General features: G+C 60.7%; 53 protein-coding genes (2 of these 53 cut by a window edge). 40 read left to right on the top strand and 13 right to left on the bottom strand.

The genetic code is table 11. The features are described 5' to 3' along the window. Positions 1 to 674, bottom strand: partial view of a zinc/cadmium/mercury/lead-transporting ATPase gene (locus ACJ8KE_RS19135; RefSeq protein WP_305179574.1) — the 5' end (the start) only. The gene continues 1,645 nt to the left of window position 1, outside the view; the window shows 674 of its 2,319 coding nt (coding positions 1-674); its start codon is at positions 672 to 674; the stop codon falls past the left edge of the window. Positions 675 to 1,356: 682 nt separating this feature from the next. On the opposite strand from ACJ8KE_RS19135, the gene ACJ8KE_RS19140 reads away from it, so the two are divergent. Then, positions 1,357 to 2,820: a serralysin family metalloprotease gene (locus tag ACJ8KE_RS19140; protein ID WP_016929476.1), complete on the top strand. Its 1,464-nt coding sequence runs from the start codon at positions 1,357 to 1,359 to the stop codon at positions 2,818 to 2,820. A 55-nt stretch (positions 2,821 to 2,875) separates the two neighbouring features. Then, complete coding sequence (locus ACJ8KE_RS19145; RefSeq protein ID WP_016929475.1) at positions 2,876 to 3,253, top strand: AprI/Inh family metalloprotease inhibitor; 378 nt, start codon at positions 2,876 to 2,878, stop codon at positions 3,251 to 3,253. A 40-nt stretch (positions 3,254 to 3,293) separates the two neighbouring features. Here ACJ8KE_RS19145 and ACJ8KE_RS19150 read toward each other — a convergent pair whose 3' ends face one another. After that, positions 3,294 to 3,920: a lysoplasmalogenase gene (locus tag ACJ8KE_RS19150; RefSeq protein WP_016929474.1), complete on the bottom strand. Its 627-nt coding sequence runs from the start codon at positions 3,918 to 3,920 to the stop codon at positions 3,294 to 3,296. Between the two features lie 160 nt (positions 3,921 to 4,080). Between ACJ8KE_RS19150 and ACJ8KE_RS19155 the strand changes: the two genes are divergently transcribed. Next, positions 4,081 to 4,437 (top strand): DUF2500 domain-containing protein, encoded by a 357-nt coding sequence (locus tag ACJ8KE_RS19155; RefSeq protein WP_028127633.1) that lies wholly within the window; start codon positions 4,081 to 4,083, stop codon positions 4,435 to 4,437. A 3-nt stretch (positions 4,438 to 4,440) separates the two neighbouring features. Here ACJ8KE_RS19155 and ACJ8KE_RS19160 read toward each other — a convergent pair whose 3' ends face one another. Then, positions 4,441 to 4,713 carry a DUF1145 family protein gene (locus tag ACJ8KE_RS19160; RefSeq protein WP_004934327.1) on the bottom strand — a complete coding sequence of 91 codons (273 nt, stop codon included), beginning with the start codon at positions 4,711 to 4,713 and terminating at the stop codon, positions 4,441 to 4,443. Beyond that, the gene (rsmD, locus tag ACJ8KE_RS19165) at positions 4,703 to 5,323 is read right to left on the bottom strand and encodes a 16S rRNA (guanine(966)-N(2))-methyltransferase (RefSeq protein WP_016929471.1); all 621 of its coding nucleotides are present in this window, start codon (positions 5,321 to 5,323) and stop codon (positions 4,703 to 4,705) included. The genes ACJ8KE_RS19160 and rsmD overlap by 11 nt, the downstream gene beginning before the upstream one ends. A gap of 242 nt (positions 5,324 to 5,565) precedes the next feature. Between rsmD and ftsY the strand changes: the two genes are divergently transcribed. From ftsY to rpoH, 4 genes are all read left to right on the top strand, one after another. Continuing rightward, positions 5,566 to 7,230, top strand: coding sequence for a signal recognition particle-docking protein FtsY (ftsY, locus tag ACJ8KE_RS19170; RefSeq protein ID WP_442517345.1), 1,665 nt, complete (start codon positions 5,566 to 5,568; stop codon positions 7,228 to 7,230). Between the two features lie 5 nt (positions 7,231 to 7,235). Continuing rightward, a complete protein-coding gene (ftsE, locus tag ACJ8KE_RS19175; RefSeq protein ID WP_004934337.1) occupies positions 7,236 to 7,907 on the top strand; it encodes a cell division ATP-binding protein FtsE in 672 nt (223 codons plus the stop codon). Further along, positions 7,897 to 8,850, top strand: coding sequence for a permease-like cell division protein FtsX (gene ftsX, locus ACJ8KE_RS19180; RefSeq protein ID WP_004934340.1), 954 nt, complete (start codon positions 7,897 to 7,899; stop codon positions 8,848 to 8,850). The genes ftsE and ftsX overlap by 11 nt, the downstream gene beginning before the upstream one ends. 317 nt (positions 8,851 to 9,167) lie before the next feature. Then, the gene (gene rpoH / locus ACJ8KE_RS19185; RefSeq protein ID WP_004934345.1) at positions 9,168 to 10,025 is read left to right on the top strand and encodes an RNA polymerase sigma factor RpoH; all 858 of its coding nucleotides are present in this window, start codon (positions 9,168 to 9,170) and stop codon (positions 10,023 to 10,025) included. Between the two features lie 64 nt (positions 10,026 to 10,089). Here rpoH and ACJ8KE_RS19190 read toward each other — a convergent pair whose 3' ends face one another. From ACJ8KE_RS19190 to panM, 3 genes are read right to left on the bottom strand one after another with little or no spacing between them, the layout of a single operon-like run. After that, positions 10,090 to 12,108 (bottom strand): hypothetical protein, encoded by a 2,019-nt coding sequence (locus ACJ8KE_RS19190; protein WP_016929468.1) that lies wholly within the window; start codon positions 12,106 to 12,108, stop codon positions 10,090 to 10,092. 43 nt (positions 12,109 to 12,151) lie between these two features. After that, positions 12,152 to 13,369, bottom strand: coding sequence for a DUF3142 domain-containing protein (locus ACJ8KE_RS19195; protein WP_016929467.1), 1,218 nt, complete (start codon positions 13,367 to 13,369; stop codon positions 12,152 to 12,154). Beyond that, complete coding sequence (panM, locus tag ACJ8KE_RS19200) at positions 13,366 to 13,758, bottom strand: aspartate 1-decarboxylase autocleavage activator PanM (RefSeq protein WP_079450402.1); 393 nt, start codon at positions 13,756 to 13,758, stop codon at positions 13,366 to 13,368. The genes ACJ8KE_RS19195 and panM overlap by 4 nt, the downstream gene beginning before the upstream one ends. A gap of 405 nt (positions 13,759 to 14,163) precedes the next feature. On the opposite strand from panM, the gene ACJ8KE_RS19205 reads away from it, so the two are divergent. The 12 genes from ACJ8KE_RS19205 to ACJ8KE_RS19260 all read left to right on the top strand — a co-directional run bounded on the left by ACJ8KE_RS19205 (position 14,164) and on the right by ACJ8KE_RS19260 (position 26,839). Beyond that, a complete protein-coding gene (locus ACJ8KE_RS19205; RefSeq protein WP_015376289.1) occupies positions 14,164 to 15,279 on the top strand; it encodes a branched-chain amino acid ABC transporter substrate-binding protein in 1,116 nt (371 codons plus the stop codon). Between the two features lie 117 nt (positions 15,280 to 15,396). Further along, positions 15,397 to 16,323, top strand: coding sequence for a high-affinity branched-chain amino acid ABC transporter permease LivH (gene livH / locus ACJ8KE_RS19210; RefSeq protein ID WP_015376290.1), 927 nt, complete (start codon positions 15,397 to 15,399; stop codon positions 16,321 to 16,323). Beyond that, positions 16,320 to 17,603: a high-affinity branched-chain amino acid ABC transporter permease LivM gene (locus ACJ8KE_RS19215; protein WP_016929464.1), complete on the top strand. Its 1,284-nt coding sequence runs from the start codon at positions 16,320 to 16,322 to the stop codon at positions 17,601 to 17,603. Before livH ends, ACJ8KE_RS19215 begins: the two co-directional genes overlap by 4 nt. Continuing rightward, entirely contained in the window at positions 17,600 to 18,370 is a 771-nt protein-coding gene (gene livG, locus ACJ8KE_RS19220) for a high-affinity branched-chain amino acid ABC transporter ATP-binding protein LivG (protein ID WP_016929463.1), read from the top strand. The genes ACJ8KE_RS19215 and livG overlap by 4 nt, the downstream gene beginning before the upstream one ends. A 268-nt stretch (positions 18,371 to 18,638) precedes the next feature. Beyond that, entirely contained in the window at positions 18,639 to 19,340 is a 702-nt protein-coding gene (livF, locus tag ACJ8KE_RS19225; protein ID WP_072626519.1) for a high-affinity branched-chain amino acid ABC transporter ATP-binding protein LivF, read from the top strand. A 44-nt stretch (positions 19,341 to 19,384) separates the two neighbouring features. After that, entirely contained in the window at positions 19,385 to 20,572 is a 1,188-nt protein-coding gene (locus tag ACJ8KE_RS19230) for an aminotransferase-like domain-containing protein (protein ID WP_110146503.1), read from the top strand. A 309-nt stretch (positions 20,573 to 20,881) separates the two neighbouring features. Next, the gene (gene ugpB, locus ACJ8KE_RS19235; protein WP_004934396.1) at positions 20,882 to 22,201 is read left to right on the top strand and encodes a sn-glycerol-3-phosphate ABC transporter substrate-binding protein UgpB; all 1,320 of its coding nucleotides are present in this window, start codon (positions 20,882 to 20,884) and stop codon (positions 22,199 to 22,201) included. Between the two features lie 78 nt (positions 22,202 to 22,279). Beyond that, positions 22,280 to 23,167, top strand: coding sequence for a sn-glycerol-3-phosphate ABC transporter permease UgpA (gene ugpA / locus ACJ8KE_RS19240; RefSeq protein ID WP_015376293.1), 888 nt, complete (start codon positions 22,280 to 22,282; stop codon positions 23,165 to 23,167). Then, positions 23,164 to 24,009 (top strand): sn-glycerol-3-phosphate ABC transporter permease UgpE, encoded by an 846-nt coding sequence (gene ugpE, locus ACJ8KE_RS19245; RefSeq protein ID WP_004934403.1) that lies wholly within the window; start codon positions 23,164 to 23,166, stop codon positions 24,007 to 24,009. Before ugpA ends, ugpE begins: the two co-directional genes overlap by 4 nt. A 5-nt stretch (positions 24,010 to 24,014) precedes the next feature. Then, positions 24,015 to 25,085 (top strand): sn-glycerol-3-phosphate import ATP-binding protein UgpC, encoded by a 1,071-nt coding sequence (locus ACJ8KE_RS19250; RefSeq protein WP_079450405.1) that lies wholly within the window; start codon positions 24,015 to 24,017, stop codon positions 25,083 to 25,085. Then, positions 25,085 to 25,822, top strand: coding sequence for a glycerophosphodiester phosphodiesterase (gene ugpQ / locus ACJ8KE_RS19255; RefSeq protein WP_016929459.1), 738 nt, complete (start codon positions 25,085 to 25,087; stop codon positions 25,820 to 25,822). The genes ACJ8KE_RS19250 and ugpQ overlap by 1 nt, the downstream gene beginning before the upstream one ends. A 60-nt stretch (positions 25,823 to 25,882) precedes the next feature. After that, entirely contained in the window at positions 25,883 to 26,839 is a 957-nt protein-coding gene (locus tag ACJ8KE_RS19260) for an AEC family transporter (protein WP_016929458.1), read from the top strand. On the opposite strand, the gene ACJ8KE_RS19265 is transcribed toward ACJ8KE_RS19260, so the two are convergent. Continuing rightward, positions 26,820 to 27,149: a hypothetical protein gene (locus tag ACJ8KE_RS19265; RefSeq protein WP_016929457.1), complete on the bottom strand. Its 330-nt coding sequence runs from the start codon at positions 27,147 to 27,149 to the stop codon at positions 26,820 to 26,822. The two genes, ACJ8KE_RS19260 and ACJ8KE_RS19265, sit on opposite strands and share 20 nt — an antisense overlap. Positions 27,150 to 27,300: 151 nt before the next feature. On the opposite strand from ACJ8KE_RS19265, the gene ACJ8KE_RS19270 reads away from it, so the two are divergent. Next, positions 27,301 to 28,161 carry a carboxylate/amino acid/amine transporter gene (locus tag ACJ8KE_RS19270; protein ID WP_440804310.1) on the top strand — a complete coding sequence of 287 codons (861 nt, stop codon included), beginning with the start codon at positions 27,301 to 27,303 and terminating at the stop codon, positions 28,159 to 28,161. A 16-nt stretch (positions 28,162 to 28,177) separates the two neighbouring features. On the opposite strand, the gene metR is transcribed toward ACJ8KE_RS19270, so the two are convergent. Next, positions 28,178 to 29,122 (bottom strand): HTH-type transcriptional regulator MetR, encoded by a 945-nt coding sequence (gene metR, locus ACJ8KE_RS19275; protein ID WP_016929455.1) that lies wholly within the window; start codon positions 29,120 to 29,122, stop codon positions 28,178 to 28,180. Between the two features lie 90 nt (positions 29,123 to 29,212). Here metR and metE point away from each other — a divergent pair, with 90 nt between their 5' ends. Further along, positions 29,213 to 31,501, top strand: coding sequence for a 5-methyltetrahydropteroyltriglutamate--homocysteine S-methyltransferase (gene metE, locus ACJ8KE_RS19280; protein WP_079452306.1), 2,289 nt, complete (start codon positions 29,213 to 29,215; stop codon positions 31,499 to 31,501). Positions 31,502 to 31,585: 84 nt separating this feature from the next. Here the strand turns inward: metE and ACJ8KE_RS19285 are convergent, their stop codons facing one another. Further along, on the bottom strand, positions 31,586 to 32,413 hold the full coding sequence (locus tag ACJ8KE_RS19285; protein WP_033638980.1) for a dienelactone hydrolase family protein: 828 nt from the start codon (positions 32,411 to 32,413) through the stop codon (positions 31,586 to 31,588). 486 nt (positions 32,414 to 32,899) lie between these two features. Between ACJ8KE_RS19285 and udp the strand changes: the two genes are divergently transcribed. The 12 genes from udp (at position 32,900) to hemB (ending at position 43,501) form a co-directional block, all read left to right on the top strand. Then, positions 32,900 to 33,661: a uridine phosphorylase gene (gene udp, locus ACJ8KE_RS19290; protein WP_004934432.1), complete on the top strand. Its 762-nt coding sequence runs from the start codon at positions 32,900 to 32,902 to the stop codon at positions 33,659 to 33,661. Between the two features lie 129 nt (positions 33,662 to 33,790). Then, the gene (locus tag ACJ8KE_RS19295) at positions 33,791 to 34,573 is read left to right on the top strand and encodes a tyrosine-protein phosphatase (RefSeq protein WP_016929452.1); all 783 of its coding nucleotides are present in this window, start codon (positions 33,791 to 33,793) and stop codon (positions 34,571 to 34,573) included. Between the two features lie 79 nt (positions 34,574 to 34,652). Continuing rightward, entirely contained in the window at positions 34,653 to 35,183 is a 531-nt protein-coding gene (locus tag ACJ8KE_RS19300) for a DedA family protein (RefSeq protein ID WP_004934438.1), read from the top strand. Positions 35,184 to 35,323: 140 nt separating this feature from the next. Beyond that, the gene (gene rmuC / locus ACJ8KE_RS19305) at positions 35,324 to 36,871 is read left to right on the top strand and encodes a DNA recombination protein RmuC (protein ID WP_261460249.1); all 1,548 of its coding nucleotides are present in this window, start codon (positions 35,324 to 35,326) and stop codon (positions 36,869 to 36,871) included. Between the two features lie 78 nt (positions 36,872 to 36,949). Further along, on the top strand, positions 36,950 to 37,705 hold the full coding sequence (gene ubiE / locus ACJ8KE_RS19310) for a bifunctional demethylmenaquinone methyltransferase/2-methoxy-6-polyprenyl-1,4-benzoquinol methylase UbiE (protein ID WP_004934443.1): 756 nt from the start codon (positions 36,950 to 36,952) through the stop codon (positions 37,703 to 37,705). 13 nt (positions 37,706 to 37,718) lie between these two features. Further along, positions 37,719 to 38,327, top strand: coding sequence for a ubiquinone biosynthesis protein UbiJ (gene ubiJ / locus ACJ8KE_RS19315; protein ID WP_016929450.1), 609 nt, complete (start codon positions 37,719 to 37,721; stop codon positions 38,325 to 38,327). Continuing rightward, entirely contained in the window at positions 38,324 to 39,955 is a 1,632-nt protein-coding gene (gene ubiB, locus ACJ8KE_RS19320; protein ID WP_004934451.1) for a ubiquinone biosynthesis regulatory protein kinase UbiB, read from the top strand. Before ubiJ ends, ubiB begins: the two co-directional genes overlap by 4 nt. 80 nt (positions 39,956 to 40,035) lie before the next feature. Then, entirely contained in the window at positions 40,036 to 40,299 is a 264-nt protein-coding gene (gene tatA / locus ACJ8KE_RS19325; RefSeq protein WP_016929449.1) for a Sec-independent protein translocase subunit TatA, read from the top strand. Between the two features lie 3 nt (positions 40,300 to 40,302). Continuing rightward, positions 40,303 to 40,854 (top strand): Sec-independent protein translocase protein TatB, encoded by a 552-nt coding sequence (tatB, locus tag ACJ8KE_RS19330; RefSeq protein WP_442517346.1) that lies wholly within the window; start codon positions 40,303 to 40,305, stop codon positions 40,852 to 40,854. A 3-nt stretch (positions 40,855 to 40,857) separates the two neighbouring features. Then, a complete protein-coding gene (tatC, locus tag ACJ8KE_RS19335; protein WP_033649673.1) occupies positions 40,858 to 41,628 on the top strand; it encodes a Sec-independent protein translocase subunit TatC in 771 nt (256 codons plus the stop codon). Between the two features lie 53 nt (positions 41,629 to 41,681). Further along, a complete protein-coding gene (tatD, locus tag ACJ8KE_RS19340) occupies positions 41,682 to 42,464 on the top strand; it encodes a 3'-5' ssDNA/RNA exonuclease TatD (RefSeq protein ID WP_442517347.1) in 783 nt (260 codons plus the stop codon). A 14-nt stretch (positions 42,465 to 42,478) separates the two neighbouring features. Further along, complete coding sequence (hemB, locus tag ACJ8KE_RS19345; protein ID WP_004934463.1) at positions 42,479 to 43,501, top strand: porphobilinogen synthase; 1,023 nt, start codon at positions 42,479 to 42,481, stop codon at positions 43,499 to 43,501. A 45-nt stretch (positions 43,502 to 43,546) separates the two neighbouring features. Here hemB and rfaH read toward each other — a convergent pair whose 3' ends face one another. Beyond that, complete coding sequence (gene rfaH / locus ACJ8KE_RS19350; protein WP_016929445.1) at positions 43,547 to 44,035, bottom strand: transcription/translation regulatory transformer protein RfaH; 489 nt, start codon at positions 44,033 to 44,035, stop codon at positions 43,547 to 43,549. 245 nt (positions 44,036 to 44,280) lie between these two features. Between rfaH and pepE the strand changes: the two genes are divergently transcribed. The 3 genes from pepE (at position 44,281) to fre (ending at position 47,341) form a co-directional block, all read left to right on the top strand. Then, complete coding sequence (gene pepE / locus ACJ8KE_RS19355) at positions 44,281 to 45,006, top strand: dipeptidase PepE (protein WP_004934469.1); 726 nt, start codon at positions 44,281 to 44,283, stop codon at positions 45,004 to 45,006. A 62-nt stretch (positions 45,007 to 45,068) separates the two neighbouring features. Further along, entirely contained in the window at positions 45,069 to 46,589 is a 1,521-nt protein-coding gene (gene ubiD, locus ACJ8KE_RS19360) for a 4-hydroxy-3-polyprenylbenzoate decarboxylase (RefSeq protein WP_015376309.1), read from the top strand. Between the two features lie 50 nt (positions 46,590 to 46,639). Beyond that, complete coding sequence (gene fre, locus ACJ8KE_RS19365; protein WP_004934474.1) at positions 46,640 to 47,341, top strand: NAD(P)H-flavin reductase; 702 nt, start codon at positions 46,640 to 46,642, stop codon at positions 47,339 to 47,341. 172 nt (positions 47,342 to 47,513) lie between these two features. Here fre and fadA read toward each other — a convergent pair whose 3' ends face one another. Further along, a complete protein-coding gene (fadA, locus tag ACJ8KE_RS19370) occupies positions 47,514 to 48,677 on the bottom strand; it encodes an acetyl-CoA C-acyltransferase FadA (RefSeq protein ID WP_033638974.1) in 1,164 nt (387 codons plus the stop codon). A 10-nt stretch (positions 48,678 to 48,687) separates the two neighbouring features. After that, entirely contained in the window at positions 48,688 to 50,877 is a 2,190-nt protein-coding gene (gene fadB, locus ACJ8KE_RS19375; RefSeq protein WP_016929440.1) for a fatty acid oxidation complex subunit alpha FadB, read from the bottom strand. A gap of 233 nt (positions 50,878 to 51,110) precedes the next feature. Here fadB and ACJ8KE_RS19380 point away from each other — a divergent pair, with 233 nt between their 5' ends. The 4 genes from ACJ8KE_RS19380 to trkH all read left to right on the top strand — a co-directional run. Next, on the top strand, positions 51,111 to 52,307 hold the full coding sequence (locus tag ACJ8KE_RS19380; RefSeq protein ID WP_442517349.1) for an MFS transporter: 1,197 nt from the start codon (positions 51,111 to 51,113) through the stop codon (positions 52,305 to 52,307). A gap of 112 nt (positions 52,308 to 52,419) precedes the next feature. Beyond that, complete coding sequence (gene pepQ, locus ACJ8KE_RS19385) at positions 52,420 to 53,751, top strand: Xaa-Pro dipeptidase (RefSeq protein ID WP_239442393.1); 1,332 nt, start codon at positions 52,420 to 52,422, stop codon at positions 53,749 to 53,751. Beyond that, positions 53,751 to 54,365: an IMPACT family protein gene (locus ACJ8KE_RS19390; protein ID WP_079452310.1), complete on the top strand. Its 615-nt coding sequence runs from the start codon at positions 53,751 to 53,753 to the stop codon at positions 54,363 to 54,365. Before pepQ ends, ACJ8KE_RS19390 begins: the two co-directional genes overlap by 1 nt. A gap of 35 nt (positions 54,366 to 54,400) precedes the next feature. Beyond that, positions 54,401 to 55,666, top strand: the 5' portion of a protein-coding gene (gene trkH / locus ACJ8KE_RS19395) for a Trk system potassium transporter TrkH (RefSeq protein ID WP_004934492.1). Its footprint extends 186 nt past the window's final position; only the first 1,266 of its 1,452 coding nucleotides appear in the window; its start codon is at positions 54,401 to 54,403; the stop codon falls past the right edge of the window.

Here is a 55,666-nt window from a genome sequence, read left to right on the forward strand (position 1 = left end):
GCCACGCTCATCAGCGTTTCGATGGCGAACGGCGTGCCGGAACGAATCAAACGCAGCGCCTTGGCGGCGACCGGCGCCAACCCGACCAGCGTGGTGGCGATAAAGGCGATGCGGCCCAGCTCCGGGTTAACCCGATCCAGCGCCCAACTGACCACCATCAGGGTGGTTAACAGCAGCAGCGGCGCGAATTCGCCGAAGCGTGAGGTTTTCGGCGCGGCGGCTTTGGCGGTTTGAGCGCCGAGCAGGGTAAAACCGGCCTGGGCGACCGCGTCCTGGATCCGCAGGCTGATATCGGACTGCGCGTCGACCACCAGTTTCTCGGTGGCGAACAACACGCGCGCGCTGTCGACGCCGGGAAGTGCCGTGACGGCATTTTCGATTTTTTTGGCGCAGCTGGGGCAGTCCATGCCGGTGACTTTCCAGCTGAAACGTTGGCTGCCGGAAGGGGGAGCGGCGGCCAGCCTGTCGCTTTCCTCGTCCGGATCGTCGGGCGCGGCGGTGCAGCAGCCGCTATCGCCATGATCGTGATGATGGTGGGCGTGTTCGGCCTGTGCGGCCGCGTTTTTCGGTTCGCTGCTGCAGCCATGTTGAGTTTTGCTGTGGCTGTGGTTGCAGCCGCATCCGCCTTCGGCGTGGTGATGTTCCTGATGATTATGGTTTTGCTGATTGTGCATAACGTCCCCCTTCGGGCTGTTAAACGGGTTTGCTCAACTGACTCTACACCCTGGAGTCCACTCCAGAGTCAAGCGCCGGATGAGAATTATTGCTAACGACGTTCAAGCGTAGAAAGGGGGGAATCATTCAATAATGAATAATGCGAATTTAAATATATCGGTTTTTCTTATCCCCTATTTGGGCGAAAAGGCTCGCTGCCGTTAGTTTAAATAAGAAAATAATATTCCTATAGAAACTAAAAAATCGCCCAACCTAATAATAAAGAGTTATTAATCTATAACGCTTTAGCAAAATTTACCTTTTACCCCGAGTAAAGCCAGCATGATTCGCTTGAGTCTGCAGGCCGCATTGCTATTGAAGTTTGGTGCCAACTTATCCTCATCAAGTTTCATTTGCTTTGTAAAGAAGCCTAAAAAGCAGCATAACAAACTTTCGTAGCGATAATAAATGGTTGATTATTTTATGTGCAGTTTTACGGTCCTGCCTATAATTGGAATCGATTACCATTTTTAATGGTGATCTTATTTGCTGATATATATGCATTAATTCTACCTAACACACTGCCGGTAACGGCGCATAAGCCCCTTCCAGCAAGCTTGAGGTTCATTAACCGTGGCTTACGGGGAGGTTATGTCTATCTGTCTGATTGATATCAATCAGGTAATGAGTGGAATCGAACCAATGCAATCTACTAAAAAGGCAATTGAAATTACTGAATCCAGCCTCGCTGCCGCGACAACCGGTTACGATGCTGTAGACGACCTGCTGCATTATCATGAGCGGGGTAACGGGATTCAGATTAATGGCAAGGATTCATTTTCTAACGAGCAAGCTGGGCTGTTTATTACCCGTGAGAACCAAACCTGGAACGGTTACAAGGTATTTGGCCAGCCGGTCAAATTAACCTTCTCGTTCCCGGACTATAAGTTCTCTTCCACCAACGTCGCCGGCGACACCGGGCTGAGCAAGTTCAGCGCGGAACAGCAGCAGCAGGCTAAGCTGTCGCTGCAGTCCTGGGCCGACGTAGCCAATATCACCTTCACCGAAGTGGCGGCCGGTCAAAAGGCCAATATCACCTTCGGCAATTACAGCCAGGATCGTCCCGGCCACTATGATTACGGCACCCAGGCCTACGCCTTCCTGCCGAACACCATTTGGCAGGGCCAGGATTTGGGCGGCCAGACCTGGTACAACGTCAACCAATCCAACGTGAAGCATCCGGCGACCGAAGACTACGGCCGCCAGACGTTCACCCATGAGATTGGCCATGCGCTGGGCCTGAGCCACCCGGGCGACTACAACGCCGGTGAGGGCAACCCGACCTATAGAGATGTCACCTATGCGGAAGATACCCGCCAGTTCAGCCTGATGAGCTACTGGAGTGAAACCAATACCGGTGGCGACAACGGCGGTCACTATGCCGCGGCTCCGCTGCTGGATGACATTGCCGCCATTCAGCATCTGTATGGCGCCAACCTGTCGACCCGCACCGGCGACACCGTGTACGGCTTTAACTCCAATACCGGTCGTGACTTCCTCAGCACCACCAGCAACTCGCAGAAAGTGATCTTTGCGGCCTGGGATGCGGGCGGCAACGATACCTTCGACTTCTCCGGTTACACCGCTAACCAGCGCATCAACCTGAACGAGAAATCGTTCTCCGACGTGGGCGGCCTGAAGGGCAACGTCTCGATCGCCGCCGGTGTGACCATTGAGAACGCCATTGGCGGTTCCGGCAACGACGTGATCGTCGGCAACGCGGCCAACAACGTGCTGAAAGGCGGCGCGGGTAACGACGTGCTGTTCGGCGGCGGCGGGGCGGATGAATTGTGGGGCGGTGCCGGCAAAGACATCTTCGTGTTCTCTGCCGCCAGCGATTCCGCACCGGGCGCTTCAGACTGGATCCGCGACTTCCAGAAGGGGATCGACAAGATCGACCTGTCGTTCTTCAATAAAGAAGCGCAGAGCAGCGATTTCATTCACTTCGTCGATCACTTCAGCGGCACGGCCGGTGAGGCGCTGCTGAGCTACAACGCGTCCAGCAACGTGACCGATTTGTCGGTGAACATCGGTGGGCATCAGGCGCCGGACTTCCTGGTGAAAATCGTCGGCCAGGTAGACGTCGCCACGGACTTTATCGTGTAACACAGCAACGGAACGCCCGGCGCAGTCTCGGCCGGGCGTGATGCGGGAGCCCGGTATGAAAGGTACTTTAGCGCGCACCGCCTTGGCGGCGGGCGGCATGATGGTGACGAGCGCGGTGATGGCCGGCAGTTTGGCATTGCCGACCGCGCAGTCGCTGGCGGGACAATGGCAGGTGGCCGACAGCGAACGGCAATGCCAAATCGAGTTTCTGGCGGATGAACAAAGCGAGACCAACGGCTATCAGCTGGTGGATCGGCAACATTGTTTGCAGAGCGTGTTTGCGGCGGAAGTGGTGGGCTGGCGCCCGGCGCCGGACGGCATCGCCCTGCTGCGGGCGGATGGCAGCACGCTGGCGTTCTTCTCGCGCGACGGCGATCTGTACCGCAATCAGCTGGGTGCGGATGAGGCTTTGACGTTGAAAGCGCTGGCTTGATGAAGAAACGGGTTCGGCGCGCCGAACCCGCGGCAGGTCTCTACAGGTAGAGCGAACGCACGATCAGGAAGTGGCCGGAGAAGTAACAGAAAGCCACGATGGCGTCCGCCGCGCGGAAGGTGAAGCGGTAGCGGTTGAGCAGCCAAACCACGTTGGCCAGCAGCAGCAGCGAGGTGCCGATCAGCAGCGAGAAGCCGAAATCGGTGCTGCGCAGGAAATATTGTTCGCCCGCCAGCCAGACCATCAGCAGCGTCATCGCCACGTAGGTAACGATCGGCCAGCGCATCTCTTCCAGCCGGGTCCAGACGGTGGCCAGCAGCAGTGCGCCGATCGCCAGCAGCGCCAGCGGCAGCGGCCAGAACAGGCTGAACGTCATCTGGCTGGCGAAACTCAGGGTGTACAGCAGGTGGGACAGGAAAAAGGCGCCGATGGCGTACAGCACCCGTTCGCGCGGCAACAGGAGCAATGCGTCGCCGATCAGCGTCGCCAGCAGGCCGAGTACGATCAGATAACCCGCCGCGCCGAGCACCGGCGCCTGCCAGGCCAACAGCAACAGCAACAGCAGCGTGACGGGTTTGAACACCCAGCGCTGCCAGCGCGGCCCACGGTAAGAGGCGTCGACGAACAGCCAACCGGAAAAGAATACGGCAAGGAACGGCCAACTCATTTATGTCTTCCTTATGTATGAGAGAGCCGCAACAACCGGCTCCAAACTGTCACCCATGTCACTTCTTCATTTCAGTGTAGGTAGCCTGCCGGCGATCGACAATGCTTTCTTGAGAATGCTATGTTTACGCTGATTTAGCCGCGAAGGAAATGGGAAACCGATGAGTAAGCCACCGTTGTTTTTTGTCGCCGTGATGGCGTTGATCGCCGTGTTGGCCACGCAACGCTACTTCAAACAGCGCCAGCAGGAGGCGGAAAACGATCGCGCGCCGATGCGCAGTCTGCAGGTGACGGTGAGCGACAAACGCGCGGTGCCGGTCGCCAAGACCCGTGCGCCGCAGCGCGAACCGCTGGTCAATGAGCCGATGTATTACGAGGTGGTGTTCAGCCCGAACCAGGGCGGTGAAGACATCCAGCTGCGGCTGAAGCAATGGCAGTACAACCCGATTGAAAAAGGCGCGCAGGGCACGTTGAACATGCAGGGCACGCGCTTCGTCTCGTTCACCGCTCAGCCGTAGCGGTCACTTCTTCTTGATGGGCGGCTGTTTCTTTTGCCAGGCCAGCAGCTCGAACACGCCAAAGATAAAGATCTTGGCCTCTTGCCAGTAGCTGATCGGCTGATCCTTCGGCTGGGTGGATTTCAACAGCACCAGCTGCAGGCCGTGCATCACCACCATAAAGAACAGCGCCACGTCGATGAAATACTTCAGCGGCTTGGGAAATGGATGGAACAGGTTAGAGAGCAGGAAGCCCCACACGCACAGCATCAGCAGGCGGCCCAGATTAATCAGCATGATCGGTTTTCTCTTGCGAACGAATATAAAGGCGATAGGCCACCTGGCCGGCGACCTTCTCCCGGTGCAGCTGCCAACTGGCAGGCACGTCCGCCGCGGCGCTTTCCGCCTCGGCTTCTACATAGATCCAGGCCTCGTCGGCCAGCCAGCCGCGCTGTTCCAGCAACAGGGCGGTCTCCGCCAGCAGGCCTTTGCGAAACGGCGGATCGAGGAAGACCACGTCGAACGGTTGACCGTCACCCGCCAGCCAGCTCAACGCGTTGGTGTTGATAACCACCCCTTTGCCCTGCAGCAGCGCCAGATTTCTTTCCAGCTGCTGCGCCACCGGCCGTTCGAATTCCAGCAGCGTGGCGCTGCCGGCATAGCGCGACAGCGCTTCCAGCCCCAATGCGCCGCTGCCGGCGAAGCAGTCCAGACAGCGCGCGCCCTGAATCACCGGCGCCAGCCAGTTGAACAGGGTTTCGCGCACCCGATCGGTGGTGGGGCGCAGCCCCGGGCTGTTCGGCACCGGGAGTTTGCGGCCGCGCCATTGGCCGCCGATGATGCGGATCTGTCCGGCTGCGGCCTGGGGCGGTTTTTTGGCCGCCGCCCGTGGCGAGAGTCTTGTCATAAGCGTTGTTTGGTTTCTTTCGCGGCGCGGGGCCGCCGAGGTTAACGAAAAGTTGTCCCTATTCTACCGGTGACGGGCGTCGGGGGGAACGGTAAAACGTTGTTGTCTGATTTCACGCCGGAAAGCATGCCGGATGCGTGTTGCTGCGCGAGGGAAAGTGATAGACTCGGCGGATTATTGTCAGCATATATCCTTCAGGTATGGAGGGTAAGCGAGCCTTCGGTACGGAGTAGAGTCATAACATGGCAAAAGATAAGAAACGTGGGTTTTTCTCCTGGCTGGGCTTTGGCCAGAAGGAAAAGGAAAAAGAGCAACAGCAACCTGAGCCGTCGGTAGAGCAGGCGGAACCTCAGGCCGCGGAGACGCCGGCTGAACCGGCCGCCGCCAAGCTGGATGACAAGCTCCCCGCCCAGGAATCTGAACCTGCCGCCTCCGTCGACACCCCGGGAGAGTGGGATAACGGTCAGGCCGGTGAACAAATCGCGGAAAACCTACCGGCGGCGGCTGAACATCCGGCGGCGCCGCAAGCGTTAGCTGAAGAGATCGTCAGCGTCACCGAGCAAGTGGCGGCGCAGCAGCAACCGGTGGTCGAGCCAGAGCCGGTGGTTGAACCTGAGCCGGTCGTCGAGCCTGAGCCGGTGGTTGAACCTGAGCCGGTCGTCGAGCCTGAGCCGGTGGTTGAACCTGAGCCGGTCGTCGAGCCTGAGCCGGTGGTTGAACCCGAGCCGGTCGTCGAGCCTGAGCCGGTGGTTGAACCTGAGCCGGTCGTCGAGCCAGAGCCGGTGGTTGAACCTGAGCCGGTCGTCGAGCCAGAGCCGGTGGTTGAACCTGAGCCGGTCGTCGAGCCAGAGCCAGTGGTTGAACCCGAGCCAGTCGTCGAACCTGAGCCAGTGGTTGAACCCGAGCCAGTCGTCGAGCCCGAGCCGGAAGAAGAGCCGCTGGAGCCTGTTGTGCCGGCCGTTGCGCAAGAGCAGGAGCGCCCGACCAAAGAGGGCTTCTTCGCGCGCCTGAAGCGCAGCCTGCTGAAGACCAAGCAAAACCTCGGTTCCGGCTTTATGGGGCTGTTCCGCGGTAAAAAGATCGACGACGACCTGTTCGACGAGCTGGAAGAACAGCTGCTGATCGCCGACGTCGGCGTGGACACCACGCGCAAGATCATCACCTCCCTGACCCAGCACGCCAGCCGCAAGCAGCTGAAAGACGCCGAAGCGCTGTACGGCAAGCTGAAGGAGGAAATGTCCGAAATTCTGGCCAAGGTCGATCGGCCGCTGGATGTCAGCGGGAAAACCCCGTATGTCATCCTGATGGTCGGCGTGAACGGTGTGGGTAAAACCACCACCATCGGCAAGCTGGCGCGTCAGTTCCAGGCGGAGGGCAAGTCGGTGATGCTGGCGGCGGGGGACACCTTCCGCGCCGCGGCGGTGGAACAGCTGCAGGTGTGGGGCGAACGCAACCGCATTCCGGTGGTGGCGCAGCATACCGGCGCGGATTCCGCTTCGGTGATCTTCGATGCGGTGCAGGCCGCCAAGGCGCGCGGCATCGATGTGTTGATCGCCGATACCGCCGGCCGTCTGCAGAACAAATCGCACCTGATGGAAGAGCTGAAGAAGATCGTCCGCGTCATGAAAAAACTGGACGACCAGGCCCCCCATGAGGTTATGCTGACGCTCGATGCCAGCACCGGCCAAAATGCCGTCAGTCAGGCGAAATTATTTAATGAGGCCGTGGGCTTAACCGGCATCACGCTGACTAAACTGGACGGTACCGCCAAGGGCGGGGTGATCTTCGCCATCGCCGATCAGTTCGGTATCCCGATCCGCTATATCGGCGTCGGGGAAGGCATCGAAGATTTGCGGCCGTTTAAGGCTGACGATTTTATTGAGGCACTTTTTGCCCGAGAGGATTAATACGGATGATTCGCTTTGAACAGGTCAGTAAAGCTTATCTGGGCGGACGGCAAGCGCTGCAGGGGGTCGATTTCCATCTGCGCCCGGCGGAGATGGCGTTTCTGACCGGCCATTCCGGCGCGGGGAAAAGTACCCTGCTGAAACTGATTTGCGGTATCGAACGGCCCAGCGCCGGCCACATCTGGTTTGGCGGCCACGACATCAGCCGCTTGAAAAACCGCGAGGTGCCGTTCCTGCGTCGGCAGATCGGCATGATCTTCCAGGATCACCACTTGCTGCTGGATCGCACGGTGTATGACAACGTGGCGATGCCGCTGATCATCGCCGGCGCCAGCACCGAAGATATCCGCCGCCGCGTTTCCGCCGCGCTGGACAAGGTCGGTTTGCTGGATAAAGCGAAGAACTTCCCGATTCAGCTGTCCGGCGGTGAGCAGCAGCGCGTGGGCATCGCCCGCGCGGTGGTGAACAAGCCGGCGGTGCTGCTGGCGGATGAACCGACCGGTAACCTGGACGATGCGCTGTCGGAAGGCATTCTGCGCCTGTTTGAAGAATTCAATCGCGTCGGCGTGACCGTTCTGATGGCGACGCACGACACCGGGCTTATCGCCCGCCGCAATTACCGCATCCTGACGCTGAGCCAGGGCCGCATGCAAGGAGGCGCTCACCATGGCCAATAACGCAAAAACCGCCAAGAGCAAGGCGCTGCGCGGCGGCTGGCGCGAACAGTGGCGTTACGCCTGGATGAATGCCATCAAAGACATGCTGCGTCAGCCGTTGGCGACGCTGCTGACGGTGATGGTGATCGCCATTTCCCTGACGCTGCCGAGCGTGTGCTATATCGTGTGGAAAAACGTCAGCACCGCGGCCAGCCAGTGGTATCCGACGCCGCAGCTGACCGTCTATCTGGATAAATCGCTCGATGACGACGCGGCGCTGAAAGTGCTCGACGCCATCAAGGCGGAAGCCGGCGTGGAGAAGGTGAACTACCTGTCGCGTGAAGAAGCGCGCGGCGAGTTCCGCAACTGGTCGGGCTTTGGCGGCGCGCTGGACATGCTGGAAGAGAACCCGTTGCCGGCGGTGGCGATCGTCACGCCGAAGCTGAGTTTCCAGAGTTCGGACACCCTCAACACCCTGCGCGATCGCGTGGCGGCGGTGCAGGGCGTCGAAGAAGTGCGTATGGATGACAGCTGGTTTGCCCGCCTGGCGGCGCTGACCGGGTTGGCGGGCCAGATTGCGGCGATCATCGGCGTGCTGATGATTGTGGCGGTGTTCCTGGTGATCGGCAACAGCGTGCGTCTGAGCATCTTCAGCCGTCGCGACACCATCAACGTGATGAAACTGATCGGCGCCACCGACGGTTTTATCCTGCGGCCGTTCCTCAACGGCGGGGCGATGCTGGGCTTTGCCGGCGCGCTGCTGTCGCTGGTGCTGTCCGGGGCGCTGGTGTGGCAGCTGGAGTCGGTGGTCGCCGGCGTGGCCAAAGTGTTCGGCACCACCTTCACCTTGCACGGGCTGGGCTGGGATGAGGCGCTGTTGCTGCTGATCATCTCCGCGATGATCGGCTGGATCGCCGCCTGGTTGGCGACGGTGCAACATTTACGCCGATTTACACCACAGTAAGATTTTTTTGGTATACTCTTCTCCTGCTGCTTTTGATCGCGTTGCGGGAGAAGAGTGACCTCAAGCGAAGTCAGCACCATCCCTCTCTTCTTAGCGCACAAATTCCCTATCGGCCTGCACCCTCGTCACGTATTGTCAGCGACAATGCTTGCAAAAAAGGGTGAACTTCTAGGGCGGAGTACGGTCAAAAATTGCAGCAAATGTTAAGGTGTCCGGCGTGTGGAACCGCTTTTGCTTCAGCAACTGCCGTAGAATCAATCATTTCCCCGCTGTAATAATCACCTGCATGATTTTGTATTCTCATAGAGAGGGTTTGAATGACCAAAGAAATGCAAACTTTAGCCTTAGTACCCCAAGGTAGCTTGGAAGCCTATATCCGGGCAGCCAACGCCTATCCGATGCTGACGGCAGAGGAAGAGCGGGAGCTGGCTGAACGGCTGCATTATCAGGGCGATCTGGATGCCGCTAAGCAGCTCATCCTGTCTCACCTGCGCTTTGTCGCTCATATTGCCCGCAACTATTCAGGCTATGGTCTGCCGCAGGCGGATCTGATTCAGGAAGGCAACATCGGCCTGATGAAAGCCGTTCGCCGCTTCAACCCTGAAGTCGGCGTGCGTCTGGTTTCCTTTGCGGTGCATTGGATTAAGGCGGAAATCCACGAGTACGTATTGCGCAACTGGCGCATCGTGAAAGTGGCGACCACCAAAGCGCAGCGCAAGCTGTTCTTTAACCTGCGCAAAACCAAACAGCGTTTGGGCTGGTTCAACCAGGACGAAGTGGAACTGGTGGCCCGCGAGCTGGGCGTAACCAGCAAAGACGTGCGCGAGATGGAATCGCGCATGGCGGCGCAGGACATGACGTTCGATCCGACTCCGGACGACGAGGCCCGCGATGGCCAGTCGATGGCGCCGGTGCTGTACCTGCAGGACAAGAGCTCGGACTTCGCCGAAGGCATCGAGGAAGATAACTGGGAAAGCAACGCCGCAGACAAACTGGCCTATGCGCTGGAAGGTCTGGACGAGCGCAGCCAGCATATCATTCGCGCTCGTTGGCTGGACGACGACAACAAGTCGACGCTGCAGGAGCTGGCCGATCAGTACGGCGTTTCCGCCGAACGCGTGCGCCAGCTGGAAAAGAACGCCATGAAGAAACTCAAAATGGCGATCGAAGCCTGAGTCGATGCGAGATTCGATAAAAAAAGCCCGGCAAGCCGGGCTTTTTAGTGCCTGAAATTCGGCGTTATGGCGCCACGGCGGCGAAGTCCGGCGCCGGGCAGTCGTAGCCGAATTTCGCCGCCCACGGATAACGGGTGCCGGTGTTGATATAGCGCTGATAAAGCGCGCGGCCGGTTTTGGCGTCGCGCTTGATAACCCAGCTGGCGGCGTTACACAGCACGGCGGCATAGGCCTGGCTCTTCGGCGGCAGCAGATCGGCCGCCTGTTGCGCCAGCCCTACCGCCTGCCAGCGATAGTGCAGGAAACGGTTGTCTTCCTCCGGTAGCGCCGCCTTGGCGCGCGCCGCTTCTGCGCTGTCGATCCAGCTTTTATGCTTCAGCTCGCGAGTATCGAACGCATCCCCCAGATAGGAATAGCCGGCACCATAGATGGCGTAATCCGGCGTCATCTCATACCCGGTAAACTCCAGCCCCTGGGCGCGCAGCAGGTTGGCGGCGCGATAGTAAGCCTGCGCGCGCGTCAGCGGCGCGGCGGATTTGTCCTTGGCGGCCTTCAGCTCATCGGCATACTGCTGCGCCGCTTGCCGGTAGTTGGGAATATCGAAATAGGCCAGCGCTTCCGGCGCGCGTCCGACGCGCATCAGCCGCCGCGCCAGCAGTTCGCGCAGCTGCACTTCCGGCGTGATCTGCTGGCCGCCGTAGTCGTCCGGGTTTACCGGCTTGAGCGGCGTCGTCGGCGCCGGGGCGTGCTTATCGACAAAGCCTTTCAACTCATCGACGGTCAGCACCCGCTCCGCCACGTCGGCCACGTCGGCCCAGTAGAGCGCTTTGCCGCGATACAGCAGATCCATCGCCTGCAGATAGTCGCCGCGGTTCAGCGCCAGGATGGCCTGTTCGCCGGCCACCCGGCACTCGGGCACGATGGTTTCCGCGACGAAGTCGGCGTTGCGCTGTTCACCCCAGCTTTCGTCGGCGGGGAACGCGCTTGCCGCCTTGGCGTAGGCGGCGGTGGCGGCTTTCACGTCGCCGTCGCGCAGCGCCATTTTGGCGCGCAGCCACCACGCCAGGCCGCTGTCGCCGGCGTTTTTCAGCAGGCTCGCCGCCATCGGGTATTGCCCCGAACGGTAAGCCAGCGCCGCCAGCCGATCGCTGCCGGCGAAGCCGCTTTTCACTGAGCCGTCCAGCAGCGTCAGGATCTGGCTGATGATTTGCGCGGAGCGGCCGTTGCCGTCGGTATCCGCCATTTGCAGGTTGCCGCTGCGGGCGAACAGCTCAATGGTCACCAGCTGCTGGATCAACGGATCGCCGATAACCTGCTTCAGCGTGTCCAAATGGTCGGGATTGACCAGGAGGCTGGAGACGTACTGCAGCGACTGCCCGCCGCTCGGATCGCCCTGCGCCGCCTGTTGCGCGTACAGGTGGGCGGCGGGGGCGACGTCACCCAGCCACAGGTGAATGCGCGCCTGTTGCCCAAGACTGCTCAGCGCCAGCTGATCGGGATCGGCGACGCCGTTTTTCACCCGATCGATCACCTGCTGGAATGCCGCCAGCGCCTGTTCAAGCGCGGTTTTTGGCGGATGCTCGGCGGCGGGGGCGGTTTCACCAGATTCATTCACCGGCGTCCCGTGGTCCGCCATCAGTACCCGCCCCAGCGAATACTGCGCCCGCAGTCCCCAGTCGCCCTGCTCGGCGGCCGGTAGCTTCAGCACCTGCTGGAAATAGTCTGCGGCGCGCGGATCGTGGCTGGCGAAAGCCACGGCGCCCAGTTGATAGAGACGCGCGGCGTTGGACAACCCCTGCGTATTGACGGCGTCAGCCTCTTCCACCGTTTTGGCGGCGCGCATTTTGCCGATCGCGATCGTTTCCGGCGATTGCGGCATCGGTTTCGGCGGCATCGGCGGCGGCGGGGCTTGCCAGTGCGGCAGCTGTTTATCCATCGGCACCAGCCGGCCGGCTTCGAAGGCGAAATTGCCCTCCGGCATATACAGCAGGGTGCCGTTGCGGTCGATCAGCAGCCGGTTAGGAAAATCCGGGCCGCAGGCATAGCCGTTCAGCGGCAGCGCCAGCGCGGCGCCGATCAGCATGGCCAGCGGAAGAAGGCGGCGGGTGTTCCGTGCCGCGCGCGTATCAAGGTGTGACAAGGGTGCCTCCTGGCGTCAGTTGTTGGCAGCGCAGCCAGCCCAGCGGCCGGGATTGTCCGGCGCGCAGCTGATCGCCGCTGATTCGAATAAAGCGTTGCCGTTGCGGTGCGGACTCCAGCCGGTAGTTGCCGACCGCGTCCGCCGCCAGGCAGTCGTCGGCGCGGATGATGACTTCTTGCGGCAGCGGGGCGTCCACCGGCCCGTTGTTATGAATTATCAGATCATACAGCCCGTTTTGCTGTGGCTGAGGCCTAAATTTTACCTGCCAGTCGACATTCAGCGGCCGCCGTTCGATCACCGCTCGCAGCGTGGCGAGCGACCAGGCGCGCCGATCGTCCGCCAGCGGCAAGCGGAACCAGATAATGCCGCGCAGCCGGGGCGGCGTTTGCTGCGCCAGCGTTTGCAGAAAATCGGCGATCTGCTGCGGCGCGACCGCCAGCTCACGGCCGTTGCCCGCCACGCGCAGCGAGGATTCGCTCTCCACCTGCGCACCCTGCGCATCAAACCCCAGCAGCGCCATGCCATAAGCCGGCAGCGCGACGCGAAACGGCTTCGGTGTGACGGCGGCGTACTGCCGCACCCAGCGTAGCGCCAAGGGGCCGTCAAACAGCCCCTGCTGCGGCGAGAGCACCGCATGCACCTGCAGGACGGAGCTGTCGGCCTGTTGCAGTACGCCGGGCAGGTCGGGCGAGCCGATCCAGGCCGGCAGGGCGGTGATGCCGAGCTGCACAGCGGCGGGCAGCCGTTGGCGTAACCGCTGCAGAAAGCGTTGGTAGTCCGGCAGGCGGGCGGTGGCGGCGTCATGATCGATCTCGACGCCGGTGACGGGCAGCCCGGCCGCCTGCCAGCGCTGGGTGAGCGCCAGCAGGCGCTGGATAATGGCCGCCTGGTCCAGCTGCGGCAGCTGGCCGTCGAGGCGCGCCACCAGCCAGAGCGGGCGGCCGTCCTGCTTCAGCAGGCTGAGATCGGCCGGGATTTCCCGCCAGCCTTCACGCGGATGCACCTGCAGCGCCAGCACTCGCACCCCGCTGAACAGATCGCGGCTGTGCGCCAGCGCATCGGCGTGCTGCGGCGTCCACACCCGCTGCCAGACATAAACCTGCTGATCCCAGCCTGAGGCCAGGCGCAGCGCCTGCTGATGCCCGGCGAACCAGGCCGCCAACCCCAGCGCAATCAAAACCAGCGCCGCCAACCGGCGTTTCATTTTTGCCAGAGATCGCCCTGCGGTGCAAAGCCGCAGGCGCGCATGAAGTTATCGACTTCCCCGCGTTCGCGCGGCGTCAGACCGGCGGTCGACAGCTGCCAGTGGGCGACCTGCGGCAGCTGACGCTGCGCATCCTGCACCAGGTAAAGACCGACGCCGCGGCGGCGCGTCACTTCGCGCACCAGCAGATCCTGCAGTTCGGCGCGGTCGTCCTGCAGCGCAATTTTCACCGCGCCCAGCAGACGCTCGTTGAAGCGGGCGGCGAACAGCGCCCTGCCGTCGCTTAGCCAGCGCTGCCACTGTTCCGGCTGCTGGTGCGGCCAAATTTTACCGAGGTCGATAAGGTCTTGCGGGGATAGCGCGGTCAGGCGCTCGATGGTCAGTTTCATGCAGAATTTCCGCGCAGCTAAATGATGCCGACAGTGTAATAGATCTTGTGCAGAGCGTTGTGTAAGTTTTTCTGTACGATTACTGTGCAATATGTTTTTTGCACGGGGCATTTTCCGAGTAAATAGTTAGTAAAGGGATTGTTAACCAGCACAACGCGCTACGCCTCAAGGTAAACGGCGCAGATTTAATTCGAATTTTATCCTGTTTACACCGCTTGTTTCTGCCTGATGAAGTTGATTTGCAGCAGAAAATTCCTGTTTAATGGCATGAAAAATAAAGTCTTATTAGAAAATAATGCCGGCAAGGCGCCTAAATCATTATTACTTATAACAAAAGCGGTCAATAACGATCGGGCGCAGGCAAACACAACAGGTACGTTCACAACGACAGATGGGGATTTGCGGATGAAATTAACAACAGGTAAGGCACTGCTGGCGGGTTGCATTGCGATGGCCATGAGCCAGGCGGCCATGGCGAAAGACATCAAGGTGGCGATCGTCGGGGCGATGTCCGGCCCAGTCGCGCAGTATGGCGACATGGAGTTTACCGGCGCGCGCCAGGCGATTGCCGACATCAACGCCAAGGGCGGCATCAAGGGCGACAAGCTGGTCGGCGTGGAATATGACGACGCCTGCGATCCGAAACAGGCGGTTGCGGTCGCCAACAAGGTGATCAACGACGGCATTCGCTACGTGATTGGCCACCTGTGTTCCTCTTCCACCCAGCCGGCGTCCGATATCTATGAAGACGAAGGCGTGATCATGATTACCCCGGCGGCCACCAACGCCGATCTGACCACCCGCGGCTACAAGATGATCCTGCGCACCACCGGCCTGGATTCGGATCAGGGCCCGACCGCCGCCAAATACATCCTCAGCGACATCAAACCGAAGCGCATCGCCGTGGTGCACGATAAGCAGCAATACGGCGAAGGTTTGGCGCGCTCGGTGCGCGACAGCCTGAAAAAACAGGGCACTGAAGTGGCGATGTTTGAAGGCATCACCGCCGGCGACAAAGACTTCTCCACCCTGGTGGCGCGCCTGAAGAAAGAGAATATCGACTTCGTATACTTCGGCGGTTACTACCCGGAAATGGGCCAGATCCTGCGTCAGGCCAAACAGGCCGGGTTGACGACCCGCTTTATGGGGCCGGAAGGCGTGGGCAACTCCTCACTGTCCAACATCGCCGGCGCCGCTTCGGAAGGCATGTTGGTGACGTTGCCGAAACGCTACGATCAGGTGCCTGCCAACCAGCCGATCGTCGATGCGTTGAAAGCCAAGAAGCTGGATCCGACCGGCCCGTTCGTCTGGACCACCTATGCCGCGCTGCAGTCGCTGACCACCGGGATGGAGCGCAGCGGCAGCCAGGAGCCGGCGGACATCGTCAAGGATCTGAAAACCGGCAAGCCGGTGGACACCGTGATGGGGCCGCTGAGCTGGGATGACAAGGGCGACCTGAAAGGCTTCGAGTTCGGCGTGTTCGAGTGGCATGCCAACGGCACGTCCACACCGATCAAATAAGCCATAATGATTAGGGTGGGGCGCAGTTTGCTGTGCCCGGCGGGTCGGCTTGCCGGCCCCGTCTCCCTTTACCCGCCGGTTCTCCGTCGGCGGGTTTCGCAGCCAAGGGTTCAGAGTATGTCAGAGCAGCTCCTCTATTTTCTGCAGCAGATGTTCAACGGCTTAACGTTGGGCAGCACCTATGCATTGATCGCCATCGGTTACACCATGGTTTACGGCATCATCGGCATGATCAACTTCGCCCACGGCGAGGTGTACATGATCGGCAGCTATGTCTCCTTTATCGTTATCGCCGCCCTGATGATGCTCGGCATCGACGTCGGCTGGCTGCTGATCGGCGCCGCGTTTCTGGTCTCGATCGTCATCGCCAGCGCCTACGGCTGGAGCATCGAGCGGGTGGCCTACAAACCGGTGCGCAACTCCAAGCGCCTGATTGCGCTGATCTCGGCCATCGGCATGTCGATATTCCTGCAAAACTACGTCAGCCTGACGCAGGGCTCGCGCGATCTGGCGCTGCCCAGCCTGGTCACCGGCCAGTGGGTGCTGGGGGAAAGCAACGGCTTCGCCGCCACCATCAGCACCATGCAGCTGACCATCTGGCTCGTGACCTTCCTGGCGATGCTGGCGCTGACGCTGTTTATCCGCTATTCGCGCATGGGCCGCGCCTGCCGCGCCTGTGCGGAAGATCTGAAGATGGCCAGCCTGCTGGGCATCAACACCGACCGGGTGATCTCGCTGACCTTCGTCATCGGTGCGGTGATGGCGGCGGTGGCCGGGGTGTTGCTCGGCCAGTTCTACGGCGTCATCAACCCTTACATCGGCTTTATGGCCGGTATGAAAGCCTTTACCGCCGCGGTTCTGGGCGGCATCGGCAGCATTCCCGGCGCGATGATCGGCGGCCTGGTGCTGGGCGTGGCGGAAGCGCTGACCTCCGCCTATCTGAGCACCGAATACAAAGACGTGGTGTCGTTCGCGTTGCTGATCGTGGTGCTGCTGATCATGCCGACCGGCATTCTCGGGCGTCCGGAGGTTGAGAAAGTATGAAACTCAATCTGCTCAATGCGCTGATCGCCACGGCGGTGCTGTTCGTGATGGCGTCGTTCCTGATGGGCATGCAGCTCAGCCTGGACGGCACCAAACTGGTGGTGCACGGCGCGGCGGAAGTGCGCTGGATGTGGATCGGCATCGGCTGCGTCATCGTCTTTTTATTCCAGCTGTTGCGCCCGCTGCTGCAACAGGGATTGAAAAAAGTCTCCGGCCCGGCGTTCGTGCTGCCGAGCTTCGACGGCACCACGCCGCGGCAAAAGCTGCTGGCGGCTCTGCTGCTTGTGGCGGCGGTCGCCTGGCCGTTCCTGGTGTCGCGCGGCACGGTGGATATCGCCACCCTGACGCTGATCTACGTGATGCTGGGCCTCGGCCTCAACGTGGTGGTGGGCTTGTCCGGTCTGCTGGTGCTCGGCTACGGCGGTTTCTACGCCATCGGCGCCTACACCTACGCGCTGCTGAATCACTATTACGGTTTCGGCTTTTGGGAGAGCCTGCCGCTGGCGGGCATCGTCACCGCCGCCTTCGGCTTCCTGCTCGGTTTCCCGGTGCTGCGGCTGCGCGGCGACTATCTGGCGATCGTGACGCTCGGCTTCGGCGAGATCGTGCGCATTCTGCTGCTGAACAATACCGAGATCACCGGCGGGCCGAACGGCATCAGCCAGATCCCGAAACCGACCTTCTTCGGCCTGGAGTTCAACCGCAGCGTGCGCGACGGCGGCTGGGATACTTTCCATAACGTCTTCGGCCTGAAATACGATCCGAGCGATCGCATCGTATTCCTGTACCTGGTGGCGTTGCTGCTGGTGGTGCTGACGCTGTTCGTCATCAACCGCCTGCTGCGCATGCCGCTCGGGCGCGCCTGGGAAGCGCTGCGCGAAGACGAGATCGCCTGCCGCTCGCTGGGCCTCAGCCCGACGCGCATCAAGCTGACCGCCTTTACCATCAGCGCCGCATTCGCCGGGTTTGCCGGCACGCTGTTCGCCGCGCGCCAGGGGTTCGTCAGCCCGGAATCTTTCACCTTCGTCGAGTCTGCCTTCGTGTTGGCGATCGTCGTACTGGGGGGCATGGGCTCGCAGTTCGCGGTCATTCTGGCGGCGATCCTGCTGGTGGTGTCGCGCGAGCTGATGCGCGATCTGAATGAATACAGCATGTTGCTGCTGGGTGCGCTGATGGTGCTGATGATGATTTGGCGGCCGCAAGGGCTGTTGCCGATGAAACGGCCGCAGTTGAAGCTGCAGGCGGCGGACATTCACGCGGGCAAGGGGGAACAGGCATGAGCGTTCAACCTTTACTGCAGGTGGAAGGCCTGTCGATGCGTTTCGGCGGGCTGCTGGCGGTCAACAATGTGGCGCTGACGCTGAACGAAGGCGAAATCGTGTCGCTGATCGGCCCCAACGGCGCCGGTAAAACCACGGTATTCAACTGCCTGACCGGTTTTTACCGCCCGACCGGCGGCACCATCAAATTGCGCGATCGCCACCTGGAAGGGTTGGCGGGGCAGGCCATCGCCCGTATGGGCGTGGTGCGTACCTTCCAGCATGTGCGGCTGTTCCGTGAAATGACGGTGATTGAGAACCTGCTGGTGGCGCAGCATCAGCATCTGAAAAGCGGCGTGTTCGCCGGGCTGCTGAAAACCCCGGCCTTCCGCCGTGCCGAAGCCGAGGCGCTGGCGCGCGCGGCGGAGTGGCTGGAGCGCGTCGGCCTGCTGGAGATGGCCAACCGTTCGGCGGGCAACCTGGCCTATGGGCAGCAGCGGCGGCTGGAGATCGCCCGCTGCATGGTGACCCGGCCGGAGCTGCTGATGCTGGACGAACCGGCCGCCGGCCTCAACCCGAAAGAGACCGACGAGCTGGATCATCTGATCGTCGAGCTGCGCGAGCGGCATAAGGTCTCGGTGTTGCTGATCGAGCACGACATGAAGCTGGTGATGGGCATTTCCGACCGCATTTATGTGGTGAATCAGGGCACGCCGCTGGCGCAGGGCACACCGGCGGAGATCCGCAACAACCCGGACGTGATCCGGGCTTATTTGGGCGAGGCTTAAGACTGTGTCCCATCATTGTTCGTGCCATCGTCGCAGACCCAAAAACCCGCTATCAAGGCGGAAGATGAAGAACATAGCGGGACTATGTTCGAATCTGACAACGCAGAGAGCGGGTTTTTGGGGCGCGACCCGCAGGGCTGGGGCTATTTCGCCGCGCCGCTGCGTTACTCACCGTTTATTTGGCCCACCAAACCTCACGGCTCGCGCCTTGCTGCGCAGCGAAATAATCACCAGCGATGCTCACGCACAATGACGGGGCGCAGTCTTTATGTTGTCATTCAATCAGGTATCCGCCCATTACGGCAAAATTCAGGCGCTGCATCAGGTCAGTCTCACGATAAGTCAGGGCGAAATCGTGACGTTAATCGGCGCCAACGGCGCCGGTAAAACCACGCTGCTCGGCACCCTGTGCGGCGAACCGCGCGCCAGCGAAGGCAGCATCGTCTTCCAGGGGCAGGACATCACCCAGTGGCAAACCTCGCGCATCATGCGCGAAGCGGTGGCGATCGTGCCGGAAGGGCGGCGCGTCTTCTCGCGCATGACGGTGGAAGAAAATCTGGCGATGGGCGGCTTCTTCGCCGATCGTCACCAATATCAGCAGCGCATCGAACGGGTGTTCACGCTGTTCCCGCGCCTGCAGGAGCGCCGAAGCCAGCGTGCCGGCACCATGTCCGGCGGCGAACAGCAGATGTTGGCCATCGGCCGCGCGCTGATGAGCCAGCCGAAGCTGCTGCTGCTCGACGAACCTTCGCTTGGGCTGGCGCCCATCATCATCCAGCAGATTTTCGACATCATTCAGCAGCTGCGGGAAGAGGGCATGACCATCTTCCTGGTGGAGCAAAACGCCAATCAGGCGCTGAAATTGGCGGACCGCGGTTATGTGCTGGAAAACGGCCGCGTGGTGTTGGAAGATACGGGGGCTGCATTGTTAGCCAACGAAGCAGTGAGGTCGGCGTATCTGGGCGGTTAATCCGCCCCCCTACGAATTAAAATAATCAGGTACGAGAAGAAGAAATGAAGACAGAAGGGTTACTCGCGCAGCGCATCGTTAACGTAAAAAGTTCGGCCATCCGTGAATTGCTTAAGCACAGCAAGATGGAACACGTCATTTCGCTGGCGGGCGGCATCCCCTCTGATGCGCTGTTCGATTTCGAAGGATTGAGCATCGCCACCCAGCAGGCGATCACCGAACAGCCGAAAAGCGCGTTCCAGTATGGTTTGACCGAGGGCAGCCCGCTGCTGCGCGAGCGCATTTGCGCGCTGTGCGCCGAGCGCGGCGTCACCGCTGGCGCGGAAGAGGTGATGGTCACCGCCGGCTCGCAGCAGGCACTGGATTTGGTGATGCGCGCCATCGTCAACCCGGGCGACGTGTTTGTGGTGGAGCGCCCGACCTACCTGGCGGCGCTGCAAACGCTGGAACTGGCGGAGGCCAACATCATGTCGGTCTCGTCTGACAGCGACGGCATGGTGGTGGAAGAGCTGGCCGAACTGCTGAAAACCCAGCGCATCAAGGGCGTGTACGTGGTGCCGAACTTCGGCAACCCCAGCGGCATTACCCTCAGCGCCGCGCGCCGCGAACTGCTGGTGAAGCTGGCCGCCGAACATAACTTCCTGATCATCGAAGACGATCCGTACGGCGAACTGCGTTTCACCGAAGAGCGCCACCCGACGCTGCATCAGGTGTCGCAGCGGGTGCTGGGCAACACCGACCACATCATCTATACCTCGACTTTCTCCAAGATCCTGGCGCCGGGCCTGCGCTTGGGCTGGGCGATCCTGCCGCCGTTCCTGCTGCATAAAGTGGCGATCATCAAACAGGCGGCGGATCTGCACGCCAGCGCCCTGTCGCAGAGCATCGTCGAATGCTACCTCGGCCTGGATCGCCTGCCGGCGCAGATCGACAAGATCCGCGCCGCCTACAAGCAAAAGGGCGAGATCCTGGCCGGTATGGTGGAGCAGGAGCTGGGCGACTACATCACCTTCGATAAGCCGAAGGGCGGCATGTTCCTGTGGGCGCGTTTCCGCCAGCCGTTCAACGCCACCGCATGGCTGAACACTACGCTGCAGCAGGGCGTGGTGTTCGTGCCGGGGGAATACTTCTTCTCCGACAACCCGGATCGTTCGACCTTCCGCCTGTCGTTCGCCACCGCCACCGAGCAGCAGATGCAAGAAGCGGTCGCGCGCCTGCGTCGTTCGCTGTAATCCTCGCGGCGGCGGAGCCTATGCCCGCCGCCGACATCAAACCGCCATCTTCACTTCACCTTGCCGTCATGTGGCTGTCATCTAACGGTTATTTTTCTGTCATCCGCGCATGGCATGTTATCCCCCGTCATCTTTCGAGCCGCAGCGTTGTTGGCTGCCCGGCTGCCCCCCTGTCACTTAGTTAGCTAAGCTCCAGGGAGCCAGCAGGTTGCCGCCTGGCTGCAACTCGAAAGCTATAGGGGCACTCCCTCATTAAGAATTGATTCTTTTCGCTCACGCGCTTTTACACCAGCTTTTCAGGAGTTAGGCATGCTCACCTACGCTATTCGCAAAACCACGCTGTGCGTCGCATTGACCCTGGCGGTCAGCGCCCAGGCGCTGGCGGCGACAGAAATCCCGTTCTGGCATTCGATGGAAGGCGAATTGGGTAAGGAAGTGGATTCCCTGGCGGATCGCTTCAACCAGTCGCACAGCGACGTCAAGATTGTGCCGGTTTATAAAGGCAACTACGAACAGAGCCTGGCGGCGGGCATCGCCGCTTACCGCTCCGGCAAGGCGCCGGCGATCCTGCAGGTTTACGAGGTGGGCACCGCCACCATGATGGCCAGCAAAGCCATCAAACCGGTCTATGAAGTGTTTAAAGAGGCCGGCATCAACTTCGACGAGTCGGTGTTCGTGCCGACGGTGGCCGGCTATTACACCGACAACAAGAGCGGCCATCTGCTGTCGCAGCCGTTCAACAGCTCCACGCCGGTGCTGTACTACAACAAAGACGCCTTCAAAAAGGCCGGCCTGAACCCGGATCAACCGCCGAAAACCTGGCAGGAACTGGCGGCGGATACCGCCAAACTGCGCGAAGCCGGCATGAAGTGCGGTTACGCCAGCGGCTGGCAGGGCTGGATCCAACTGGAGAACTTCAGCGCCTGGCACGGCGTGCCGTTCGCCAGTGAAAACAACGGCTTTGGCGGCACCAGCGCCAAGCTGGAGTTCAACCAACCGCTGCAGGTCAAGCATATCGCGTTGCTCGAAGCGATGAACAAGAAGGGCGACTTCACCTATTTCGGCCGCAAAGACGAATCCACCGAGAAGTTTTATAACGGCGACTGCGCCATCACCACCGCCTCATCCGGTTCGTTGGCGGACATCAAGCACTACGCCAAATTCAACTACGGCGTCGGCATGATGCCGTACGACGCCGACGCGAAAAATGCGCCGCAAAACGCCATCATCGGCGGGGCCAGCCTGTGGGTGATGAACGGCAAAGACGCCGCCACCTACAAGGGCGTGGCCGAATTCCTGCAGTACCTGGCGCAGCCGGAAATCGCCGCCGAATGGCACCAGAAGACCGGCTATCTGCCGATCACCACCGCGGCTTACGATCTGACCAAGCAGCAGGGCTTCTACGACAAGAACCCGGGTGCCGACGTCGCCACTCGCCAGATGCTGAACAAGCCGCCGTTGCCGTTCACCAAGGGCCTGCGCCTGGGCAACATGCCGCAGATCCGCAGCGTGGTGGATGAGGAACTGGAAGGCGTGTGGACCGGCAAGAAAACGCCTCAGCAGGCGTTGGACGCTGCCGTGCAGCGCGGTGACGTGCTGCTGCGCCGCTTCGAAGCTTCGACCAAGTAACCCCGCGTCGCGGGCCCGGTAGACCGGGCTCGCGTCTTCACGCCGATCCTCCCGTACCCGATTAATGGTTTAACTGCTATGTCATCTTCCCGTCCCGGTTTCGGCTGCAGCTGGCTGCCCTATGCGTTGGTGCTGCCGCAGCTGCTGATTACCGCCGTCTTCTTTTTATGGCCCGCCGGCGAGGCGCTGTGGTATTCGGTGCAGAGCCTCGATCCGTTCGGCCTGTCCAGCCAGTTTGTCGGGCTGGATAACTTTAAACAGCTGTTCCAGGATCCTTACTACCTCGACTCGTTCTATACCACGCTGATCTTCAGCTTCCTGGTGGCGGGCATCGGGCTGGCGGTTTCGCTGTTCTTCGCCGCGCTGGTGGACTACGTGCTGCGCGGCAGCCGCCTCTATCGCACGCTGATGATCCTGCCCTACGCGGTGGCGCCGGCGGTGGCGGCGGTGCTGTGGATCTTTCTGTTCAACCCCGGTCTGGGGTTGATCACCCATTTCCTCAACGGTCTGGGCTATAACTGGAACCATGCGCAAAACAGCGGCCAGGCGATGTTCCTGGTGGTGCTGGCTTCGGTATGGCAGCAGATAAGCTATAACTTCCTGTTTTTCCTCGCGGCGCTGCAGTCTATTCCGCGTTCGCTGGTGGAAGCGGCGGCCATAGACGGCGCCGGCCCGGTGCGGCGTTTCTTCCATCTGGTGCTGCCGCTGATCGCGCCGGTCAGCTTCTTCCTGCTGGTGGTCAATCTGGTGTACGCCTTCTTCGATACCTTCCCGGTGATCGACGCCGCCACCGGCGGCGGGCCGGTGCAGTCCACCACCACGTTGATCTACAAAATCTACCGCGAAGGCTTCGCCGGGCTGGATCTCTCCAGTTCCGCCGCGCAGTCGGTGATCCTGATGTTGCTGGTGATCGGCCTGACGGTGATCCAGTTCCGCTTCGTTGAACGTAAGGTGCGCTACCAATGATTGAGAATCGACGCGGGCTGGACATCTTCAGCCATGTGATGCTGATTATCGGCGTGCTGGTGGTGCTGTTCCCGCTGTACGTGGCCTTTGTCGCCGCCACGCTGGACGACAAACAGGTGTTTCAGGTGCCGATGACGCTGGTGCCCGGCGGCCACCTGTGGGAGAACATTCGCAATATCTGGCAGGGCGGCGTGGGCAATCTCAAGGTGCCGTTCTCGCTGCTGCTGCTCAACAGCGTGATCATGGCGCTGGCGATCACCTGCGGCAAGATCGCGGTGTCGGTGCTGTCGGCTTACGCCATCGTGTATTTCCGTTTCCCGCTGCGCAGCCTGTTTTTCTGGCTGATTTTCCTCACCCTGATGTTGCCGGTGGAGGTGCGCATTTTCCCGACGGTGGAGGTGATCTCCAACCTCAATCTGCTGGACAGCTACACCGGCCTGACGCTGCCGTTGATGGCCTCGGCCACCGCGACCTTCCTGCTGCGCCAGTTCTTCATGACGCTGCCGGATGAGCTGCTGGAGGCGGCGCGCATCGACGGCGCCGGGCCGATGCGTTTCTTCTGGGACATCGTGCTGCCGCTGTCGAAAACCAATCTGGCGGCGCTGTTCGTCATCACCTTTATCTACGGCTGGAACCAATACCTGTGGCCGATCCTGATCACCAGCGACGCCTCGATGGGCACCGCGGTGGCGGGCATCAAGAGCATGATCTCCACTTCCGGCGCGCCGACCCAGTGGAACCAGGTGATGGCGGCGATGATTCTGACTTTATTGCCACCGCTGGCGGTGGTGCTTCTGATGCAGCGCTGGTTTGTGCGCGGTCTGGTTGATAGCGAGAAATAACGACGATGGCAGGATTAAAACTACAGGCGGTCACCAAGTCTTACGACGGTAAAACGCCGGTGATCAAACAGATCGACCTCGACGTGGCGGACGGTGAATTCATCGTGATGGTCGGCCCGTCCGGCTGCGGCAAATCCACGCTGCTGCGGATGGTGGCCGGGCTGGAGCGCACCACCAGCGGCGATATTTATATCGATACCCGGCGCGTGACCGATCTGGAGCCCAAGGATCGCGGCATCGCGATGGTGTTCCAGAACTACGCGCTCTATCCGCACATGAGCGTGTACGACAACATGGCCTACGGCCTCAAGATCCGCGGTTTCGGCAAGGATCATATCCGCCAGCGGGTGGAGGAGGCGGCGCGCATTCTGGAGCTGGAGCCGTTGCTCAAGCGCAAGCCGCGCGAACTTTCCGGCGGCCAGCGCCAGCGGGTGGCGATGGGGCGCGCCATCGTGCGCGAACCGGCGGTGTTCCTGTTCGATGAACCCTTGTCCAACCTGGACGCCAAGCTGCGGGTGCAGATGCGCCTGGAGCTGCAGCAGCTGCACCGACGCCTGAAAACCACCAGCCTGTACGTGACCCACGATCAGGTGGAGGCGATGACGCTGGCGCAGCGGGTGATCGTGATGAACAAGGGCGTGGCGGAGCAGATCGGCACCCCGAGCGAGGTATATCAGCGGCCGGCTTCGCTGTTCGTCGCCGGCTTTATCGGCTCGCCGGCGATGAACCTGCTGCCCGGCACCCTGAGCGCCGACGGCGGCCAGCTGCTGCTGGCGGACGGCATGGCGCTGCCGTTGCCGGCGGCCAAGCCGCAGTGGGCGGGACGGCCGTTGACGCTGGGCATTCGGCCGGAGCATATTCAGCTGGTGGCGCAAGGCCAGGGCGTGCCGCTGCAGCTGCAGACGCTGGAACTGCTGGGAGCCGATAATCTGGCGCACGGCCAGTGGGGCGGTCACGGGGTGATCGCGCGGCTGTCGCATGAAACCTTGCCGGCGGCGGGCAGTACGCTATATTTGCAGCTGCCTGCTCAGGCGCTGCACTTCTTTGACACCCACAGCGGATTACGGATGGATTGATGACGAGACCCTGGCCTTACCCACATATTGTCGCCCACCGCGGCGGCGGTTCTCTGGCGCCGGAAAACACCCTGGCGGCGATCGACGTCGGCGCGCGCCACGGCCACAAGATGATCGAGTTCGACGCCAAACTGGCGCAGGACGGACAAATTTTCCTGCTGCATGACGATACGCTGGATCGCACCAGCAACGGCTGGGGCGTGGCGGGCGAACTGCCGTGGGACAAACTGGTGCAGCTGGACGCCGGCAACTGGTACAGTTCGGCCTTCAAGGGCGAGCGGCTGCCGCTGCTGTCGGAGGTGGCGGAACGCTGCCGGGAACACGGCCTGATGGCCAATATCGAGATCAAACCGACCACCGGCAGCGACGATGAAACCGGGCGGGTGGTGGCGCTGGCGGCGCGGTTGCTGTGGCAAGGGCAGACCGACCCGCTGCTCTCCTCCTTCTCGGTGGAAGCGTTGGCGGCGGCGCAGCGCACCGTGCCGGATTTGCCGCGTGGCCTGCTGCTGGAGGAGTGGGACGACAACTGGCGCGAGCTGACGGAGCGTCTGGACTGCGTCTCGCTGCATATCGACCACAAAGCGCTGACCGCCGAGCGGGTGAACGCGTTGAAAGACGCCGGGCTGCGCATTCTGGTGTATACCGTCAACCAACCGGATCGCGCGCGCCTGCTGCTCGACTGGGGCGTTGACTGCATTTGCACCGACCGGATAGATTTGATTGGCTCGGATTTTTAATCCGGCGCCGATAAATCCCGCGACGACAAGCCTTGCCGCCGCGCCAACGGAAGGAATGCGATGCCAGGCTTTATGATGTCACTGTGGCACCAGATCGTGCTGTCTTTACCGCTGTTCGCCCTGATCGCGTTGGGTTATGGGCTGATTCGCTGGGGGAAATGGCCCTCCAGCATCACCGATGGCCTGACGCGTTTCGTGTTTTCCCTCGCCTTGCCCGCCATGCTGTTTCGCATGATGTGCGACTTCTCGCAGCGCCCGGCGGTCGACGCCCGGCTGTTGATCGCGTTCTTCGGCAGTTGCCTGATCGTGTTCGTGCTTGGCCGCCTGGTCGCCCGGCACCTCTTCCGGCTGGATGGCGTCGCCGGATCGGTGTTTGCGCTGGGCGGTATTTTCTCCAATAACGTGATGCTCGGTTTACCGATCGCCAGCGTAATGCTGGGGCAGGCGGCGATCCCGTCGGTGGCGCTGGTGCTGGTGTTCAACGGCCTGATCCTGTGGACGCTGGTCACGGTGTCGATCGAATGGGCGCGCAACGGCTCGCCGACGCTGGGGGGCTTTGCTAAAACCGCGCGCAGCGTGCTGACCAACCCGCTGATCGTCGGCATTTTGTCCGGCACGCTGTTTAGCCTGACCGGCTTGCCGCTGCCGGACTTCGTCGATCGACCGGTCAGCATGCTCGGCCAGGTGGCGGCGCCGCTGTCGCTGGTGGTGCTTGGCATGGGGCTCGCCGAGTACCGCATCAGCGAAGGCTGGCAGCTGAGCAGCGCCATCTGCGTGCTGAAGTTGCTGGTACAGCCGTTGGTGATTTGGCTGCTGGCCTGGATGATGGATCTGCCGCCGATGGAGACCCGGGTTGTGGTGCTGCTTGGGTCGATGGCGGTGGGGGTGAACGTCTACCTGATGTCGCGCCAGTTCAATACGCTCACCGGCCCTGCCGCCACCAGCCTGGTGATGTCCACCGTGCTGGCGGCGATCACCACGCCGCTGATCCTCACCGTTATGGGCGTGCGGGCGTAGCCGGCAGCGGCGCCTGCGGCACCGCCGGCGCGGTGCGATTGAACGGATCGCGCGGCTGGTTGCCGTTAGGCAGCAGTTGCCCGCCGTTCGGCGTGGTTTGCAACAGCTGTTGCCGTTGATTGTCGAACTGTCGCTGCTGCTGCAGGCGGCGTTGATCCATCTGCCGGTTGTTCAACAAGCGCTGTTGCTGCGCCTGCTGGCTGTTTTGGTTGAGTAACTGCTGCTGTGAGCGCAGGTCGGTTACGCCGTTGGCCGCCGCCGCCAACCCAGGCAGTAACAGCAGAGCGAACAGAATGTGAGACGTTTTCATGATGGTTACCTCGCCTTTTTATTAAGCCTAACTCAGCGGTGAAATTTTGCTGGTAGTTTGTCTTTTGTTCAGATGTAAACCGCCTTTCATCCCCTTATGCGTCCATCTTCCGTTACAATCGCCCTTTCGGTCTTTTTAGGGTGAACCCATCGTGCTGCTTTTGGTTATAACCACCATCCTGTGGGCGTTTTCTTTCAGCCTGATCGGCGAGTACCTGGCGGGCCATGTCGACAGCGGGTTCTCGGCGCTGGTGCGCATCGGGCTGGCGGCGCTGGTGTTCCTGCCGTTCCTGCGCTGGCGCAATATCAAGCCCAGGGTGATCCTGCTGTATATGCTGGTGGGCGCCTTCCAGCTGGGCATCATGTATCTGTTCAGCTTCCGCGCCTATCTCTACCTGACGGTACCCGAATTCCTGCTGTTCACCGTGTTGACGCCGCTGTACATCACGCTGATCTACGACTTACTGAGCGGCCGCCGTCTGCGCTGGGGCTATGTGTTCAGCGCGCTGCTGGCGGTGCTGGGCGCGGCGATCATTCGCTATCACCAACTGAGCGAACACTTCTGGTGGGGGCTGCTGTTGGTGCAGGCGGCGAACATCAGCTTCGCCATCGGCATGGTCGGCTATAAGCGCCTGATGGAAGTGCACCCCTTGCCGCAGCACACCGCCTTTTCCTGGTTCTACCTGGGGGCGGCGGCGGTGGCGGTAGTGGCCTGGTTCCTGTGGGGCAATCCGCAGCAGCTGCCAACCACCAACCTGCAGTGGGGCGTGCTGATCTGGCTGGGCGTGGTGGCGTCGGGGCTGGGCTATTTCATGTGGAACTACGGCGCGACGCAGGTGGATGCCGGCACGCTCGGCATCATGAACAACATGCATGTGCCGGCCGGCTTGTTGGTCAACCTGGCTATCTGGCAGCAGCAGCCGCACTGGCCGAGCTTTATCATCGGCGGGGCGGTGATCGTCACTTCGCTGTGGGTGCACCGCCGCTGGGTGGCGCCGAAACAGCTCGGCTAAACGGGGGGCCGACAGTTTATACGCCGGCCGCCAACGCTTTGGCGCCGGTCGCGCCGGGGCGTGCCGCATCGCGCACGAACGGCAGATGATCGCAGGCGTGCTGGCGGGCCGAGCGGATAAAGGCTTCGGTCACCGCCTGGCGCTGTTCGCCGTCGCGCACGGCGGCGTACAGGCGGCTCCACAGGCCGTCACCCAGGGTTTTGGTCACCACCAGCCCCTGCCGTTCGAAACTCTCCACCACCCAGTGCGGCAGCGCCGCAATCCCCATCCGCGCCGATACCATCTGGATCAGCAGCAGTGTGTTATCGACGTTCTTCAATGCCGGGTTAACGCCCGCCGGCTGCAGGAAATGCCGCCAGATATCCAGCCGCTGGCGCTGCACCGGGTAAATCAACAGCGTTTCATCGCTCAAGTCTTCTGGCTCGATGTGCGGCTTGCCGGCCAGCGGATGATCCGGCGCCAGCACCAGACGCACCTCGAAATCGAACATCGGCGAATAGTGCAGGCCGCTGCGCGGCAGAATATCCGACGTCATCACCAGATCCAGCTCGCCCTGTTGCAGGGCCGGCTGCGGATCGAAAGTCACGCCGGAAGTGAAGTCCATCACCACCTGCGGGAAACGCTGGCGGAAGTTGTCCAGCGCCGGCGTCAGCCACTGAATGCAGCTGTGGCATTCGATGGCGATGCGCAGCGTGGTCTGGTGCGGCTCGTGGCAGGCCTGCAGCGCCTGTTGGATCTGCGGCAGCACCTGTTCCGCCAGCTGCAGCAGGATCTCGCCCTGGGCGGTGAAGCGCAGCGGTTGGCTCTTGCGGACGAACAGCTTGAAGCCCAGACGTTGCTCAAGATCGCTGAACTGGTGCGACAGGGCAGACTGCGTCTGATGAAGTTGGGCCGCCGCCCCCGCCAGCGAACCGCTGTTGCGCAGAGCCTGCAGCGTCCGTAAATGTTTCAGTTCGATCATGAGAGTCCTTCACATTGACAGTGAATAAATTGCGCTTGTGGTTAATACAGTACCTGCTGATTATGGATGTGTAAACATCTGGACGGCTAAATGGGGAATATGACGATGGCAATTTTGAATCACACACTGGGTTTTCCTCGCGTTGGGCTACGACGTGAGCTGAAAAAAGCTCAGGAAAGCTACTGGGCCGGCAACTCAACGCAGGAAGAGCTGTTGGCGGTTGGCCGCGAGCTGCGCGCTCGTCATTGGCAGCAGCAACAACAGGCCGGGGTGGATTTGGTGCCGGTCGGCGATTTCGCCTGGTACGATCATGTGTTGACCACCAGCCTGCTGCTGGGGAATGTGCCGGCGCGCCATCAGAATGCGGATGGCTCTATTGATCTGGACACGCTGTTTCGCATCGGCCGTGGCCGCGCACCGACCGGCGAGCCGGCGGCCGCGGCGGAAATGACCAAATGGTTCAACACCAACTACCACTACATGGTGCCCGAATTCCAGCAAGGCCAGCAGTTCAAGCTGGGCTGGACTCAGCTGTTGGACGAAGTGGATGAAGCGCTGGCGCTCGGCCATCGCATCAAGCCGGTGCTGCTGGGGCCGCTGACCTATCTGTGGCTGGGGAAAGTGAAGGGTGAGCCGTTCGACCGCCTGTCGCTGCTGAAAGAGATTCTGCCTGTTTACCAGCAGGTGCTGGCCGAGCTGGCGAAGCGCGGCGTTGAGTGGGTGCAAATTGACGAGCCTGCGCTGGTGCTGGAGCTGCCGCAAGCCTGGCTGGACGCGTTCAAACCGGCTTACGATGCGCTGCAGGGGCAGGTGAAGCTGCTGTTGACCACGTATTTCGACAGCGTCGGCCATAACCTCGACACCATTCGCACGCTGCAAGTGCAGGGGCTGCACGTCGATCTGGTCGCCGGTCATGACGATATCGCCGCGCTGAGCGCCGCATTGCCGAAAGACTGGCTGCTGTCACTGGGGGTGATCAACGGCCGCAACGTTTGGCGCGCCGATCTGAGCCGCTGGTTTGAGCGCTTGCAGCCGCTGGTGGGTACTCGCCCGCTGTGGATTGGCTCCTCTTGTTCACTGTTGCACAGCCCGATCGACCTGAGTGTGGAAAGCCGTCTGGACGAAGAAGTGAAAAGCTGGTTCGCCTTCGCGCTGCAAAAATGCGCCGAACTGGCGCTGTTGAGCTCTGCGCTGAACGCGCCTGACGCGGCGAAACAGGCTGAACTGGACGCCTACAGCGCGCCGATCCGCGCCCGTCGTCAGTCGAGCCGTGTGCATAACCCACAGGTTGAGCGCCGGCTGGCCGCGATCACCGCGCAGGACAGTGAACGCCACAGCGCTTACGCCGAGCGCGCCAGGGCGCAGCGCGAGCGTTTCAACCTGCCGGCCTGGCCGACCACCACCATCGGTTCGTTCCCGCAGACCACCGAGATCCGCGGCCTGCGTCTCGACTTCAAACAGGGCCGTTTGGACGGCAATAACTACCGCACCAGCATCGGTGAGCACATCAAACAGGCGATTGTCGAGCAGGAACGTCTCGGGCTGGACGTGCTGGTGCACGGTGAAGCCGAGCGCAACGACATGGTGGAGTATTTCGGCGAGAACCTCGACGGCTTCGTGTTTACCCAGAACGGCTGGGTGCAGAGCTACGGCTCCCGCTGCGTGAAGCCGCCGGTCATCATCGGTGACGTCAGCCGCCCGGAAGCCATCACCGTCGAATGGGCCAAATTCGCCCAGTCGCTGACCGACAAACCGGTGAAAGGCATGCTGACCGGGCCGGTGACCATCCTGTGCTGGTCGTTCCCGCGTGAAGATGTGACCCGCGAAGTGATCGCCAAGCAGATTGCGCTGGCGCTGCGCGACGAGGTGGAGGATCTGGAAAAAGCCGGCATCGGCATCATCCAGATCGACGAACCTGCGCTGCGCGAGGGGCTGCCGCTGCGCCAATCCGACTGGGCCGCCTACCTGAATTGGGCGGTGGACGCCTTCAAACTGAATGCCGCCGTGGCGCGGGATGACACCCAGATCCACACCCACATGTGTTACTGCGAGTTCAACGACATCATGGAATCCATCGCCGCGCTGGACGCCGACGTGATCACCATCGAGACCTCGCGTTCCGATATGGATCTGTTGGAAGCCTTCAAAGAGTTCGAATACCCGAACGAAATCGGGCCGGGCGTCTACGACATCCACTCGCCGAACGTGCCGAGCGTGGAATGGATCGAAGCGCTGCTGCGTAAAGCGGCGCAGAACATCCCGGCGGAACGCCTGTGGGTCAATCCGGATTGCGGCCTGAAAACTCGCGGCTGGCCGGAAACCCGGCAGTCGCTGGCCAACATGGTATTGGCGGCGCAGCGCCTGCGCGAGCACGCGTGATGCCGTGCGGCGGATGAACCGCCGCTTATAGATTTACTGGTGTGATGATTGGGCGCTTCGGCGCCCTTTTTTATGCGAGGGACATTATTTGACGCCGTGCTGGGCGAACCACGCCAGCATGCGCTGCCAGCCGTCCTCCGCCGCTTCGGCGTTGTAGCTGGGGCGATAGTCGGCGTTGAATGCGTGCCCGACGCCAGGATATACCACGATTTCGGCCTCGGCGTTGGCGGCGCGGATCGCCTGACGCATGGTTTCCACCGTCTCCAGCGGAATGCCGCTGTCCTGCCCGCCATACAGCCCCAGCACCGGCGTTGACAGGTGGGTTGCGACATCGACCGGATGCTTCGGTGAATTCAGCGTTTTCTCGCCGACCAGTTTGCCGTACCAGGCGACCGCCGCCTTCAACTGCGGGTTGTGCGCCGCGTACAGCCAGGTAATGCGGCCGCCCCAGCAGAAACCGGTGATCGCCAGCTTGCCGGCGTCGCCGCCGTGGCGAATAGCCCAGTGCGCGGCGTGATCCAGATCGGACAACACCTGACGATCCGGCACCTTGGTCACCAACTGCTGGAACAGCTCGCCGATATCGCTGTAGTCGTTGGCATCGCCCTGGCGGAAATAGAGCTCGGGCGCGATCGCCAGATAGCCCTGCTTGGCCAGGCGACGGCACAGATCCTGAATATGTTCATGGACGCCGAAGATTTCCTGCACCACCAGCACGATGGGAAAGGGGCCGTTATGGTCGGCGGGTTTGGCGACGTAGGCCGGCAGCGCGTCGCCCTGAGAAGGGATGGTCGTTTGCCCGGCGTGAATGCCCTGTTCGTCGGTGATAATCGCGGAGGTGGCCAACGGCGCGGCGGCCGGGGCGAATCCCCCCTGAGCCTGTTCTAATGTCATCACATGTTCGGTTTTCATTGCGGTCTCCGTGCAATAGAAAAAAGCGCTGAGATTAACTATAGGAAAGATTACCCATTATTGGCGCTGCGTGGCGCACTTTCGGACAAGTCGATAAAAAACGGCTAATTATCTGGCTTTGCGGCATTTTTAAGCGCTTTTTATCATGTTATTACGCGTTTTGGCCCGCGTAAGTGCCATAAGGTGCGTTAGAGGGCTTTTTTGTCCCTAAGCAACCGATAAGATGGGGGTATTTCGAATTGATGCGCTAAATAGTTTCAGTCGGCAACCAACGGGCAGGGAGCGGCAAGGTTTATCGGCTAGACTGAGGTTTAGCGGTTTGAGGGCGGCTCATTAATGGGTTTTTTGTGACTTAATTCACAAAAAATATGTAGCATGTCATTTGTTTCTCTTTTCATAGTGACCATCGTCACGAAATTAAGCGGCGATTTTCAGTAGAGTGCTTTTTTGTTCCTCCCAATAAACATGATCCATGAGGAGTCTCGTATGTCTCAGTCTGACGTTTTTCATCTCGGCCTCACCAAGAACGATTTACAAGGGGCCCAGCTTGCCATCGTGCCGGGCGATCCGCAGCGCGTAGAGAAGATTGCCAAGCTGATGGAAAATCCGGTGCATCTGGCCTCCCATCGTGAATTCACCACCTGGCGCGCAGAGCTGGACGGCAAGGCGGTGATCGTCTGCTCCACCGGTATCGGCGGCCCGTCTACCTCTATCGCGGTGGAAGAGCTGGCGCAGCTGGGCATTCGCACCTTCCTGCGCATCGGCACCACCGGCGCCATTCAGGCCAATATCAACGTCGGTGACGTGCTGGTGACTACGGCGGCGGTACGCCTCGACGGCGCCAGCCTGCACTTTGCGCCGATGGAGTTTCCGGCGGTCGCGGACTTCGCCTGCACCACCGCGCTGGTGGAAGCGGCCAAAGCCAGCGGCGCGACCACCCACATTGGCGTAACCGCTTCTTCCGATACTTTCTACCCGGGCCAGGAACGTTACGACACCTACTCCGGCCGCGTGGTCAGCCGTTTTAAAGGCTCGATGGAAGAGTGGCAGGCGATGGGCGTGATGAACTATGAAATGGAATCCGCCACGCTGCTGACCATGTGCGCCAGCCAAGGCCTGCGCGCCGGCATGGTGGCTGGGGTGATCGTTAACCGCACCCAGCAAGAGATCCCGAACGCCGAAACCATGAAAAACACCGAAAGCAAAGCGGTGCAGATCGTGGTGGACGCCGCCCGCCGTCTGCTGTAATCGCCTCCCCTCAACGGGCCGCCGACGCGGCCCGTTTTTCCATTCGCGGCTAATCTGTTACGGTGATACTCCTCAGCGCTGCGCCGATGGCTGCCGCGCGTTGTCATAACAAAAACAACGAGGACGTTTATGACCGCCCAGATCCTGCTTCATCCTTCGCTTGCGCCGCTCGACGGCGGCATTAACTTCCGTGACTTCGGCGGCAACGGCGTGGCCGACGGGCGCCGCATCAAACGCGGCCTGCTGTTCCGCTCCGGTTCTCTCGAGCGGCTGACGGAAAACGACTGCACTTTCCTCGCTGGAGTGCCGGTGCGTTCGGTGCTGGACTACCGCGATGCCGACGAGGTGCAGGCCAAACCGGATATTCTGTGGAATGGCGCCGACTATCACCATGTGCCGGCCAACCCGCTGAGCAGCGAAGTCAACGCCAACCTGGAAAAGCTCACCAACGAAACGCTGGCCGCTTTCGACGCTCGTGCGTTCATGCTGGAGCTGTATCGCCGTCTGCCGTTCGGCAATGCGGCCTATCAGCGGCTGGCGCAGCTGTTGAGCAACCCTGGCGGCGGCGCGATCGTGCAACACTGCGCGGTCGGCAAGGATCGCACCGGGGTCGGTTCGGCGTTGGTGCTGTTCGCGCTGGGGGCCGACGAAGCGACGGTGCTGGAAGACTATCTGCTGACCGAAACCACGCTGGCCACTTTCCGCGAACAGATGCTGGATCAGCTCTCTATCAAGCTGAATGCGGCGGCGCTGGAGCAATTCGCCTACGTGCTCAGCGCGCGCGAGGAGTTCCTGATGACGGCGCTGGGCTGCATCCGCCGGCAATACGGCTCCACCGACCGCTGGCTGGAAGCGGAATACGGCCTGGGCGCGGCCCAGCGCGAAGCGCTGCAGGCATTCTACCTCGAGTAAATTGCCGCGTGTTTAGCCGGGGTTTAACTCGCCCCGGCTTATCCTAGGCGGCGAACCATCGCGTATCAGGAGCCCCGTATTGAGCCTCAATGACGTTATCAACTGGGTCAGCGATGTCGTGCGTCAGCACGAAGGCTGGGCCATTCCCATCATTTTCTTCCTGGCGTTCGGCGAGTCGCTGGCGTTTTTGTCGCTGCTGCTGCCGGCCACGGTGATCCTGCTGGCGTTGGGCGCGCTGATCGGCGAAAGCGGCATCGCCTTTTGGCCGATTTGGGCCGCCGCCGCCGCCGGGGCGTTTTTCGGCGACTGGCTCTCTTACTGGATCGGCTATCACTATCAGGATCGCGTGGCCCATATGTGGCCGCTGTCGCGCAATCCGCAGCTGCTGGCGCGCGGCCACGCCTTCTTCGAGCGCTGGGGCGTGCTGGGCATTTTCATCGGCCGCTTCTTCGGCCCGCTGCGCGCCGTGGTGCCGCTGGTGGGCGGCATTTGCGGCATGCCGCAGCGCTATTTCCAGCTGGCCAACGTCACGTCGGCGATGATCTGGGCGTTTGGCATTCTGGCGCCGGGGGCATTCGGCATCAAGTGGCTCAGCCAGTGGCTGGGCTGATTTCTCGCTAAATTGCGCAGCGCCGCGCAATATTGTGCGCGGCCGGCAAAATCAGGCTGGACATCCATACAGCCTCCCCTTAACGTGACGGGCAATGGGCGAGCAAAACGCCGCAACGGCTAGGTGCAACAGGAGGCAGGGTGGATACCAGTCTGATTTATGGGATTGGCGGCGTCGCGATCGGCATGCTGTTGGGGTGGCTGATCGCCAGTCTGCGGGTGCAGCAGACGCATGCGCAACATGAAACCGAACTGCGGTTGCTGGAGCAAGCGTTGCAGCAGGCGCAGCAGGAAACGGCCGTGCGGCAGGAAACGCTACAGCGCCACGAGCAGCAGTTGCGCCAGAGCGAGCTGGAGCTGCGCAATCTGCACAGCCAACTGGCGGCCGGGCATGAGAAGCTGCAACAGCTCACCCATTGGCGCAACGAATGCGAGCTGCTCAACCAAGAGCTGCGCGCCCAGCGCGAGGTTAACAGCGCGCAGGAGGCTGAGCTGCGCGAAGTCACCATCCGTCTGGAAGAGACGCGCATGGCGGCGGAGGAGAAACAGCGTCTGCTGATCAACAGCGAACAGCGCCTCACCACCCAGTTTGAAAACCTCGCCAACCGCATTTTTGAACACAGCGGCCGCAAGGTTGACGAGCAAAATAAGCAAAGCCTGGATCGTTTACTGCTGCCGTTGCGCGAACAGCTGGACGGTTTTCGCCGTCAGGTGCAGGACAGCTTCGGCCAGGAAGCGCGGGAGCGCCACACGCTGACGCATGAGATACGCAATCTGCAGCAGTTGAACGCGCAGATGGCGCGTGAGGCGATCAACCTCACCAAGGCGCTGAAAGGCGACAACAAAACGCAGGGCAACTGGGGCGAGGTGGTGCTGAGCCGGGTGCTGGAGGCCTCCGGTCTGCGCGAAGGGCATGAGTATGAAACGCAGGTCAACGTGCGGGTGGATCATCAGAGCCGCATGCAGCCTGATGTGATCGTACGCCTGCCGCAGGGCAAGGATGTGGTGATCGATGCCAAGATGTCGCTGATCGCCTACGAGCGCTATTTCAACGGCGAGGATGAGGCGGAGCGCGAAGCGGCGCTGAGCGAACATATTGCCTCGCTGCGCGGCCACATCCGCATGCTGGGTCGCAAGGACTACCAGCAGCTGCCGGGGCTGCGTTCTCTGGACTATGTGCTGATGTTCATTCCGGTCGAGCCCGCCTTCCTGCTGGCTATCGATCGCGAGCCGGAGCTGATCAGCGAAGCGCTTAAGCACAACATCATGCTGGTCAGCCCGACCACGTTGCTGGTGGCGCTGCGTACCATCACCAACCTGTGGCGCTATGAGCATCAGAGCCAGAACGCCCAGCGCATCGCCGATCGCGCGGCGAAACTGTATGACAAGATGCGGCTGTTCGTGGACGATATGTCCGCACTGGGGCAGAGCCTGGACAAGGCGCAGGGCAGTTATCGTCAGGCGATGAACAAACTGAGCGAAGGCCGTGGTAATCTTATCGGCCAAATTGAAGGTTTCCGCGCGTTGGGGGTTGAAGTCAAACGGCCGATAAACCCGCTGCTGGCGCAGCAAGCCGGCGCGCAACACGATGAAGCGGAAGAGGCGAACGACGATGATGTCGCCGCGCTGCCGCAGACGAACGACGATGACGATACCACCGGGGAATCGGGCTTCGTTTCGCACGGCTGAGGCCGTGGCGAGGTGGGGTATTTCCCGGGCTTCTGGTACACTCATCCACACAAAATTGACTGAATAGCAGGCAGGACAATGGCAGATCAATCGCAGGAAACCACCGATTTCGGTTTTCGCACCGTCGCTAGAGACGAAAAACAGGCCATGGTGGCGGACGTTTTTCATTCGGTAGCGGCAAAGTATGACGTGATGAACGACCTGATGTCGTTCGGTATTCACCGTATCTGGAAGCGTTTCACCATTGACTGCAGCGGCGTGCGCCGCGGGCAGCGCGTGCTGGATCTGGCCGGCGGTACCGGCGACCTGGCCGCCAAGTTCTCCCGCATGGTCGGCGAGCAGGGGCAGGTGGTGCTGGCGGACATCAACGATTCGATGCTCAAGATGGGGCGCGAGAAGCTGCGCGATCGCGGCATCGTCGGCAACATCAATTACGTGCAGGCCAACGCCGAAGCGCTGCCGTTCCCGGACAATTACTTCGATTGCATCACCATCTCCTTTGGCCTGCGTAACGTCACCGACAAAGACAAAGCGTTGCGCTCGATGTTCCGCGTGCTGAAACCGGGCGGCCGTCTGCTGGTGCTGGAGTTCTCCAAGCCGCTGCTGGCGCCGCTGAGCAAAGCCTATGACGCCTACTCTTTCCACGTGCTGCCGAAGATCGGCGAGTTGGTGGTGAAAGATCCTGACAGCTACCGTTACCTGGCGGAATCGATCCGCATGCACCCCGATCAGGAAACCCTGAAGGGCATGATGGGCAACGCCGGTTTTGAAAACGTCACCTATTTCAACCTGACCGGTGGGATTGTCGCCCTGCATCGCGGCTTCAAGTTCTGAGAGGGAGATGCCGATGCTGTTTACCCCTCTGCTGACCGGCGCGTTGGAAACCTCGCTGAATAACCTGCTGTTTCGCGATCGCAGCATGAAAGCCGCCCGCCAACGCCTGGCGGGCAAGGTGCTGCGCATCGAACTGGAAGAGCTGGCTTCACCGCTGGTGCTGGTGTTCAGCGAACTGCGCGTGGATGTGCTGGGGCAGTCTGAAGACAGCGCCGATTGCACCGTGCGTAGCCGCATTCCCGCCTTACTTAAGCTGCGCGATCGCCAGCAGCTGCCGGTGCTGATGCGCAGCGGCGAATTGACGGTGGAAGGCGATATTCAGGTGGTGCAACAGTTGGTTGGCCTGCTCGATCTGGCGGAGTGGGATCCGGCGGAATGGCTGGCGCCCTACATCGGCGATATTGCCGCCCAAGGCATTACACAGGCGCTGGGTAAAGGCGCCTCGCTGCTGAAAGCTGGCTTTATGCGCCGGCAGCAGGGGATGGCGGAGGCGTTGACCGAAGAGTGGCGCCTGGCGCCGGGGCCGCTGGAAGTGGTGTGGTTCAACGAAGAAGTTGACGCACTCGCCCGCAGCGCGGAGGCGCTGTCTGCCCGCATGGACAAGTTGGAGGGCAAGCGATGACCCCAGGCGAACTGCGCCGTTTGTATTTTATCGTCCGCGTTTTTCTCAGCTACGGGCTGGACGAGCTGATCCCTAAAATGCGTTTGACGCTGCCGCTGCGCTTTGGCCGCCGGCTGCTGTTCTGGATGCCGAATCGGCATAAGGACAAACCGTTGGGTGAACGTCTGCGGCTGGCGCTGCAGGAATTGGGGCCGGTCTGGATCAAGTTCGGCCAAATGATGTCGACCCGCCGCGATCTGTTTCCGCCGCACATTGCCGATCAGCTGACGCTGCTGCAGGATCGGGTGGCGCCTTTCGATGGCGCGTTGGCGCGTAAGCATATCGAGCTGGCGATGGGCGGCCCGCTGGAGACCTGGTTTGATGACTTCGATCAGCAGCCGCTGGCCTCTGCCTCGATCGCGCAGGTGCATACCGCGCGGCTGAAAACCACCGGCCAGGAAGTGGTGCTGAAGGTGATCCGGCCGGATATCGGGCCGATTATCAAGGCCGACGTGCGTCTGATGTACCGGCTGGCAGGCTGGGTGCCGAAGCTGTTGCCGGACGGTCGCCGTTTGCGCCCGCGCGAAGTGGTACGCGAGTACGAGAAAACCCTGCTGGACGAGTTGAACCTGCTGCGCGAAGCGGCTAACGCCATTCAGCTGCGCCGCAATTTCGACGGCAGCCCCATGCTGTACGTACCGGAAGTTTATTCCGACTACTGCCGCGAAAGCGTATTGGTGATGGAGCGCATTTACGGCATTCCGGTATCGGACATCGCCACGCTGGAACAGCAGGGCACCAACATGAAACTGTTGGCGGAACGCGGCGTCCAGGTGTTCTTTACCCAGGTCTTCCGCGACAGCTTCTTCCATGCGGACATGCATCCCGGTAATATTTTCGTCAGCTACGAACATCCGGAAGATCCTTGCTACATAGGTATCGACTGCGGCATCGTCGGTTCGCTGAACAAGGATGATAAACGCTACCTGGCGGAAAACTTCATCGCCTTCTTCAATCGCGATTACCGCAAGGTGGCGGAACTGCACGTCGACTCCGGGTGGGTGCCGCGCGACACCAACGTGGAAGACTTCGAATTCGCCATCCGCACCGTGTGCGAGCCGATTTTCGAGAAGCCGCTGGCGGAGATTTCCTTCGGCAACGTGCTGCTGAACCTGTTCAACACTGCACGACGCTTCAATATGGAAGTGCAGCCGCAGCTGGTGTTATTGCAGAAGACCTTGCTGTATGTTGAAGGTCTGGGGCGTCAGCTCTACCCGCAGCTGGATCTGTGGACTACCGCCAAGCCGTTCCTCGAGAGCTGGCTGCGCGATCAGGTCGGCATTCCTGCCGTGGTGCGTGCGCTGAAAGAGAAAGCGCCGTTCTGGGCGGAGAAGCTGCCGGAACTGCCCGAGCTGTTTTACGACAGCCTGCAGCAGCATAAACTGTTGCAACAAAGCGTTGATAAGCTGACCAACCAGATGCAGGCTCAGCGGGTTCGTCAGGGGCAGTCACGTTATTTGTTCGGCGTTGGCGCTACACTGTTGGTAAGCGGCACGCTGCTGCTGCTGGGGCAAATCGAGGTGTTTCCCGCCTGGATGATGGCCGCCGGCATCGTATGCTGGGTGATTGGCTGGAAGCGAACCACCTGATTTAATTCGTCACTCTGGTAAAGTCGGCCCTATAATGCGGGCTGGCTTTAAAAGACCCTTTAAAATTAGAGGTAATTAAAATGGGCGGTATTAGTATTACGCAATTGTTGATCATCGCAGTGATCGTGGTGCTGTTGTTCGGTACCAAAAAACTGCGCACGCTGGGCTCCGATCTCGGCGCCTCGATCAAGGGCTTCAAGAAGGCGATCGGCGACGATACGCCGTCGACCCCCAACACGGCTGAGAAAAGCAGCCTGGATGACGCTGACTTCTCGGCCAAGCCTATTACCGAAAAGCAGCCGGAAGTGAAACCGGAAGAGTCGAAGAACAAAGAGCAGGTATAAACCGTGTTTGACATTGGGTTTAGTGAGCTGCTGCTGGTGCTGGTGATCGGCCTGGTTGTTCTGGGGCCGGAACGCTTGCCGGTCGCGGTCAGAACGGTATCGGGCTGGATCCGCGCGCTGCGCTCGCTGGCGGCCTCGGTGCAGCACGAACTGTCTCAGGAACTGAAGCTGCAGGAACTGCAGGACAGCCTGAAAAAAGCGGAACAGGCTGGCTTGCAGAACCTGACGCCGGAACTGAAGGCGTCGATGGATGAGCTGAAAGACGCGGCGGAATCATTGAAACGCACCTACCAGGGCGAGAAAGAAGAGCTGGCGAACACCATTCATAACCCGCAGATTACCGATCCGGAAGCCTTGCACGACGGCGTGACGCCGGCGGAAGCGGCAACCCGCGCCAACGCGCCCGCCGCCGTGCCAAAACCGGCCACGGAACCTGAAGCCGTCGCGCCGGTGGCGGCGCAACCGGCTAAAGCGCCGGTGGAAACCGCGTCGGCACCTGTCGAACCTGTTGCGGATAAAACCCCAGCGTCTCACCAACCTAGTGGCGATCGTTAATACATGGCTGTTGAAGATACCCAACCCCTTATCAGTCATCTGATAGAGCTGCGCAAGCGGCTGTTGAACTCGATTATTTGCGTGCTGGCGGTGTTCGTGGTGCTGGTGTTTTTCGCCAACGACATCTACCAACTGGTGTCTGCGCCGCTGCTGAAGCAGTTGCCGGCCGGGGCGAGCATGATCGCCACTGACGTGGCGTCACCGTTCTTTACCCCGATCAAATTGACCATGATCGTCTCGGTGTTCGTCTCCGCGCCGATGATTTTGTATCAGGTGTGGGCATTCATCGCGCCGGCGCTGTACAAGCATGAACGCCGCCTGATGATGCCGCTGCTGGTGTCCAGCAGCCTGCTGTTCTACCTCGGCATGGCTTTCGCCTACTTCATCGTGTTCCCGCTGGCCTTCGGCTTCTTCGCCAAGACCGCGCCGATGGGGGTGACCATTGCGACCGACATTAAAAACTACCTCGATTTCGTCATGGCGCTGTTTATGGCGTTCGGCGTTGCCTTCGAAGTGCCGGTCGCCATCATTCTGCTGTGCTGGAGTGGCGTCACCTCGCCGGAAGATCTGAAGAAGAAACGGCCGTATGTGTTGGTTGGCGCGTTTGTGGTCGGCATGCTGTTGACGCCGCCAGACGTGTTCTCGCAAACCTTGTTGGCAATACCGATGTATCTGCTGTTTGAAGTGGGGGTGTTCTTCGCTCGCTTCTATACCGGCAAACGTCGTCCGCAAGCGGAAGAAGAAGACGAGGGTGACGAACCCCCAGCCTCCTGATCCACATTGATTGCGAAGCCGCCCATTGGGCGGCTTTTGCTTTGGAAAAAATCATGTTTGATATCGGCGTTAATCTGACCAGCAGCCAATTCGCCAAAGATCGCCAGGCGGTGGTGGAGCGCGCCCGCGCGGCGGGCGTTACCGGGATGTTGATTATCGGCACCGATCTGGCAGAGAGCCGCGAAGCGGCGGAACTGGCGCAGCAACATGCGGGTTACTGTTGGTCTACCGCCGGTGTGCATCCGCACTACGCCAGTGGTTGGGATGAACACGCCGCCGAGCAGATTTATGCGTTAGCCGCACGCCCTGACGTGGCGGCGATCGGCGAATGCGGCCTGGATTTCAATCGCAACTTCTCGACGCCCGCGCAGCAGGAAGCGGCGTTCACCGCGCAGCTGGCGCTGGCGGCGGAGTTGGCGCTGCCGGTGTTTCTGCATTGCCGCGACGCACACGCACGTTTTGCCGAGCTACTGACGCCGTGGTTGGATAAACTGCCCGCGGCCGTGGTGCACTGCTTCACCGGCACCGCCGAAGAATTAACAAGCTGCCTGTCGCTGGGTTTGTCGATCGGGATTACCGGTTGGGTCTGCGACGAGCGGCGCGGCCTGGAACTGCGCGCACTGTTGCCGCAGATCCCAGCCGAGCGTCTGCTGCTGGAAACTGACGCCCCTTATCTGTTGCCCCGGGATTTACAGCCTAAACCCGCATCTCGCCGCAACGAACCCTGTTTCCTGCCCCACATCGTGCAGCAGGTCGCCGTCTGGCGGCGGGAAGAGCCGCAATGGCTGGGGCAAAAAACCGATGAGAACGCCCGCCGGCTATTCCGGCTGGTTTGAGCTAGGAGAAAACTATGAGCTATGCATTTCCGGGCACCTTCCCTGGTCGCCGTATGCGCCGCGTGCGCCGTCACGACTTCAGCCGCCGCCTGGTGGCCGAGAATCAACTGACGGTCAACGACCTGATTTATCCGGTGTTTGTCATGGAAGGCAGCAACCGCCAGGAAGAAGTGGCCTCGATGCCGGGCGTATCGCGCATGACGATCGATCTGCTGGTCAAGGAAGCGGAAACCATCGCCAAACTTGGCGTGCCGGTGATTTCCCTGTTCCCGGTGATCGAACCGAGCCTGAAATCGCTGCATGCGGAAGAAGCCTATAATCCTGAAGGGTTGGTACAGCGCACGGTGCGCGCGCTGAAAGACGCGGTGCCTGAACTGGGCATTCTGACCGACGTGGCGCTCGATCCCTACACCACGCATGGGCAGGACGGGGTGATCGATGAGCAGGGTTATGTGATTAACGACGTGACCAAAGACATTCTGGTGCGTCAGGCGCTGTCCCATGCTGAAGCGGGCGCGGAAATCGTGGCGCCGAGCGACATGATGGACGGCCGCATCGGGGCGATCCGCGATCGTCTGGAATTGCAGGGCCTGGTGAATACCCAGATCATGGCCTACTCCGCCAAGTATGCTTCCTGCTACTACGGCCCGTTCCGCGATGCGTTGGGCTCCAGCGGCAATCTGAAGGGCGGCAACAAGAAGACCTATCAGATGGATCCGGCCAACAGCGACGAAGCGCTGCAGGAGATTGCGCAGGATCTGCAGGAAGGTGCGGATATGGTGATGGTGAAACCGGGCATGCCGTACCTCGACGTTGTGCGCCGCGTGAAGGATACCTTCGGTGTGCCAACCTTCGCTTATCAGGTGTCCGGCGAGTACGCGATGCATATGGCGGCGATTCAGAACGGCTGGCTGCAGGAGCAACCTGCGGTGATGGAATCGTTGATGTGCTTTAAACGCGCCGGCGCCGACGGCGTGCTGACCTACTTCGCCAAGCGTGTCGCCCAGTGGCTGCACGACGACGCGATGCGCCGCTAAGCGTAAAATGAGCCAACAAAAAGGCGCCTGAGGGCGCCTTTTGCATTACATCTTCTGGAACTGTCGGTTGTCGATGCTTTGGCTGACCTGCTTGTTGATCAGGTTCAGCAACAACATGGAACGCGCTTCGCCGTCCGGCTCGGTGTAGATCGCCTGCAGCCCTTCGAACACGCCGTCGACGATCAGAACGGTATCCCCCGGCTGTGGGGTTTCCGGATCGACATAGGTTTCGCAGGCGTGCGTGCGCAGTTCATCGATCACCTTGCTCGGGATGACGCTCGGCAACGCGCCGAAACGCACGAAGTGGCTGACGCCACGGGTGGCGCTGATGGTGGTGGTGTGAATGCGCTCCGGGTCGAACTCCACAAACAGATAGTTGGGAAACAGGGGTTCGCTGACCGCGATGCGCTTACCACGCACGATCTTTTCCAGCGTGATGATCGGGCTGAGGCAGTTTACCTGCTGCCGTTCCAGATGTTCCTGCGCCCGCAACAACTGACCGCGTTTGCAATAAAGTAGATACCAGGATTCCATAGTTTCACATGCCTTTCTGCCAGCCGGTAAGCATATCAAAAGCTATTCCGGATACATAGTGATGCAAGTTTCAGCGTGTAACATCACCTATCTCTATGAATCTGCGGCTATTAGCGAGGGGTCACACACTTATCGATACGGCGCTGGTATAACAGAGGGCTAAAAATTTGTTACCGTCACAGTATGACAGGCGTAGCGCCGCCGGCTGTGACGCTATTCATCGTTTTCGACCGAGGGGGAAAGAAATGGAGCTGTTTCTGTTGAGCAACGGCAAGCTGTCTGGCGAAGCCGAGCTGCTGGGGTACGCTAAAAGCCAGTTGCTGGCGATGATTGCGCGTCGCGGCATCAAATCCGCCGTCTTTATCCCTTACGCCCTGATTCGTTACGACTACGACCAGCGTGCGCAGGAACTGGCGCAAACGCTGGGCATTGAAGTCACCAGCATCCACCATGCCGCTTCACCGGCGGCGGCGATCGCGCAGGCGGAGTGCATTTTGGTCAGCGGCGGCAATACCTGGTTGCTGAACCAAATGCTGCACGAGCAAGGCCTGATCGTGCCCATCCAGCGCGCGGTGCGCGAGCGTGAAGTGCCTTACGTCGGCTGGAGCGCCGGTTGCAACGTGGCCACGCCGAGCATTCGCACCACCAATGACATGCCGGTGCGCTGCAGCGTGGTGCTGCCGGCGCTGGGGCTGTTCCCGGTGCAGATCAACCCGCACTACATCGACGCGCATATCAGCGGCCACATGGGCGAAACCCGTGACGAGCGCCTGGCGGAGTTCTGCGCGATCAACCCAAGCGAATCGGTGGTGGCGCTGCGTGAAGGTAGCCTGCTGCACGTTGAAGGCAATGCGCTGCGTTACTTCAGCGCTAACGGGCAGGGCTTCAAGGTGTTCCGCCACGGTGAGGAGACGCGTGAATATCAGGATACGCGCGCGCTGGCTGCGCTGGTGCCGTTCAACTGCGGCTGAGGGCCACCCGGCGGCGGGCGGCGTTAACAAAATTGCAGCAACAACCGTGAAGAGGGCTTATAATGCCCTCCCCACTGGCCGTTATAATGATCAGCATGAAATACCGTGACTTACGCGATTTCCTCTCGTTGCTGGAGAAGAGAGGGGAACTAAAACGCATCAGCCAGCCGATCGATCCTTACCTGGAAATGACGGAGATTGCCGATCGCACCCTGCGAGCGGGCGGTCCGGCACTGCTGTTTGAAAACCCGAAAGGGTATGACATGCCGGTGCTGTGCAACCTGTTCGGCACCGCCAATCGCGTGGCGATGGGCATGGGGCAGGAAGACATCAGCGCGCTGCGCGAAGTCGGCAAACTGCTGGCGTTCCTCAAAGAACCGGAGCCGCCGAAAGGCTTCCGCGATCTGTTCGACAAAATGCCGAAGTTCAAGCAGGTGCTGAACATGCCGACCAAGGTGCTGGGATCCGCGCCTTGTCAGGAGCAGGTATGGCAGGGTGACGATGTCGATCTCAGCCGTATTCCGGTGATGCACTGCTGGCCGGAAGACGCCGCGCCGCTGATCACCTGGGGGCTGACCGTGACCCGCGGCCCGCATAAGGAACGGCAAAACCTCGGCATCTATCGCCAGCAGGTGCTGGGCAAGAATAAAGTGATCATGCGCTGGCTGTCGCATCGCGGCGGCGCGCTGGATTATCAGGAGTGGTGCCAGGCGCACCCGGGCGAGCGTTTCCCGGTTGCGGTGGCGCTGGGCGCCGATCCCGCTACCATCCTCGGTGCGGTCACGCCGGTGCCTGATACCTTGTCCGAATACGCCTTTGCCGGGTTGCTGCGCGGCAACAAAACCGAAGTCGTGAAGTGCCTTTCCAACGATCTGGAAGTGCCCGCCAGCGCCGAAATCGTGCTTGAAGGCTATATCGAGCCGGGTGAAATGGCGCCGGAAGGCCCCTACGGCGACCACACCGGTTACTACAATGAAATCGACCAGTTCCCGGTGTTCACCGTTACTCACATCACCCAGCGCCGCAACGCGATCTACCACTCGACCTACACCGGTCGCCCGCCGGATGAGCCGGCGATCCTGGGCGTGGCGCTGAATGAAGTGTTCGTACCGATCCTGCAAAAGCAGTTCCCGGAAATCGTCGATTTCTATCTGCCGCCGGAAGGGTGCTCTTACCGCCTGGCGGTAGTGACCATGAAAAAACAGTACGCCGGCCACGCGAAACGCGTGATGATGGGCGTCTGGTCGTTCCTGCGGCAGTTTATGTACACCAAATTTGTTATCGTCTGTGACGATGACGTCAATGCGCGCGACTGGAACGATGTGATTTGGGCGATCACCACACGAATGGATCCGGCAAGGGATACCGTTCTGGTGGAGAATACGCCGATCGACTATCTGGACTTCGCCTCGCCGGTTTCCGGCCTGGGTTCGAAGATGGGGCTGGACGCCACCAATAAATGGCCGGGTGAAACCGATCGCGAATGGGGCCGTCCGATTCAGATGGATGAAAAGGTACGTGCGCGCGTCGACGAAATCTGGGATGAGCTCGCAATCTTCAGTGACAGGGAACCGACGTTATAGCGTCAGGCTCTGTTCTCAGCTTTGCATTGATGACCCGACAGAGGGAACGCATGACAATATTGAGCTGTAAAGTGACCTCGGTAGAGGCCATTACCGATACGGTTTATCGGGTACGTCTGGTGCCCGAGCAGCCGTTTTCTTTCAAGGCAGGGCAATATCTGATGGTGGTGATGGATGAGCGCGACAAGCGTCCGTTCTCACTGGCATCAACCCCGACGCAGCAAGATTATATCGAGCTGCACATTGGCGCTTCGGAACTGAATCTGTATGCCATGGCGGTGATGGATCGCATCCTGAAAGAGCAGGCGATCACCGTTGACGTGCCGCACGGCGACGCCTGGCTGCGGGAAGAGGGCAGCCGTCCGCTGGTGCTGATCGCCGGCGGCACCGGTTTCTCTTACGCGCGTTCAATCTTGTTGACCGCGCTGGAGCAGCAGCCGGATCGCGACATTTCAATCTACTGGGGCGGGCGTGAGCTGAAGCACCTGTACGATTTGAGCGAGCTGGAAGCGCTGTCGTTGCAGCATCCGAATCTGAAGGTGATCCCGGTGGTCGAGCAGCCGGAAGCCGAATGGCGCGGCCGCAGTGGCACCGTGCTCAGCGCGGTGCTGCAGGATTTCGGCACGCTGGCGGAGCATGATATTTACATCGCCGGGCGTTTCGAGATGGCGAAAATCGCCCGCGAGCGTTTCTGCGCCGAGCGCGGCGCGCTGGAAGCGCATATGTTTGGCGACGCGTTTTCGTTTATCTGACCGATGCGATGCGCGGTGAACGGGGTGGCCGAGGGTCGCCCCGTTTTTATTTGGGCGTCGGCAAACTTCAGGCATAAAAAACCCGCCCCTGACAGGCGGGAAGAACGGCAACTAAACTTGGCGGGATGCCGCGATTTGAAGTAGTGACGCGGTCATCCCAAGATAGACACAGCTAAACGCGTTCAAAGACGGTGGCGATGCCCTGGCCCAGGCCGATGCACATGGTCGCCAGGCCGAACTGCGCGTCGCGACGTTCCATGTTGTTCAACAGGGTGGTCGAGATGCGGGAGCCAGAACAGCCCAGCGGGTGGCCGAGCGCGATGGCGCCGCCGTTCAGGTTAATCTTGTCGTCGATGCTGTCCATCAGCCCCAGATCCTTGATGCACGGCAGCGACTGGGCGGCGAACGCTTCGTTCAGCTCGAACAGATCGATGTCCTGCACGCCCAGACCGGCGCGTTTCAGCGCCAGCTTGCTGGCCGGCACCGGGCCGTAGCCCATGATGGAAGGATCGCAGCCGACCACCGCCATCGAGCGGATGCGGGCGCGGGCCTTCAAACCGAGCGCTTTGGCGCGCGATTCGCTCATCAGCAGCATGGCGGAAGCGCCGTCCGACAGGGCGGAGGAGCTGCCGGCGGTGACGGTGCCGTTGACCGGATCGAACGCCGGACGCAGGGCCGACAGACTTTCGACGGTGGTTTCCGGGCGAATGACTTCGTCGAAATCGTAACGGGTCAGCACGCCGTCGGCGTCGTGACCGTTGGTCGGTATGATCTCGTTTTTGAAGTAACCTGCCAGCGTCGCCGCATGTGCGCGCTGGTGGGAGCGGGCGGCAAACTCATCCTGCATCTGGCGACTGATGTTGTGCATCTTGGCCAGCATTTCGGCGGTCAGCCCCATCATCCCGGCGGCTTTGGCCACGCTGCGGCTCAGGCCCGGATGGAAATCCACGCCGTGATTCATCGGCACATGGCCCATGTGTTCCACGCCGCCGATCAGGCTGATGTGCGCGTCGCCAACCATGATGGCGCGCGCCGCGTCGTGCAGCGCCTGCATCGAAGAGCCGCACAGGCGGTTGACGGTCACCGCCGGCACGCGGTGCGGGATCTCGGCCAGCAGCGCGGCGTTGCGGGCGATGTTGAAGCCTTGTTCCAGCGTTTGCTGCACGCAGCCCCAGTAAATGTCATCAATCTCGGCGGCGTCCAGCGCCGGGTTGCGGCTCAGCACTTCACGCATCAGGTGAGCGGAGAGATCTTCGGCGCGCACCTGGCGGAAGGCGCCGCCCTTGGAGCGGCCCATCGGCGTGCGTACGGCATCAACAATAACTACGTTTTCCATCTTTATGACCTCATGCCGGTTGGCGGGTAGCGACGTCGGACAGCGGTGTTGCCACCGGGTAGTAGCTTTCATTGCGTTCGGCCTTGGCGCGCAGACCGGCCGGCACCTGGTACAGGGCGCCGAGGTGTGCGTAACGCTGGGCCAGCTCAACGTAGTTGGCGGTGCCGAGCGTATCCAGGTAGCGGAACACGCCGCCGTGGAACGGAGGGAAACCGATGCCGTAGACCAGCGCCATATCGGCTTCGGCCGGGCTGGCGACGATCTTTTCTTCCAGGCAACGCACCACTTCGTTGATCATCGGGATCATCATGCGCGCGATGATTTCTTCGTCGCTGATGGTCTGGCGCGGTTGGCTCACTTCGGCCAGCAGCGCATCGGTCTGCTCGTCGTTGTCCTTGCGCGGTTTGCCTTTGCTATCCTGGCTGTAGCGGTAGAAGCCCAGCTGATTTTTCTGACCGAAGCGCTGGTTGTCGAACATCACGTCAATGGCGTCGCGATAGTCTTTGCTCATGCGATCCGGGAAGCCGGCGGCCATTACCGCCTGCGCGTGGTGCGCGGTGTCGATGCCCACGACGTCGAGCAGGTAGGCCGGGCCCATCGGCCAGCCGAACTGTTTCTCCATCACTTTATCGATTTGACGGAAGTCGGCGCCGTCGCGCAGCAGCAGGCTGAAGCCGGCGAAGTACGGGAACAGCACGCGGTTGACGAAGAAGCCCGGGCAGTCGTTCACCACGATCGGCGTTTTGCCCATGCGGCTGGCGTAGGCCACCACTTTGGCAATGGTCTCGTCGCTGGTCTGTTCGCCGCGGATGATTTCCACCAGCGGCATACGGTGCACCGGGTTAAAGAAGTGCATGCCGCAGAAGTTTTGCGGGCGCTTCAGCGATTTTGCCAGGTGATTAATCGGAATGGTCGAGGTGTTCGACGCCAGAACGGTGTCCTCACCGATCAGGTTTTCCACTTCCGACAGCACGGCGGCTTTGACTTTCGGATTCTCGACGACCGCCTCAACGATCACCTGCGCGCGCTCGATGCCGGCATAGTCCAGCGTCGGCTGAATGGTCGACAGCACCTGCGCCATTTTCAGGCCATCCAGCTTGCCGCGCTCCAGTTGCTTATTGAGCAGCTTGGCCGCTTCGCTCATGCCCAGCGTCAGCGACTTGTCGCTGATGTCTTTCATGATCACCGGCACGCCTTTCAGCGCCGATTGGTAGGCGATACCGCCGCCCATGATGCCGGCGCCCAGCACCGCCGCCTGTTTCGGCGCATCCACATTCTTGGCCAGCTTTTTCGCCTGGCCCTTCACGAACTGATCGTTAAGGAAGATGCCGACCAGCGCGCGCGCTTCGTTGGAGCGGGCCAACGGCACGAAGCTGGCGGTTTCCAGTTTCAGCGCTTCATCGCGGCCCAGCTTGGCGGCGGCTTCAATGGTCTTCACCGCGGTCATCGGCGCCGGGTAATGTTTACCGGCGGTCTGCAGCACCATGCCTTTGGCGGTGGTGAAACTCATCGCCGCTTCAATCGGGCTGAGTTTCAGCGGCTCCAGCTTAGGTTGACGCGCGGCGCGCCAGTCCAGCTTGCCGTCGATCGCCTGTTGCAGCATGTTGAGCGCCGCTTCGGCCAGTTTTTCCGGTGTCACCACCGCATCCACCAGGCCGACTTTCAACGCGTCTTTGGCGCTGACGTCTTTGCCGGCGGCGATGATTTCCAGCGCGCTGTCGTTACCCAGCAGGCGCGGCAGACGGACGGAACCGCCGAAGCCCGGCATGATGCCCAATTTGGTTTCCGGCAGGCCGATGCGCGCGTCCGGCGAGGCGACGCGGAAATCGGTCGCCAGAATGCATTCGCAACCGCCGCCGAGCGCATAGCCGTTAATGGCCGAAATGGTCGGTACCGGCAAATCTTCCAGCCGGTTAAAGACGTTGTTGGCGAATACCAGCCACTCGTGCAGCTTTTCAGCCGGTGCGGCGAACAGAGAAAGGAATTCGGTGATATCGGCGCCGACGATAAACGCGGCTTTGGAGGAGCGCAGCAGCAACCCCTTGAGCTCAGGCTGGTTTTCCAGCACGGTGAGCGCTTCGCCCAGGCTGGCGACGGTGCGGGTGTCCAGCTTGTTGACCGAGCCCGGTGCGTTGAACACCAGCTCGGCGATGCCGTTATCGAGCCAGTGCAGTTGTAATGTTTCGCCTTGGTAGAGCATGTCTATCTCCTGAATCAGCGTATGATCTGGTATGACCAGATGAAGAGGAGTGTGGTTTTTATGTTAAAAATATGCAAATGAGAGATTGCATATTTGCTGGTCGGATCACATGTCGCCAAGTTAGTTTTTTGATTTGAAACGAAGTTATATTTTATGTGCTATCGGCATTTGCTGGAGTGTGTCGGCACTCATACACTTGCTCGCAGCGAATGAACATTCAGACGAGGTTACGCATGACTAAGGCGGCTTGTGTCAAACGCAGCGGCTTATGGAGCATTCCGGCCAGAACCATGACGCTGGCATGTCTGTTGGTGTTTATGGCACAGATGGCGACGACCGTGTATTTGCCTTCGCTGCCGACGGTGATGCGGGAGCTGGCGATGAGCCGACGCGCCACCGAGCTGTCCATTTCGATCTTCGTCATCGGCGCCGCTTTGCCGGTGCTGTTCTGGGGCGCGGCCGCCGATCGCTTTGGCCGCCGTGCGCCCCTGACGCTGTCTTTGTTTCTTTTCATTGGCTGCAGCGGGCTGTTGGCGCTGTGCAGCAACGGCGCCCAGCTGCTGGCGCTGCGTGCGCTGCAGGGTGTGGGCGCCGGCGGTGCGGCGATCATTGCGCGTATCATCGTGCGGGATAACTGGAGCGGTGACGAGTTGGCGCGTCGGTTATCGGTGCTCTCCATCGCTTTTATCACCGCGCTGGGCGGTGGTCAGTTTGTCGGCGGCCTGCTCAGCCAATATTCGCACTGGCAGATGGGCTTCGTCCTGATGGGCGCCACCGGTTTGATCATTCTGGCGCTGATGGCGACGCTGCCGCTGGAGGCGGGACGGGCAGGGGGCGTGCGCCCGGCGATGGCGGCCACCTACTTTGCCATCCTGCGGCGGCCGGGGTTCTTCTGGCCGGCCTGCGTCGGCGGATTGGGCTTCGCCACCACGGTGACATTGCAGGAGGTGAGCCCGTTCGTCATGCAGCAGGGTTTTGGCCTCAACGTTACGGCGTTCGGCGCGCTGGGGTTGGTGATAGGTATCGCCTACTTTAGCGGCGCGTTGACGGTGAACCGCACGGTGGCGCGTGTCGGCGGGAAAAAACTGATGCAAACCGGCAGCGGCATCGTCGCTCTGGCGACGGTAGCGATCCTGCTGTTGTGGTGGAGCGGCATTCTGGCCGGCCTTTCCGGTATGGCGCTGTTCATCGCGCTGTATTGCCTGACCATTTTTGGCCAGGCGGTGTTGTTTCCCAACAGCATGGCGATGGCGGTTAGCGACGCCGAAGAGCACGGTGCCTATGCGATGGCGCTGTGTGGCTTTCTGCAGCAGTGTCTGGCGGGCATTGCCGCGGCCGGCGCGGTGTTATTGGAGCACCACGGCCTATGGGCGCTGGCGATAGCGTTGCTCGGCCTGGCCGGCTGGCTAATGGTTAAACTGCGGATGTAACGGCATTTGCAGGGAATTGCGAGCTGCTCCGCATGCCCAACGCGATAAGGTTGGTGCGCCGGAGCGCTGTGTTAAGATGACTTCTTTCGTGCTAAGGCATAAGGGTACTGTGATGGAAACGCTGGCTTCTTTGTATAACGACCACTTGGCAGAGCTGCAAAAACGCGCGCGCGAAGTGCTGGAGCGCAACAAGTTGGATGCGCTGCTGATTCACTCCGGGGAACTGCAAAAGGTATTTTTGGACGACCATAGCTATCCGTTCAAAGTGAATGCGCATTTCAAAGCTTGGGTGCCGGTGACGTCGGTGCCGAACTGCTGGTTGTGGATCGACGGTGTCAACAAGCCGAAGCTGTGGTTCTACTCCCCGGTCGACTACTGGCACAGCGTAGAACCGCTGCCGGACAGTTTCTGGACCAAATCCCTTGAATTGATGCCGCTGGCCAACGCCGACGCCATCGCCCAGCAGCTTCCGCCGCAGCGTGAGCGCGTCGGCTATATCGGTTATGCGCAACAGCGCGCCCGCGATCTCGGCATTCCTTCTGAGAACATCAACCCGAAAGCGGTGCTGAACTACCTGGATTTCCACCGTTCGATCAAAACCGGCTACGAGCTGGCCTGCATGCGCGAAGCGCAGAAGACGGCGGTAACCGGCCATCGTGCGGCGCATGAGGCGTTCCTCTCCGGCATGAGCGAGTTCGACATCAACCTGGCCTACCTGACGGCGACAGGCCACCGTGATACCGACGTGCCTTACGACAACATCGTAGCGCTGAACGAACACGCTTCGGTACTGCACTACACCAAGCTGGACCATCAGCCGCCGGCCGAGTCCCTGAGTTTCCTTATCGACGCCGGCGCGGAATATAACGGCTATGCCGCCGATCTGACCCGCACCTACGCGGCGCAAAGCGGCAGCGAGTTCGCCCACCTGGTGAAAGATCTCAATGGTGAACAGCTGGCGCTGATCGACACCATCAAGCCCGGCGTGCGCTATACCGACTACCATGTGCAAATGCATCAGCGCATCGCCAAGCTGCTCAAGAATCACAAGTTGGTGAACGGCCTCAGCGAAGAGGCGATGGTTGAAACGGGTATTACCACGCCGTTCCTGCCGCACGGGCTGGGCCATCCGCTGGGCCTTCAGGTGCACGACGCCGCCGGCTTTATGCAGGACGAACAAGGCACCCATCTGCCGGCGCCGTCCAAGTATCCGTTCCTGCGTTGCACCCGCGTGTTGCAGCCGGGCATGGTGTTGACCATCGAGCCAGGTCTGTACTTCATCGAATCTCTGTTGGCGCCGTGGCGCAGCGGTGAATTCAAGCAGCACTTCGCCTGGGATCGCATCGATGCGCTGAAGCCGTATGGCGGCATCCGTATCGAAGACAACATCGTGATCCACGAAAAGCGCATCGAGAACATGACGCGCGATCTGAACCTGGCCTGATGCGGCCTTACCCGATACCGGCGGAAGCAACCCGCTTTACCGAAGAAATAAAGAAGAGCCGTTTTATCACCCTGCTGGCGCCGACCAGCGGGGTAGAAGCGGCAAAGGCGTTTATTCAGCAGGTGCGGGATGAGCATCCGGCGGCGCGACACCATTGTTGGGCATTCGTCGCCGGCAGCCCCGATGACTCGCAGCAACTGGGGTTCTCAGACGACGGAGAACCGTCGGGCACCGCCGGCAAACCGATCCTCGCGCAGCTGATGGGTAGCGGTATCGGTGAAGTGGCCGCCGTGGTCGTTCGTTACTATGGCGGCGTCAAGCTGGGCACCGGCGGGCTGGTGAAAGCCTATGGCAACGGTGTTCAACAGGCGTTGAAGCAGTTGGCGTTGGCACAAAAGGTGCCGGAAGCCGAATATATCTTGCAGTGCGACTATGCGCAGTTGGCGTTGGTGGAGAACTTGCTGCAGCAAACCGCAGGTCGGATCCTGCAGGGCGAATACGGCGCCGCCGTCGTGCTGCATCTGGCGTTGCCGGCAACCGAGGTCGAACTGTTTGGGAATAAATTGCGTGATCTCAGTCGCGGTAATTTGCAATTAACCCCCATTTCGCAATAATTCCTCCCAATTGAATTGCTAAGGATCGTGCTGAAATGCATTTTCGCGCCATAACCCGTATCGTTGGTCTGCTGGTCATCCTGTTCTCCGGGACGATGTTTATTCCCGGCCTGGTGGCATTGATTTACCGCGATGGGGCGGGGCGCGCGTTCAGCCAAACCTTCTTCGTGGCGCTGACCATCGGTCTGATGCTGTGGTGGCCGAACCGCAAACAGAAACACGAGTTGAAGCCCCGTGAAGGCTTCCTGATTGTCGTGTTGTTCTGGACCGTGCTGGGCAGCGTGGGGGCATTGCCATTCCTGTTTTCGGAACGGCCTAATTTGTCGCTGACCGACGCCTTCTTTGAATCCTTCTCGGGATTGACGACCACCGGCGCAACGACGCTGGTGGGGCTGGACTCGTTGCCGAAGGCCATCCTGTTCTATCGCCAAATGCTGCAATGGATGGGCGGCATGGGGATCATCGTGTTGGCGGTGGCGATACTGCCGATACTTGGCGTCGGCGGCATGCAGCTGTATCGGGCGGAAATGCCCGGGCCATTGAAAGATAACAAGATGCGTCCGCGCATTGCCGAAACCGCCAAAACCCTGTGGCTAATCTATGTGTTGCTGACCGTTGCCTGTGCGCTGGCGCTCTGGGGGGCCGGGATGTCGGTGTTCGACGCCATCGGCCACAGTTTCTCGACCATCGCCATCGGCGGGTTTTCTACCCACGATGCCAGTATCGGTTATTACGCCAGCCCGACCATCAACACCATCATTGCCGTGTTCCTGCTGATTTCCGGCTGTAACTACGGCCTGCACTTCGCTTTGCTAAGCGGCCGCAGTCTGAAGGTGTACGGGCGTGATCCTGAATTCCGCATGTTCATCTTCGTTCAGTTGACGCTGGTGGTGGTATGCACGTTGGTGCTCTGGGGACATGGCGTCTATAAGAGCGGTATGGAAACGCTCAATCAGGCGTTCTTCCAGGTGGTATCGATGGCGACCACGGCTGGTTTTACGACCGACAGCATCGCCAAGTGGCCGCTGTTCCTGCCGATGTTGTTGCTGTGCTCAGCGTTCATCGGCGGTTGTGCCGGCTCGACCGGCGGCGGCCTGAAGGTGATCCGTATCCTGCTTCTGTACCTGCAGGGTTCGCGAGAGTTGAAAAGGCTGGTGCACCCCAACGCGGTCTATACCATCAAATTGGGCAATCGCGCACTGCCGGAACGTATTCTGGAAGCGGTGTGGGGATTCTTCTCCGCCTATGCGCTGGTGTTTATCGTCAGCATGCTGGCGATCATTGCCACCGGCGTTGACGAT

The sequence above is a fragment of the Serratia sp. CY56464 genome, assembly GCF_052168435.1.
Taxonomy (GTDB): domain Bacteria; phylum Pseudomonadota; class Gammaproteobacteria; order Enterobacterales; family Enterobacteriaceae; genus Serratia; species Serratia marcescens.

Bases quoted from the DNA above. Each gene is read 5' to 3' on its own strand.
- ACJ8KE_RS19140 (WP_016929476.1), top strand. From the start codon at position 1,357: ATGCAATCTACTAAAAAGGCAATTGAAATTACTGAATCCAGCCTCGCT.
- ACJ8KE_RS19145 (WP_016929475.1), top strand. From the start codon at position 2,876: ATGAAAGGTACTTTAGCGCGCACCGCCTTGGCGGCGGGCGGCATGATG.
- ACJ8KE_RS19150 (WP_016929474.1), bottom strand. From the start codon at position 3,920: ATGAGTTGGCCGTTCCTTGCCGTATTCTTTTCCGGTTGGCTGTTCGTC.
- ACJ8KE_RS19155 (WP_028127633.1), top strand. From the start codon at position 4,081: ATGAGTAAGCCACCGTTGTTTTTTGTCGCCGTGATGGCGTTGATCGCC.
- ACJ8KE_RS19160 (WP_004934327.1), bottom strand. From the start codon at position 4,713: ATGCTGATTAATCTGGGCCGCCTGCTGATGCTGTGCGTGTGGGGCTTC.
- rsmD (WP_016929471.1), bottom strand. From the start codon at position 5,323: ATGACAAGACTCTCGCCACGGGCGGCGGCCAAAAAACCGCCCCAGGCC.
- ftsY (WP_442517345.1), top strand. From the start codon at position 5,566: ATGGCAAAAGATAAGAAACGTGGGTTTTTCTCCTGGCTGGGCTTTGGC.
- ftsE (WP_004934337.1), top strand. From the start codon at position 7,236: ATGATTCGCTTTGAACAGGTCAGTAAAGCTTATCTGGGCGGACGGCAA.
- ftsX (WP_004934340.1), top strand. From the start codon at position 7,897: ATGGCCAATAACGCAAAAACCGCCAAGAGCAAGGCGCTGCGCGGCGGC.
- rpoH (WP_004934345.1), top strand. From the start codon at position 9,168: ATGACCAAAGAAATGCAAACTTTAGCCTTAGTACCCCAAGGTAGCTTG.
- ACJ8KE_RS19190 (WP_016929468.1), bottom strand. From the start codon at position 12,108: ATGCTGATCGGCGCCGCGCTGGCGCTGCCGCTGAACGGCTATGCCTGC.
- ACJ8KE_RS19195 (WP_016929467.1), bottom strand. From the start codon at position 13,369: ATGAAACGCCGGTTGGCGGCGCTGGTTTTGATTGCGCTGGGGTTGGCG.
- panM (WP_079450402.1), bottom strand. From the start codon at position 13,758: ATGAAACTGACCATCGAGCGCCTGACCGCGCTATCCCCGCAAGACCTT.
- ACJ8KE_RS19205 (WP_015376289.1), top strand. From the start codon at position 14,164: ATGAAATTAACAACAGGTAAGGCACTGCTGGCGGGTTGCATTGCGATG.
- livH (WP_015376290.1), top strand. From the start codon at position 15,397: ATGTCAGAGCAGCTCCTCTATTTTCTGCAGCAGATGTTCAACGGCTTA.
- ACJ8KE_RS19215 (WP_016929464.1), top strand. From the start codon at position 16,320: ATGAAACTCAATCTGCTCAATGCGCTGATCGCCACGGCGGTGCTGTTC.
- livG (WP_016929463.1), top strand. From the start codon at position 17,600: ATGAGCGTTCAACCTTTACTGCAGGTGGAAGGCCTGTCGATGCGTTTC.
- livF (WP_072626519.1), top strand. From the start codon at position 18,639: ATGTTGTCATTCAATCAGGTATCCGCCCATTACGGCAAAATTCAGGCG.
- ACJ8KE_RS19230 (WP_110146503.1), top strand. From the start codon at position 19,385: ATGAAGACAGAAGGGTTACTCGCGCAGCGCATCGTTAACGTAAAAAGT.
- ugpB (WP_004934396.1), top strand. From the start codon at position 20,882: ATGCTCACCTACGCTATTCGCAAAACCACGCTGTGCGTCGCATTGACC.
- ugpA (WP_015376293.1), top strand. From the start codon at position 22,280: ATGTCATCTTCCCGTCCCGGTTTCGGCTGCAGCTGGCTGCCCTATGCG.
- ugpE (WP_004934403.1), top strand. From the start codon at position 23,164: ATGATTGAGAATCGACGCGGGCTGGACATCTTCAGCCATGTGATGCTG.
- ACJ8KE_RS19250 (WP_079450405.1), top strand. From the start codon at position 24,015: ATGGCAGGATTAAAACTACAGGCGGTCACCAAGTCTTACGACGGTAAA.
- ugpQ (WP_016929459.1), top strand. From the start codon at position 25,085: ATGACGAGACCCTGGCCTTACCCACATATTGTCGCCCACCGCGGCGGC.
- ACJ8KE_RS19260 (WP_016929458.1), top strand. From the start codon at position 25,883: ATGCCAGGCTTTATGATGTCACTGTGGCACCAGATCGTGCTGTCTTTA.
- ACJ8KE_RS19265 (WP_016929457.1), bottom strand. From the start codon at position 27,149: ATGAAAACGTCTCACATTCTGTTCGCTCTGCTGTTACTGCCTGGGTTG.
- metR (WP_016929455.1), bottom strand. From the start codon at position 29,122: ATGATCGAACTGAAACATTTACGGACGCTGCAGGCTCTGCGCAACAGC.
- metE (WP_079452306.1), top strand. From the start codon at position 29,213: ATGGGGAATATGACGATGGCAATTTTGAATCACACACTGGGTTTTCCT.
- ACJ8KE_RS19285 (WP_033638980.1), bottom strand. From the start codon at position 32,413: ATGAAAACCGAACATGTGATGACATTAGAACAGGCTCAGGGGGGATTC.
- udp (WP_004934432.1), top strand. From the start codon at position 32,900: ATGTCTCAGTCTGACGTTTTTCATCTCGGCCTCACCAAGAACGATTTA.
- ACJ8KE_RS19295 (WP_016929452.1), top strand. From the start codon at position 33,791: ATGACCGCCCAGATCCTGCTTCATCCTTCGCTTGCGCCGCTCGACGGC.
- ubiE (WP_004934443.1), top strand. From the start codon at position 36,950: ATGGCAGATCAATCGCAGGAAACCACCGATTTCGGTTTTCGCACCGTC.
- ubiJ (WP_016929450.1), top strand. From the start codon at position 37,719: ATGCTGTTTACCCCTCTGCTGACCGGCGCGTTGGAAACCTCGCTGAAT.
- ubiB (WP_004934451.1), top strand. From the start codon at position 38,324: ATGACCCCAGGCGAACTGCGCCGTTTGTATTTTATCGTCCGCGTTTTT.
- tatA (WP_016929449.1), top strand. From the start codon at position 40,036: ATGGGCGGTATTAGTATTACGCAATTGTTGATCATCGCAGTGATCGTG.
- tatC (WP_033649673.1), top strand. From the start codon at position 40,858: ATGGCTGTTGAAGATACCCAACCCCTTATCAGTCATCTGATAGAGCTG.
- tatD (WP_442517347.1), top strand. From the start codon at position 41,682: ATGTTTGATATCGGCGTTAATCTGACCAGCAGCCAATTCGCCAAAGAT.
- hemB (WP_004934463.1), top strand. From the start codon at position 42,479: ATGAGCTATGCATTTCCGGGCACCTTCCCTGGTCGCCGTATGCGCCGC.
- rfaH (WP_016929445.1), bottom strand. From the start codon at position 44,035: ATGGAATCCTGGTATCTACTTTATTGCAAACGCGGTCAGTTGTTGCGG.
- pepE (WP_004934469.1), top strand. From the start codon at position 44,281: ATGGAGCTGTTTCTGTTGAGCAACGGCAAGCTGTCTGGCGAAGCCGAG.
- ubiD (WP_015376309.1), top strand. From the start codon at position 45,069: ATGCCCTCCCCACTGGCCGTTATAATGATCAGCATGAAATACCGTGAC.
- fre (WP_004934474.1), top strand. From the start codon at position 46,640: ATGACAATATTGAGCTGTAAAGTGACCTCGGTAGAGGCCATTACCGAT.
- fadA (WP_033638974.1), bottom strand. From the start codon at position 48,677: ATGGAAAACGTAGTTATTGTTGATGCCGTACGCACGCCGATGGGCCGC.
- fadB (WP_016929440.1), bottom strand. From the start codon at position 50,877: ATGCTCTACCAAGGCGAAACATTACAACTGCACTGGCTCGATAACGGC.
- ACJ8KE_RS19380 (WP_442517349.1), top strand. From the start codon at position 51,111: ATGACTAAGGCGGCTTGTGTCAAACGCAGCGGCTTATGGAGCATTCCG.
- pepQ (WP_239442393.1), top strand. From the start codon at position 52,420: ATGGAAACGCTGGCTTCTTTGTATAACGACCACTTGGCAGAGCTGCAA.
- ACJ8KE_RS19390 (WP_079452310.1), top strand. From the start codon at position 53,751: ATGCGGCCTTACCCGATACCGGCGGAAGCAACCCGCTTTACCGAAGAA.